Below are 55150 nucleotides of genomic sequence, written 5' to 3'. Positions count from 1 at the left end.
ACCAGGGTTACGACCATGAACCTGGTGATAAATGCGCGCGCGGAACTGAACCGCGATGCACGTGGCGAGTCGCTGCCGGTGGTCGTGCGTATTTATCAACTGAAGAATGCCAACACGTTTCGGACAAGCGCCTACGCGCAACTCCTGCATGACGCTGACAGCAGCCTTAAGCCCGACACCTTGCAGCGCAAGGACATCACCTTGGGACCGGGCGAAAGCATCTCGCTGAGCACGCCGATGATGGACGGCACGAACGAGGTGGGCCTGGTCGCCCTCTTCCGTCAGCCCACGCCACAGGGTTGGCGGCTTGTCATCCCTGTATCGCAATGGAAGCACACCGATCCCGTGCACATCAGCCTGCTCGGAAACCAGATGGAACAGGAAAGCGACACGCCATGACGGCCCATCCGTTCACGCAAACCGATAAACAAACTTCTTCCGGCCTCGCCCTATCGTCTCAAGCAACATGGGAAGCGTGGCTTCAGCCGATCCAGTCAACGTCGCCGGTGGGCGATGACCTCAGCTACGACGATCGCTTCCAGGCCATGCGTGAGGAAGTGGCCAAACTCAGCGACATCAACGATCACTTCATCCTCGACACGGCCGAGCACTTGCTCAAGCACGTCGCCAAGGACATGCGGGTAGCGTCTTACTATGCTTATGGCCGCCTGCGGCGCGATGGCATGGAGGGATGGGCGGATAGCCTGGAATTGCTGGCGCTCTTGGTTCATCAGTTCGGCGAATCCTTGCTGCCTGCGCGTATCGAAAGCCGCAGGGCCGCTATCGAATGGTTGACTGGCAACACCGTGATGATGCGGCTTGACCACAGCCAACCGCCCACAGACACGTGCTTGCAACGCATCCAATCGGCGCTCGCACTGATTACCGCATGCACGGCGACCTGGCCCGAATCGGCTCGCCCGGAACTTGGTGCGCTGAACCGCCGCTTTGAGAGCGAGGCAGCAACACCGCGACTCCTGCCCTCGTCCGCATCGGCGCCAAGCGCCTCGGTGCACACCGCTTCAACTTCCGCATTTGGTCCCATCGAGTCCTCGCGCGAATTGCTGGATGGTGCACGCCAGATGGCCGCTTACCTACGCCAGCAGCCACAGGGCCATTTCGCCGCGTGGCGGCTTATCCGTTGTGCGCGCTGGGATACGCTCGCCGAACTTCCGCCGCACGAAGCCAGTGGAAAAACACGGTTATCGGCACCGCGCGCCGAAATACGCTCGCATATCAAGCGGCTCTTGCTGCAAAAGCAATGGCTGGAATTGCTCGAACGCATCGAAATCGCTTTCGCCGAGGGCGCGAATCATTTCTGGCTGGATCTGCAGTACTACGCCTATATTGCACAAGAACAAGCCGGAGAGGCGCATGCCGCCATGCGCCACCATGCAACTGCCGATTGCGGCCTGCTTTTGAAGCGTCTTCCGGGCCTGGAAAACCTGCTGTTCGATGACGGCTCCCCGTTTGCCGACAGTGCCACGCTCGAATGGATCGCGCGCCACGCTAGTGGTGAGGAGCCGCGCGCCACAGCTCCCTCACCATTGCGCATGAATGCCGAAGCCGCCACCGACTGGGCCGAGACCGAAACCAAGGCTCTTGAGCTCGCTCATCGCGAAGGCCTGGATAATGCCTTCGCATGGCTGCATAACCTCGCCGGCCAAGATAGCGAGCGTCAGCGCTTTATGCGCCAGCTGGTCATGGCACGTATCGCCGGTCGCAGTGACCGCGCGGACATTGCCACGCATTTGCTTTCGGCGCTCGACGTCACGGCGGAACAGCATCGGCTTTCCGTTTGGGAGCCGACCCTGGCCTTCGACGTCAAGCAGCAGCTTCTGCGTGTGCTGAAAATGCGCATCGCCCGCAAGGACGCGGACAAGCCGACCCTGGCGCGGCGCATCGACACGCTTCTGGGTGAGCTCACGGCCATCGATCCTGCACGCGCCGTCACGCTCCAATAAATCATCACCTTATTTCCCGCGACCATGACCCACCCCATCAAAGACAACGAGATACTTCGCTATTACGAAGCTGAGATGCGCTATCTGCGCGAAAGCGGCAAAACATTCGCACGTGCGTTTCCAGACCGCGCCCGCGCGCTCGGCATGGATGGCACCGGTGAGTGCGATCCACACGTAGAACGCCTTTTCGAAGGCTTTGCTTTCCTGATGGGGCGGCTCCGGCACAAGCTCGATGACGAATTGCCGGAGTTCACCGAAGGTGTGGTCAGCATGCTGTGGCCGCACTACCTGCGCATGATTCCTTCGCTCTCGGTGCTGGAATTGCAGCCCAACCACAGCACGCTTCAACAGCCGATGCATGTAAAACCGGGCATGGAAGTGTTGTCCGATCCCATCCGTCTCGGCACCAGGCAATACAAGGATGCAGATACGGTGGAATGCATCTATCGGACCACGCAACCGGTCGATATTTATCCGCTGCAGCTTACCGACGCGGATGCGCGCACGCGCGAAGACGGCCGTTCAGTGCTGCGTTTCCGCTTCCAGGCTGCGCCGCTGGCTGAGCGCAGACAATGGGATTTTCCCCGCCTGCGCATGTATCTGCATGCCGACCGTCCGGTGGCTTTGGCCCTTTATGCAGCACTTACTGCGGAGCCGGTCAGCTTGCATGTTCGCCTGCCCGGTTATCCAGCCGATTGCCCTGGTGCACCCATAAACATGCCGGGCTTGCGCTTTTCTGCCGCTGGATTCGGCACCGACGAGCGCTTGTGGCCGAAAGCCGACAATGCTTTCGGCGGCTATCAACTGTTGCTCGAATACTTCACTTTTCCAGAAAAATTCATGTTCGTGGACCTGCTCGGCCTCGACATGACATCCATCCCTGCAGATGTTTCGCAATTCGACGTCGAAGTCGTCCTGCAAAAACCTTATCCGCAAGACATGCGCTTTTCGGCCGCCAACGTGCGCTTGTACTGCACGCCGGTCATCAACTTGTTCCCGCTCGAAGCAGACCCCGTTACCACCACGCAGTTCAATACCGAATACCGCGTCAGCGCCAGTGAACGGCATGGCGCCCATGTCGATGTCTACTCGGTCGACGCCGTGCAAGGCCTTGAGAGCAATAGTGGAAACCGTTTTGAATATGTTCCATTTACAGCCTTTCGTCATCGCGGCGGCATGCTCAGGCATGAAAAGATTGAGCGCTATTTCCATACACGCATGCAACGCGGGCCATCGGGGCGATTTGACACGTGGATCGTCCTTGGCGGACATGTGTGGGAGCAGCAGACCACGTTGCCTGGGGAAACACTTTCCCTCTCGGTCACTGGCACGCATGGCATGCTCCCGCGGCAAGGTCTACGCGAAGCCGGTATTACGCGGATGCGCGGAAATCAGGCGCATATCAAGGGCGTGCGAAATCTGGTTGCGCCGACGCCCGCCCTTTACCCGCCTACCGGCGACCGTTTTCACTGGCGCGTGCTTTCGCATCTTGCTCCCAATTATCTCTCGCTGCTGGATGCGCAGATATTGCGCGGCGCGCTTGCGCTTTATGACTGGACGGATGGTGAACTCAACCGGCGCCGTATCGAGGCCATCACCGATGTGCAACATCGGCCGGTACAGAAAGTGGTCAAAGGCGGTCTGCTGCGCGGTGTGGAAATCAAAGTCACGCTCGATACCCGTGCGTTCGCCGGCGATGGCGACATCACCTTGTTCGGCAACATGCTGCATCGTTTCCTCAGCCTCTATGCCACCCTGAATCTGTTTGTCCGCCTGGTTGTCGTCCTGCAGCCCGCCGGTCAATGCGTGACATGGCCGGACGTAAAAGGTGAAGGAGCTCCATTTTGATACAGGATATTGCGCAAGCTTCGCCCATCTTGCAGGCTTTGCTACGCGACGCGACGCACATGAGCTTCTATCGCTTCTGCGAGCTGCTGGACCTCAGCGCGCCGAACCATCCGGAACTGGGCACCACGGATTCTCCTGCTGACGACGCGGTGTACTTTCGCTCATGCGCTGGCCTGGGTTTTCCAGGGCGTGACATTCAGGCCATTGAGATCGCACTCGACGATCCAGCGCAACAGCCTGTCGTACGCACCACCTTTCTCGGCCTGTATGGCGTGGATGCGCGCATGCCTTCGTACTTCGTTGACGAAATAGCGCAGCATCGCGAAGGAGCCGAAGCCCTGGCCGCCTTCCTCGACATCTTTCATCATCGCGTCGTTACACAGTACTTTCGAATCTGGCGGAAATACCGCTATCCGGCGGGATTCAGGGAGGGTGGCCGGGACACGACATCCGACTGCTTGATGAGCCTGGCCGGCCTCGGGTTCGGATCGTCCCTCATCGATCCATCACTGATGGATGCACGCAGGGTGCTGTCCATGCTCGGCGTTACTTGCCAACGGACACGCACAGCGGAAGGCCTGGCGAGCGTCTTGCGGCAAGCCATAGAGCATGCAGGCATCGAGGTGCATGAGTTCCACCCCATATGGGTTGACCTTCATCACCCGGAACCCACGCCTATTGGCGAAAACTGTGTACTAGGGCGCGGCTTTATCGATCGCAGCAATAGTCTGCGCGTCACCATCTCGACGGATTCCAGCGAAGTGCTCGCGAGTCTCATGCCGGGAAAACATGCCTACCAGCTCGTCATGCAATTGCTGCGCTTTTATATAGGTTATGAAGCACAAGTAAGCTTGGAACTTCGAGCGCAAACCATGCTTATGCCTGCCCCCCTACTTACGCCTGGCACCATGAGTCTGGGCTATACCTCCATGCTCAAATCTGCCGACAACGCATCGGTCTGTGAGCGGCAAGCTTACATAACCATACAGCTCGCCACATGGAACAAGCCATCGTCGCACTGAGGTATCGCACCATGCATTCCATTAAACGCCATGCCATGCTGCGCGCCCTCATGCTTACCGCGGCGACATCAAGCACGGTCTCCCTGAGCGGTTGTGGCCTCGGCCAGACTATTGCCCATGGCACTGCAGATGTGGCCGCATCCACCTTCACCACGCCCGTGAAGATCATGGACCTCGATTTATCGGATGCAGAGGCTTCCAAAACCTGTCCTATCCGATCCCAGGCCTCTACGGCAATACGGATCTACCAACTGAAAACATCGGCATCGTTCGAAACAGCCCATGCCCCTGATTTCGTCGACCATGATCGGGATCGACTGGCGGACAATCTGCTTGACACACAAAACGCCGTGGTGCGCCCGGGTGCCAGCATCAGCTTACATGCCCCCATGCAGGGCAGGACCCGTTATGTAGGCATTATTGCGCTCGACGGATGCGCCGCCGGCAAGACCTCCAGACTGCTCATCCCCAAGGCGATGTGGGCAAAGCACGGTACGGTGCACATCGGTCTTGCCGATGGCTCACTCCAGCTTGAGGATGAGCCTTCAGTCTCTCCGTTATCCGATTAGCGTCAATCCTCGGTGCTCATCGGCACTCACTCCTGCTCCGGTTTCAATCCAGTCATTTCTACCTTCAACGCGGTGCCCGTTGCAGGGTCTAGCGCGCATGTAAAAGCCATATCGTTCCAACCCGAAGTATTGCGGGCCATCCCTTTGCCTTCGAGCAGACGATCGCTGACCAGGTGAAGGCTGCCTGGTGTGTTGTCGCCCAGGAACACCCTGTCGATACTCGGGTCCTTTTTCTTGAGGACCCGTAGCGCTTCAGGCTTGCAAAGGATTTCGGCAGCTTGCTTGGCAGGGCTCCATGCCTTGGCAAGCGCTCGCTCCTGAGGATATTTAAGTGCCGCAATGGCTTTCGCAATGCGCTGCTGTTGCGCAGCGGAAAGCGTCACTTCAGCCTGCTGCGCATGAACGGTGACCGCTACGCTCACAATAGCCGCTGCGATGGCACATGCTCTTTGCAGTTTTGTCATGATCAATCTCCTCCATGGCACGTCATTCCAAGGCTGGCGCCTTACCTCACATTACATCCAGCCTGTGATCGCACAAGCAAGTGATGGGCAGAAGTTGCACAACTCCTTACTCGATCGTTCTTAAAAGAATTGCACATAGAAGACCTGGGGGCGGCAGGTCGGCCCTAACAGGAAACCAGGTATCGAGAACGCGGCGTCGCACCTCCGCCCCGAGCGAAACAAAGTTGGCTGCACTGCAGCGACGACGAACATGCGTTGGATAACCTCGACAAGCGCCCTCATCGATACGCATCGGGCAGACAACAAACCTTCCCTCGCTGTTCGGCCTGTCGCGGGTTTACCGCTTTTTTCCGGCTCCTGCGCGCCAAGAATCTTTATCTCGCTGCGGATGTCCTTACCGCACGCACAAGCATCGCACTCATAGGCGCGATTCTTAGGCAAGTGTGTTACCGCAAACATTGCCGCGCATTTTTTGCAACGCAACATCAATCGCAACATTATTTTGCTTTTTCTTTTGTGAAACGCTCTTGCCACCTAACCTCTTCTCCGTTACGTTGAGTGGTAGCGCTAACATTTTAGGACCCTGGAAGACGCATGAGCCTTGTCGTTGGACTCGATGTCGGCACGCAAAGCGTGAAACTCGTCGCTTACGATCCGACCGCACGCCGTGTCGTGGCGACACACGGATGCACCCTGGAACTGATCGCAGGCGACGATGGAAGCCGCGAGCAGAAAGCCGAATGGTGGCTCGAAGCAATCCGCAGCTGTTTCGCGAAACTGGCACCGGAGTCACGCGCTCGGGTGATCGCCATCGGCGTCTCCGGACAACAGCATGGCTTCGTCCCGCTGGACGCAGCCGGCCGCGTGCTCGCCCCAGCCAAACTGTGGTGCGATACCAGCACGCAGCGTGAATGCGACGAGATCATGGCTGCGGCCGGAGGCGCAGATCGCTGTGTGGAACTCGCCGGCAATCCCATCCTTACCGGCTACACCGCGTCCAAACTTCCTTGGACACGCAAATACCGGCCACAGGTATATCAACAACTGGCTTCTATTATGTTGCCGCACGACTACGTCAATTTCTGGTTGACCGGCGAGCGCTGGATGGAATACGGCGACGCCTCCGGTACCGGCTGGCTCGACGTGCACACACGCCAATGGTCGCAACCCATCCTTACCGCAACCGATCCTGAGCGGAATCTCGCTGCCTATTTGCCGCCACTGGTCGAGCCGGATACCCGTTTTACCATCGCACCGGCCATCGCCGACGAACTTGGCTTGCCGCGGAACGTCTGCGTGTCGACCGGCGGCGGCGACAACATGATGGCGGCGATCGGCACGGGCAATGTCGTGCCAGGTACCTTGAGCATGAGCCTGGGCACATCCGGCACGCTATTCGCCTATGCCGATCATCCGGTCATCGACCAGGATGCCCAGTGGGCTGCTTTTTGTTCATCCACCGGTGGTTGGCTGCCGCTGATCTGCACGATGAATTGCACGGTCGCCACGGAGAACGTTGCACGCGCCTTCGGCTTCAGCACGCGCGACGGCGATCACCTCATGGCCGACACCCGGCCCGGCGCCGACGGCTTGATCATGCTGCCGTTCTTCAATGGCGAGCGCACGCCCGACCTGCCTTTTGCACGCGCCAGCCTGCACGGCATGCATTCTGCAAACTTCACGCGCGGGCATGCCTATCGCGCGGCGATGGAGGGTGCCACCTATGCACTGCGCAATGGCTACGACGCCTGGCAAACGGCAGGTTTGCAGTTCGACACGATCCGGCTGACTGGCGGCGGTAGCCACAGTGCAGCCTGGCGGCAAATGGTCGCCGATGTGTTTGCGCTGCCTGTCGAGGTGCCTGCCGAAACCGAAGGCGCTGCGTTCGGTGCCGCACTGCAGGCATGGTGGGCTTACGAACGCGCCCATGGCGGGAATCCGGATATTGCCGCGATAGCGCGCGAGCATGTGCAACTCGCGCCACAGCTTTCAGCGCACCCGGATCCTGCCGCCGTCGCAGCGTATCAAGGCGCGTACCGTCATTTTCTCGAACATCTCGAAGCAGCCACGTTGTTCTACGCCAATCATCCCGACGCGCATCTCAACTGACCGACTGCCGCCCTACTCCACCTCCATCTGTCGACAAGGACTGGAACATCATGACCTCACCCTTTATCGGAAAGCGCGAATATTTTCCCGGCATCGGCCGTATCCCGTTCGAGGGGCGCCAATCGGACAACCCGCTGGCATTCAAGCACTACGATGCAAACAAGAAGATCGGTGACAAGACCATGGCCGAACACTTGCGGTTCGCTGTGTGCTACTGGCACAGCTTCTGCAACACGGGACACGATCCGTTCGGACCGGGCACGCGCAACTATCCGTGGGACGCGGACGGATCGCCGATCGCCCGCGCCGAAGCCAAGCTTGACGCAGCGTTCGAATTCTTCACTAAGCTGGGTGTGCCTTATTACTGCTTCCACGACATCGACATGGCTCCCGATGCCGACGACGTCAGCGAATACGAAAAGAACGTCAAGCACATGGTGGCCTTGGCCAAAGAACGCCAGAAGACCACCGGCATCCAATTGCTGTGGGGCACGGCGAACCTGTTCAGCCATCCCCGCTACATGAATGGAGCGGCGACCAACCCCGATTTTGCAGTGGTGGCGCGTGCGGCGGCACAGATCAAAGCAGCGCTGGAAGCTACCGTCGAACTCGGCGGCGCAAACTACGTGTTCTGGGGTGGCCGCGAAGGCTATTCCACGCTGCACAACACCCAGATGAAGCGTGAACTGGATCACTTCGCCCGCTTCCTTACGGCGGCGCGCGACTACGGCCGCAGCATCGGCTTCAAGGGCAACTTCCTGATCGAGCCCAAGCCGATGGAACCGATGAAGCATCAGTATGATTTCGACTCAGCCACCGTCGCCGGTTTCCTGCAGCAACATGGCCTGGACAAAGATTTCAAACTCAATATCGAGGCCAATCACGCCACGCTGGGCGGACACACCTTCGAACATGATTTGCAGGTAGCGTCGGATCATGGCCTGCTGGGCAGCATTGACGCCAATCGCGGCAACCCGCAAAACGGCTGGGACACCGATCAATTCCCTTCCGATGTGTATGACACCGTAGGCGCGATGCTGGTGGTGTTGCGCCAAGGCGGCCTCGCACCCGGCGGTTTGAATTTCGATGCCAAGGTGCGCCGCGAATCCACCGATGCCGACGATCTCTTCATCGCCCACATCGGTGGCATGGATGCCTTTGCGCGTGGCCTGGAAGTCGCGCATGCCCTGCTGACGCAATCGCCGTGGGAAACATGGCGTGCCGAACGGTATGCCAGTTTCGATAGCGGTGCGGGACGCGATTTCGAGCAAGGCAAGCTCAGTCTGGCTGCGTTGCGCGATATCGCTGCGCAAGCGGGTGAGCCGGCCAAACTCAGCGGCAAACAGGAGCGCTACGAAAATCTGCTCAACCAGTATCTGGTGCGCTAAGCAAAACGTACGCGGTCGGTGTCGAACGTCACGTTGCACATGAATGGCCCTCCCCTTTGCAAGGGAGGGCTGGGGGTTGGGTTGCAGGAGCTTGCAGCCACGTCGGAGAACTTCGATCCGCCCCTGGTCCTTCCCTGCTGCACGCAGGGAGCGGGGTGCTTCTTGTCAATTTGAATTGCAACCAACGATTGACACTTATCAGAAATCAAAACTGTTTCACTATGACATTCGATGTGGCATGTGAGGGCATGTCACATCCAAGCGTCGATCCGCACTGCCGCCGAGGGGGACACCATAGGCATGAACAGCGTCTTGCTTGAGAGCACGCTTCCCACTCGGGGGGAAGAGAACACCCGGCTTATCGTTCAGATCAGTTGCGTCGCCACGCTTGGCGGCTTTCTCTTTGGCTTTGACAGCGGCGTCATCAACGGCACTGCGCAAGGGCTGAAGATGGCTTTCGGATCCAATGCCGCCGAAGTCGGATTCGAAGTCGCGTCCATGTTGCTTGGTTGTGCTTTCGGTGCCTTTTTTGCCGGACGCGTGGCGGACTATTGGGGACGCCGGTCGGTATTGATTATCTCCGCCGTGCTCTTCCTGCTTTCTGCACTGGGCGCGGGTGCATCCACCGTGTCCTGGTTTTTCGTGCTTGCACGCATCACCGGCGGTTTCGCCGTGGGCGCGGCCAGCGTCATCGCGCCTGCGTATATTGCCGAAGTGGCACCTGCCCGTTATCGCGGCAGGCTCGCTACGGTGCAGCAAATCGCCATCATCAGCGGTTTGTTCAGCGCATTCCTCAGCAATTACCTGCTTGCGAAAGCGGCCGGTGCATCCACCGCGACACTTTGGCTGAACGAAGCCGCGTGGCGCTGGATGTTCTGGATGCAAACATTGCCGTCATCGCTGTTCCTGCTCTCCCTCTTGTTGATTCCAGAAAGCCCGCGCTACCTGGTGGTGAGAAAGCGCGAGCAGGAAGCCGCCAAAGTGCTGAGCAAGCTCTACGGTGAAAACGAAGCCCGCAACAAACTCGCCGACATAAGCGCATCGTTGGCCCAAGACCGCCATCGCCCGCGCCTGTCCGACCTGATCAACAAGGCCACCGGCAAGATCCGCCCCATCGTCTGGGTGGGTATCGGCCTGGCTGCATTCCAGCAACTGGTCGGTATCAACGTGGTGTTTTATTACGGTGCGGTGCTTTGGCAAGCGGTAGGCTTTTCCGAAAACGATGCGCTGCTGATCAACGTGCTTTCCGGCGCACTGAGCATCGGCGCATGCCTGATCGCGGTGCTGCTGATCGACAGGATCGGCCGCAAGCCTTTGCTATGGATCGGCTCGCTGGGCATGGCAGTCACCCTGGCGCTGGTGACCATCGCTTTTGCGAATGGAGGACTTGCGGCAAACGGCGAACTCAGGTTGTCTCACGCAATGGGCATGCTCGCATTGGTCGCCGCCAATGCGTATGTGATCTTTTTCAACATGTCGTGGGGGCCGGTGATGTGGGTGATGCTCGGTGAAATGTTCCCCAATCAGATCCGGGGTTCAGGCCTGGCCGTGGCAGGGGCGGCGCAATGGACATCCAATTTCGCCATCACCATCACCTTCCCGATGCTGCTTACCAGCATCGGCCTGGCGGGGGCTTATGGCATCTATGCCGCGGCCGCGGTGTTGTCGGTGTTTTTCGTCTGGCGCTGCGTGTACGAAACACGCGGCAAAGAGCTGGAACAAATGGAGGGCTGACGCGATGCGCAGCCGCGTCCGCAACAAGGTGCAGCATCATGCAAGCAGCAGCTTGGCTTTCTCAGTCGCGAGATTTGATGCCCGCGTAAGGTGCCACCGAGTCGCGCTTGATCAACTGATGCGCGACGACATGATCGACCACGACCTTGGTATCACCCTCCTTGCGGCGAATGCTGCGCAAGAGAATGTCGACGGCCGAATCAGCCATGCTGGCAATCGGTTGGCGGATGGTCGTAAGTTCCGGCCACACGGTGGCGGCGGCCGAGGTATCGTCAAAGCCGACCACGGAGAGATCGCGCGGAACGTCGAGTCCACGCCGGTGCGCCACCGAAATCGCCGCCGCCGCCATGTCGTCGTTGCTGGCAAAGATCGCCGTCGGCGGCTTGCGCAAGGACAGCAGTTTCTCCACAGCGTCGAGTCCGGAGCGATAAGTGAAATAGCCTTGCTGGACCAGCGCAGCATCCAACGGAATACCCGCGTCCTTGAGCGCCGCCTGGTATCCCTCGAAGCGCCGCGTACTGGCCGTCTGGTTGGGATGTCCTTTGACGAAACCGATGCGCGCATGCCCCATCTTGATCAGGTATTCGGTGATTTCCTTGCCGGCCAGGTAATCATCGATGCGAACGCTGGAGATGTCGTGGTTGAAGCGTCCCGAGGCAATCGCCACCACCGGCACGTCGGCACCGACCAGTTCCTCGATGACTGCCTTGGACTCGCACAATGGCGGCGGCAGGATCACGCCCGCCACGCTTCTGGCCAGTGCACGGGCAGCCTTGCGCTCGGCGCCGGGCGCGAGTTCTTCCCAATCGTCGATCACCAATTGCGCTGCCGCGCGCGCTGCGCCATGCAGGGCGCCGAGCAACAGCTCGCGCAGATAGGCGGCGCTGGGGTTGGTGTAGATCAGTGCAATGCGCGCGTCTTGCGCTGCCGCCAGCGAACTCGCAGCGAGGTTCGGGATGTAGCCGAGCTCGCGCACGGCCTGCATCACCCGCTCACGGGTAGCATCGCGCACCTTGGCATGGCCGTTGACCACGCGCGAGACGGTCATCGAGGACACTTTCGCGAGTGCCGCCACATCATCGATGGTGACGGCGGCTCCCTTGCGGCGAACTGCTTTTTTGCCTGTTTTCTTCAAGTTCGTTTCCTTTCGAGCATGCCCGCAGCCGCAAAAGCTGCGCCGCGGCGATGGCGGAAATCGATATCAAACGGGAATTCGGACCCATTATGAAAGCATTCTTACACATGTTAGCGGTAACGGAGACGAACAACAGCGGTGTTCGGCGACGCCTGCACCGGATGTCATGGCTCCGCATCATCGCCGTGGTCGTGCTGGCATTTTCCGCTGCGACGCTGGTTTCCACACCGGCTCGTGCCGAAGACGGTTACGAATTATGGCTGCGCTATCACCTGCTGGCGAAGGATCAGGCAAGCCGCTACCAGGAACGTGCATCGCAATTGATCACCGCAGACGCCACGCCGACCGAGGTGGCCGCTCGCGATGAACTACAACGCGGCCTGGGTGGACTGCTCGGTCAGGCATTGCCGCTGTCAGGCACCGTCACGCGGGATGGCGCGCTCATTGTCGGCACGCCCGCCTCGTCACCCCTGATTGCCCGCTTGCACCTGGATACGAAAGCACTCGGACAGGAGGGTTATTTGATCCGCAGTGTGACCGTGGACGGCCATCCGGCAACTGCCATCGTCGGTAACAGCGATATCGGTACGCTTTATGGCGCATTCCGATTCCTGCGCCTGGTGCAAACCGAGCAACCGATCGATCATCTGAATATAAGCGACTGGCCGCGGGTGAAACTGCGCCTGCTTGATCACTGGGACAATCTCAACGGCAGCATCGAACGCGGTTACGCCGGCGCCTCGATCTGGGATTGGTGGAAGCTGCCGGATTATCTGGATCCCCGTTACACCGATTACGCTCGCGCCAATGCATCGATCGGCATCAACGGCGCCGTGCTCAACAATGTCAACGCCGATCCGTTGATTCTCACGCCCAGGTATCTACAGAAAGTCGCCGCGCTTGCCGGGGTGCTGCGCCCCTACGGCATCCGGGTGTATCTCAGCGTGCGTTTCAGCGCGCCGATCGAAATCGGTGGCCTGAAGACGGCCGATCCGCTCGATCCCCGGGTCCAACAGTGGTGGCGTAAAGAGGCCGACGACATCTACCGATACATTCCCGATTTTGGCGGCTTCCTGGTCAAGGCCAATTCGGAAGGCCAGCCCGGTCCGCAGGATTACGGTCGCACGCACGCCGATGGCGCGAACATGCTCGCCGATGCGCTCGCGCCGCATGGCGGCATCGTCATGTGGCGCGCGTTTGTGTATTCCAATAAGCCGGCAGATGACCGTGCAAAGCAGGCCTATGACGAGTTCAAGCCACTGGACGGCAAGTTCCGCTCCAATGTGCTGTTGCAGGTAAAGAACGGCCCGATCGACTTCCAGCCCAGGGAACCCTTCAGCCCGTTGTTCGGCGCCATGCCGAAGACGCCGCTGATGCTGGAGCTTCAAATCACCAAGGAATACCTTGGCTTTGCTACGCATCTGGTCTACCTCGGACCGCTGTACCAAGAAGTGCTGTCATCCGACACCATGGCCGATGGCAAAGGGTCCACGGTCGCCAAGATCGTCGACGGTTCACTGGAAGGACACACGCTCACCGGCATGGCGGGCGTCGCCAACATCGGTACCGATCGCGATTGGTGCGGCTCCATTTTCAATCAAGCCAACTGGTACGTGTTCGGTCGGCTCGCGTGGAACCCCACCCTCTCCTCTCGCGACATCGCCGAAGAGTGGGTCCGCATGACGTTCACCAACGACGAGGCCTTCGTCAAACCGGTCGTCGACATGATGATGACGTCGCGCGAAGCGGCAGTCGATTACATGACGCCGCTCGGTCTGCATCATCTGATGGCCTATGGCCATCACTATGGCCCGGCGCCGTGGGATGCCAGCGCGCCGCGCGCCGACTGGCGACCGGTCTACTTCCATCACGCCGACCGCAATGGCATCGGCTTCGACCGCAGTCGAACCGGCAGCGATGCCGTGGATCAATATGCACCGCCAGTGGCCGAACAGTTCAACGACCTCACGCGCATCCCCGACAACTATCTGCTTTGGTTCCACCACGTGCCCTGGACCTACCGCATGCGCTCGGGCCACACGCTGTGGGACGAACTGGTGATGCATTACACGCACGGGGTGGACCAGGTAGCACAGATGCGTGATACCTGGAGTCATTTGAAGGGTTATATCGATGACGAGCGCTATCAGCAGGTCGCTGCATTTCTGGCGATCCAGCAAAAAGAAGCGCAGTGGTGGCGCGACGCGTGTATTGCGTACTTCCAAAGCATCAATGGCTTGCCCTTGCCTGCCGGTTATGCATCACCGCCGCACTCGCTCCAGTATTACAAATCGCTGAAGTTTCCCTATGCGCCAGGCGTTTCTTCATGGTGACAGTGATGCACCGGACTAAGCCTCTGCTTCGCTATAGAGATCTTCCCCTGCTTGTGCTCTTGTGCGTCGGCGCAAGGGCTATCCACGCTGCGGACGCTCCTGAGCTACTGAACACCGTGTTCCAGGATCACGCCGTTCTGCAGCGCAATCATCCGATTCCGGTGTGGGGACAAGCGACACCCGGCGAAGCAGTGACGATCCGTTTTGCAGGCAAGGACACGGACACTCGTGCCGATGCCAAAGGACATTGGCAGGCGCAATTGCCGGCGTTTCCGGCCGGTGGCCCTTACACGCTTACCGTGACAGCGGCCGACGGTCACGCACAAACCATCAGCGATGTGCTGGTCGGCGATGTGTGGCTGTGCTCCGGGCAATCCAACATGGTGTTGCCGGTCAAACGCACTTTGGATTCGGCTGCCGAAATCCAGAATGCCTCGAACGATCGCATCCGCATGCTGACCGTGGACAACGTCAGCCGTGTCACGCCGCTGGACGATATTCCTGCTTCCGATCATTGGCTAAAGACCACACCTGCAAACGTGCCAGGGTTTTCCGCCACCTGCTATTACTTCGCGCGTGAACTGCAGAAGACCGTGCCGGTACCGATGGGCTTGATTGTTTCAGCATGGGACGGCTCGCGCATCGAACCCTGGATCAGCGAGCAGGCACTGCGGTCCGTCAACGGTTACAGCGAATCGCTGAACCTGCTCGATGTGTACAAGAACGATCCGGCGCTAGCCGATGCGCAATGGGATCGTGTGTGGAAAGCATGGTGGCTCTCGCATCCAGGCACGACCAAGGATGACGCGCCCTGGAATCCAGCAAGCATCGACCAGAAAGGCTGGCTGCCCGCTCCGATCGAGCGTGGTCCATGGCAACACTGGGGACTGCCGCAGCTCACCCATTTCACGGGCATGCTGTGGTACCGCACGACCTTGAAGCTGACTAAAGCACAAGCCGAACAAGCTGCCACATTGTCGATCGGCATAGCGAATGAGCGCGATCAGACGTGGGTGAACGGCCATTGGATCGGATCGGCCTACGGCGGCATTCAACGTACCTATCCCGTGCCGTCCGGTGTGCTGCATGAAGGCGACAATCTGATCACCGTCAATGTGCTGAATACGTATCGCGATGGCGGCATCTATGGGCCTGCAACGACTCGCGCGCTTCACCTCGCAGATGAGTCCGCCCTGCCGCTGGACCATTGGCAGTATCGCGTCGTGCCAACGCCATTTGGAGCGCCGCCGCGTTCGCCCTGGCAATCGACTTCTGGTCTCAGCACGCTCTACAACGGCATGATCGCGCCGCTCGGCGACTATGGGCTGCGTGGCGTGCTGTGGTACCAGGGCGAATCCAATACCGGTGATCCTGACAATTATCGCGCGCTGCTGGAGGCGTTGCGTCATGCCTTCCGCACACGCTTCGGCGCGCGCTTGCCGATGCTGATCGTGCAGCTATCCAGCTATGGACCGCCGCCCACACAGCCCTCGGAGAGCGGCTGGGCGGATGTGCGTGAAGCGCAACGACTGGTAGCCGCGGAGGATCCTTTATCCGGCCTCGCTGTCGCGGTCGATATCGGCGAACGCTACGACATTCATCCAGCCAACAAGCAGGAACTGGGACGCCGTCTTGCCCGCGTTGCGCGGCACGTTGTGTATGGTGATAAAGCCCTGCCGCCTTCGGGGCCGATTCCGACGACGGCGGTGCGTGACGGCGACACCATTACCATCAACTTTACGGATGTAACGGGTCATCTCGTCGCCTACAGCTCGGATCACCCCATTGGTTTCGAACTGTGTGGTGCGCAACCGAATACCTGTCATGACGCGCTCGCCGATATCCATGGCGATCGGGTTGTGCTGCATGCAGACCCGTCGATAAGCGATATCACACGCGTGCGCTACGGTTGGGCTGACAGCCCCTTTTGCACGCTATCCGATGATGCCGGGATGCCGGCAGGTCCCTTCCAACTGTCCCTGACGACACCTTCCTCTCATCCGTGAAACCAGCCATGACCATTACACCCAACTCCGAAACAACTTCCGTCGGTTCGACCCGCGATCGTGAGATTGTCGACGCACGCGTCATCGTGACCTGTCCCGGACGCAACTTCGTTACCTTGAAAATCGAAACGCGCTCCGGCATCACCGGTCTTGGCGATGCGACGCTCAACGGTCGGGAGCTCGCCGTAGCCTCCTATCTGCAGGATCACGTCGTGCCGAACCTGATCGGTCGTGATGCAGGCCGCATCGAGGATATCTGGCAGTTTCTTTATCGTGGCGCCTACTGGCGCCGCGGTCCCGTGACGATGAGTGCCATCGCGGCCGTCGATGTGGCGCTCTGGGACATCCAGGGCAAGCTGGCCAATATGCCGCTTTATCAGTTGCTCGGCGGACGTTCGCGCGAAGGTGCCCTGGTGTACGGCCATGCCAATGGGCGCGACATCGCCGAAGCCAGCGATGCTGTCGGCCGCTTTATCGAGCAGGGCTTTCTTGCCGTGCGCGCGCAGTGCGGTGTGCCAGGCGTGAAGAAGGCCTACGGTATTTCCAGCGGCAAGGCTTACGAACCGGCCGAGAGCGAGCTGCCACTGGAAACTGTGTGGTCGACGCCACGATATCTTGAAGTCGTGCCGCAGCTGTTCGAGCGCCTGCGTGCCGACCACGGCAACCATATTGAATTGCTGCACGATGTGCATCACCGCCTGACTCCCGTCGAAGCGGCACGGCTGGCGCGCAGCGTCGAACCCTATCGCCTGTTCTGGCTCGAAGACGCCACCCCCGCCGAAAACCAGAAATCGTTCGAACTGATCCGCCAGCATTCCGTCACGCCGCTGGCCGTTGGCGAAGTGTTCAATTCGATCTGGGATTGCAAACACCTGATCGAAAATCAGCTGATCGACTACATCCGCACCACCATCGTGCACGGCGGCGGCATCACGCATCTGCGCCGCCTGGCAGATTTCGCCGCGCTTCATCAGGTTCGTACCGGTTTCCACGGCGCCACCGATTTGTCGCCGGTATGCATGGGTGCCGCCCTGCACTTCGATACATGGGTGCCTAACTTCGGCATTCAGGAATACATGTTCCATACCGACGAAACCGACGAAGTATTCCCGCACGACTACGTCCTCAAGAACGGTCGACTGCATTGCGGCGAATCTGCAGGCCACGGTGTCACTATCGACGAGAAGCTGGCGGCGCGCTTTCCCTATTCGCCCAAACAGCTACCGATCGCGCGCCTGGAAGATGGGTCGATGTGGGATTGGTGATGCGAAAACACCCGTTCCCCTCCTGCATATAGGGGAGGGAGTCATGCGAGATATCAGAGCAATGGCGGCCAGGTAACCATGCAAACAGCACATCAAAAAAACGTTCGACTCCTCATCGCCGCTGCATTGATCGCAGCGCCTCCTGCCTGGTCGCAAACGGCGATCTATCAAGACCCGAATCGCAGCTTTGAACAGCGTGCTGCCGACCTGGTGTCGCGCATGACACTGCAGGAGAAAGTCTCGCAGATGCAAAACGCCGCCCCGGCGATACCGCGCCTGGGCATCCCGGCCTACGATTGGTGGAACGAGGGTTTGCACGGTGTGGCGCGTGCCGGGGAGGCGACCGTGTTCCCGCAAGCGATCGGACTCGCGGCGACGTTCGATCCGGCGCTGCTGCATGAAGAGGCGGTTGCGATCAGCGATGAAGCGCGGGCCAAGTACAACGAGTTCGAGCGGCACGGCATGCACGGCCGCTATGAAGGCCTGACATTCTGGTCGCCCAACATCAATATCTTCCGCGACCCGCGCTGGGGGCGTGGCCAGGAAACCTATGGCGAAGATCCGTACCTCACCTCGCAGATGGGGGTCGCTTTTGTGCGCGGCATGCAAGGCGACGATCCGAAATATCAGAAACTGGATGCCACCGCCAAGCACTTTGCCGTGCACAGCGGTCCGGAGTCGGAACGCCATCATTTCGACGTGCACCCCAGTGAACGCGATTTGTATGAAACCTACCTTCCCGCCTTCCAGGCATTGGTGCAGCAGGCGGATGTCGATGCGGTCATGGGTGCGTACAATCGCGTCGACGGCGAGCCCGCCGCGGCAAGCCATCGTTTGCTGCAGGTGATCTTACGCAAAGACTGGGGTTTCAAGGGTTATGTGCTGTCCGATTGCGATGCGATCGATGACATCTATATGCGCCATAAAGTGGTACCGACGGCCGAACAGGCTGCCGCCATGGGCGTGAAGAACGGTGACGACCTGAACTGCGGCACGACCTACGCCGCGCTGACCAAGGCCGTGCATGATGGCCTGGTCAGCGAAGCCGACATCGATACCTCGGTAAAACGGCTGATGCTGGCGCGCTTCCGGCTCGGCATGTTCGATCCGCCGGATCGCGTGCCGTGGTCCAAGCTTCCGTATTCGGTCAATCAATCGCCTGCACACGATGCGCTGGCACGCCGCGCTGCACAGGAATCCATCGTACTGCTGAAGAACAACGGGTTGCTGCCGCTTTCACGCGATGTGAAGCGCATCGCGGTGATTGGTCCTACAGCGGATAGCGTCACCGCGCTGGTCGGCAATTATCACGGCACGCCTGCCGCGCCCGTAACCATCCTCCAGGGTATTCGTGAGGCGGTACCCCATGCGACCGTCACTTACGTGCACGGCGCCGACCTGGTCGAAGGCATGGGCGGTCACGGCGATGCGACGCTGATCGAGCCCACCTATCTGCGGCCAGCCGCGAACACTACCGAGCACGGTCTGAAAGCGGAGTATTTCCGCAATGCCGATCTCGCCGGCACTCCTGTGCTTACGCGCACCGATGCAAACATCAATTTCCACTGGGATAACAGCACTCCGACCGACAACTTGGTTTTGCAGGGTGAGTTGCCGGTCGACAAGGCGCTGCAGAAAAACCAGTTCAGCGTGCGCTGGAGCGGTGAACTGTTGCCGCCCATATCCGGTCGCTATGCGTTGAATCCCGTCTCCAGCGGCGGTTTCCGCCTGTATATCGACAATCGCCTGGTCATGGATGACTGGAGCGGTCATGCGCAGGCCAAGAGTGCCACGGTCGATCTCCAGGGCGGCAAGGCTTACGCCATTCGCCTGGAATACACCAACAGCGAGCAGAATCACGATGCACAACTGTCCTGGCGGTTGCCCGGTGCCAAGCCGCCATTTGAAGAAGCCATGGATGCGGCACGTCGCGCCGATGTGGTGATCTTCGTAGGCGGCCTGACCAGCGATGTGGAAGGCGAAGAGATGAAAGTCCACTACCCTGGCTTTGCAGGGGGCGACCGTACCAACCTGCTTTTGCCGGCGACACAGGAAACATTGCTGCAGGCCCTGCATGCCACCGGCAAGCCGGTAGTGCTAGTGCTCACCACCGGTTCCGCGCTGGCAATCGATTGGGCCAAGCAACATTTACCGGCCATTCTGGTGGCGTGGTATCCCGGCCAGCGTGGTGGCAATGCGGTAGCCGATGTGCTGTTCGGAGATGTGGATCCGGCGGGCCGCCTTCCGGTTACGTTCTACAAGGCCAGCGAAAAACTGCCGCCGTTCGATGATTACAGTATGAAGGGACGTACCTACCGTTACTTCAAGGGCACGCCGCTTTATCCCTTTGGCTATGGCCTCTCCTATACCCACTTTGCCTACTCGGATCTTCAGCTTGACCGAAGCACCGTGCACCCCGCGGATCACATCAAGGTGACATTGAAAGTCAAAAATACCGGCCAACGTGCCGGCGATGAGGTCGTGCAGCTTTACGTGCACCCTTTACATGCACCACGTGTGCGCGTGATCAAGGAACTGCATGGCTTCCAGCGCATTGCGCTACAGCCGGGCGAGGAGAAAGAGGTGTCCTTTGACATCTCGCCGCAATCAGATCTGAAGTATTACGACGTCACGCATCACGCCTATGCGGTGGACCCTGGACGCTACCAGGTGCAGATTGGCGCATCGAGTGCCGATATCCGCCTGAGCAAAGACCTGGTCGTGCAGGACTGACGGGAGCACACGATGATCGGGACATCCTCCTCTTCTGCTGCGACGCGCTGCATCGTGACGTTCGGCGAATTGCTTATGCGACTGTCGCCGCCCGGCCATGAACTGCCTTTCCAGTCGCCGCAGTTCAACGCGCACTTCGGGGGAGCCGAGGCGAACGTGGCCGCTTCGCTGGCCATTCTCGGTCACCACAGCATCATGGTGAGCGCGCTACCGAACAACGTGCTCGGCCACGCTTGCGCCGCCGAATTGCGTCGTCATGGCGTCGATACGACTCGCTTGCACTACGCCGATGGACGCATGGGGCTGTACTTCCTGTCGCCAGGGGCCATGCATCGGCCTTCCGACGTTCTCTACGACCGCGCGGGCTCGGTATTTGCGTTGACCCCGACGCATGGCTACGACTGGCCGCTTCTGCTGACAGGTGCGCAATGGTTGCACCTGTCAGGCATCAACCTGGCCCTGTGCGAGAACACCGCGCAAGCAGCTTTGCATGCCGTGCATGCTGCGCGCGCGGCAGGACTGTTGGTTTCGTTTGATTGCAACTATCGCAGCAAACTGTGGGGATCGCGGTCACCCCAGGCACCGTCGCTATTGCGAGAGATGGCGGCGCAGGCAGACGTTATCTTCGGTAACGACCGCGATGTCGCCTTGATTCTCGGCATGAACTTCCCCGAAGCCGACGCGAGCGAGCGTTTTCGCGCCGCCAGCAGCGCTGCGTTTGCAGCATGGCCGCACCTTCGTTACATGGCGGCTACCGGACGCCGTCACGAGAGCGTGGACGATCAGAACATTATCGGCTTGCTGGCGACGCGCGATCATGTGCACGTCACTGTCGCGCATGCATTGAGCGGCATCGTCGACCGTATCGGTGGCGGCGATGCCTTCGCTGCTGGTCTCTTGCATGGCCTGTTCCGAGAAATGCCCGATGACGCCGCCTTGGGCTTTGCGACGGCGGCGGCTTGCCTCAAGCATTCCATTCCCGGTGACGTCAACCTGCTACGCGAAACGGACATGCTTGCGTTCCTTGCGCAGGAAGGGTTCGAGGTAAAACGCTGATGGCCGAATCCACCTCGCTTCCCATACCGCGCTTGTCGGCGAGCATGCTCGATCAGCTGCCCGACAACGTCATCAAGCCTGCGTATTCACGCGACGGCACGCGTATCGGTATCGTGCATATAGGTGCGGGCGCATTCCACCGCGCGCACCAGGCGGTGTACGTCGACGACTTGCTGGCGGAGCATCCGGATTGGGCGATCTGCGGTGTCTCGCTGCACAGCACCGATGTACGCGACGCGCTGCGACCGCAGGATGGCTTGTACACCCTGCTGCTGCTTGGCGAACCTACGCAGTTGCGAGTCATAGGATCGGTGCGCGAATGGCTATCCGCGCGTGACGAATCGGACACGGTGCTGGCGCGCCTCGCCGATCCCGCCGTGCGCCTGGTGACGCTGACGATCACCGAGAAGGGATATTGCCTTGCGGGTCGCGACCTCGACACCACGCACCCGGATATCGTGCATGACCTTGCCGTACCTGAAACACCGCATAGCGCTGTCGGCTACATTGTGGCGGGACTGCGCAGGCGTCAAAAGCAGGGCCTTCGCCCCTACACCGTGCTCAGCTGCGACAACCTGGCGGAAAACGGACATCGTCTACGCCATGCCGTCGTGCAATTTGCGCAACGTATCGATCCTCCACTGGCAGACTGGATTGAGCGGAACGTCGCGTTTCCATGCTCGATGGTCGACAGCATCACGCCGGCCTCCGACGAGGCTCTACGCGAACGTGTCAGCCTTGCACTCGGCTGTGCAGACGCGTGGCCCATCCAGCGCGAGACATATACGCAATGGGTGATCGAAGACCGTTTCTGCAATGACCGGCCGCCCTTCGAGCATGTGGGCGCCACGCTGAGCCGTGACATTGCGGGGTACGATCGCGCCAAACTTCGCTTTCTCAATGGCGCGCACTCTACCCTGGCTTATCTCGGTTCACTCATGAACCTGGAAACCGTTGCCGATGCCATGCGCGATCCGCCGCTTGCTGCATTCGTGGAACGATTGATGCGTGAATCGATTGCTCCGGCCATGATCCTTCCGGAAGGCTTCGATGTTCATGCGTATATCGATGCCATCCTCGATCGTTTCCGTAATCCGGCCATTCGTCATCGGCTATTGCAAATCGCCTGGGACGGCTCGCAGAAATTACCCGTGCGCCTGCTCAGCACGATCACGGATGCGTTAGCAAAGAAGCAGCCGGTCGAGTCGCTATGCCTTTCCGTCGCGGCATGGATGCAGTTTGTGCGCCGGCAGGCTCATCATGGCGTTGCGCTGGTCGACCCGCTCAACGAAAGTCTGTCCCGCACGGGCCTCGCCTGCACCGGCGATCCGTATGCCGACGTGAATGCCTTTCTCGGCATCGAATCGGTCTTCGGCGCGCTCGCAGGCGACCAGCGATTTACCGATCCGCTGAGAACCATGTACGCCAAGCTCGGAGATGCCTCGCCAGATTTGGTATCGCGAACGCTTACAGCCATGATCAAAAACTCATTCTGGCGGTGACGTAGTACATCGGTTCCTCGATCACCCTGCGCTTCAAGCGACACTGAGAGCCTGCTTAATAGATATCACCGCAGTGTGTAGCCTGTCACACGCCACACCTTGTCGCTATCCAAGTGAAAGGAAATCAACTCACGTATCGGCTGCTTTTCATTGATGAAGCGCGTCGCGAATGCCACGTTGGCAAATAGGCCGGAGGGAAGTTTCTTGCCATCCGATTCACTGAAGGTCAATCTGGCCAGCGTGCGCGTGATCAAAGCACCTGCCGTCTTGCGATCGGCGCCGACGCCCTTTACGAATGCATCGCGATTGACCAGCCGCTTGGTGATACTGGAAGCCCCGTCCCATACCTGCCCTTCCTGATCCTTGTCGACCAGCCTCGCTACCTCCAGGGCCGCCTGCTCCAGTTGCTGATTACGCTGCGCATAATCCTGTGGCGTGGGTTGACGGGCCGCTGCGGTGGATTGAGCAAGCACGCCCGTTGTGACGGCAGCCAGGGCGAAGAAAGCAAGAGAGGCAATGACTCGCATGATGTTCAGTTCCCGCGATGCTGTTTTTGAAATTGGACAAGCAAAAGCTGCCACGATATGGATGGCGCGATACGGCTTCCCTCTCGCACGCGAGAAAGAAGCCATGTCGGACAGGTTCAATCGCCGCGCACATTCACCCGCACTACCACACGCCGGTTTGGTGCAAGACAAGCAATCAATTTGTTGCGCGTGTGATCCGCACACTGCACCAAGGGTGCTGCCTTCCCTCGCCCTTGGGCACTGATCAATGCCCCTGGCACGCCTTTGGCCTCGAGATATTCCGCCACCGACTCCGCGCGCCGTTGCGAGAGCAACTGGTTATAGGCATCGCTGCCGAGCCGATCCGTATAGCCAACCACACTGATACGCGTTATGCGTTCCTTCTCATTCAACAGGCGCGCTGCCAAGTCGTCCAGCCGCACACGCCCGTCATCTGTGATGTCCTTGAGCGCGTAACGGTCGAACACGAACAAGGCATCCGTCGATAGCGTGGTTTCCTGCTTCAGCACCTTCGCGGCAGGTGTTGGCGCAAGCGGAGATGACGGACGCATATAGCGCGCGCACGCTTCCGGCTTCCAGTAGAAGCTGCGCGCCAGCTTGTGCTGATCGAACAGGATCTTGAACTGGCACACCGTTATGTGAGAGTTGCTGTCACTGAAATTGAACACGTAGTTCCACTCACGCACGTTCCACACGCCTTCATCGAAGTGTGGCCAGCCAATCAATTGCGAAATCTGCGGTTTGTTCATGCCTGCATGCAACTGGCGCAAGGCACTCAGCTGGGGAAACGTGCCGCTGCGATGCATGGGAGTCACCTCATCCGGTTTCGGCCACACAAGCTCCTGTGCATGCGAGCCGTCCTTGGCCACATGGCGGCTGACATTGCCGCAAGCGCTCAGGCCCATGGTCAGCAGGGTGGTCATTGCGATTACCAACAGCTGTTTTGACGTTTTCATGTTCGCCTCCCTGTCCTCACCAGACGACATTGATGCTGCCGCCGACACCCACATCACCTTGCGTATTGGATGAAGCGGCCAGCTTGAAGATGTAGCGCCCGCTTTCCGAAATGGTCGACAAGCCCACTGCCACGCCCGCCTCTCCGTGATAGGCACCTACGCCCACGCCGAAAGTGCTCAGGTTCGGCTGATAGGCCTGGCCCAGACTGGCCATGGCAATGCCTGCGGCAATACCTGCGTCCGCGCGATTGGAAATCGCGTTGAGATCATGATTGATCGATGCGAGCCGCTGATCGGTATAGTTTTGCGCCCAGTTCTCAGCAGTTTGCACACCCTGGTTTACCTGGCCGACGTTTGCCGCGTCGGTGGTTGCCGTACCGGCTTCCACATTGGTGATCTGCCGCTGCTGGGAGGACGAACCTACTGACACCACGTTGGAACGTCCGTCATCGGTGGAGCCCGCACCCAGCGCCACTGAATTATTGCCAGAGGCACTGCTGTTGCTGCCGACCGCGACGCTGTTGTTGCCCGAGGCTGAGGAGGATGGACCTTCGGCCACCGCATTCGTACCCGTGGCAGAAGAAGCATTGCCTGTAGAAGACACCGAATAGTATTTGGAGGAACTTCCGCTGGTGACGTTGGTGATCGTATTGTTGAGGTTGCTAATGGCACTGGTGTTGGCGTCCACCTGTTGATTCGTTGCATACAACTCCGAACCATTGATGGCATCCGTACTGGTGGCACTGACCTGCCCTGCCGCCACGTTGGTAACCGTGCGTTCATTGCCTGCGCTGCCTACGCTCACCGTACTGGTCGGCGTGGTGCCGGCTACCGCGTAGGTATTGCCGCCCACCATCACACTGCTGGTGCCATGTACCGCCGAGGTAGTCGAGTTCGCGCCAAGCGCCACGTCTCCGGCCTGCGCACTGGCGTTCGCGCCAGCACCTAGCGCCACGCTGGTGGGATCGGCGGTGGTGGCGCCCGCGCCAATCGACACGGCTTGAATGCCGCCGGCTGAAGCATTCGTGCCCATCGCAATCGAATCCTGCAGGTACGAGATGGCGTTCTCACCGATTGCCACACCGCCCGGCGCATTCTGCTGCACGATCGCGCCGTTACCCATGGCTACGCCGTTGTCGCCATTCGTCACCGTGTTCGGGCCCACTGCGATGGCGTTGTTGCCCACCGCCAATGAATCGGGATCGGTAGAGTTGGCGTGGAAGTACTTCGTCGTCGTCGTGGCAAACGAACTCAACGCGCCCGTCAGCTGACGCACGGTGACTGCATCGTTGGTCGCCGTGCCATCCGCCACGTTGGTGATCTGGCGATAGCTGGTCGGGCTGCCCACCGACACTGCACCGAGCAGCGTGCGGTCCGTGGTGTTGTAGGGAATGTACGTGCCGCCCACGGTGCCACTGGCCGGCGCCAGCGCACGGTCTGAAACCGAACCCGAACCCAGCGCCACGCTGTCGGTGATGGTCGCCTGCGCGTTGTAACCCAGCGCGGTTGCATTGGTGGTGTTGGCGGAGGCTGCTACGCCAGCGGCGAGCGAGTTCGTGCCGGTGGCACCGTCGTTGGTGTAATTGGCCTGCTGCGTGCCGCCGTCGTTGACGCTGTAGTAATGCGTGAGTCCGTTAGCCACCGTGGTATTCAGGCTGTTGACCGCCTGGTTGGTGGCGTACAACTCGCTGCCGTTGATCGCGTCCGTAGAGTTCTGGCTGATCCGGCCCGCCGCCACATTGGTGATGGTGCGCTCATTACCCACGCTGCCCACGCTCACTGTGCTGGAGGGTGTGGCACCGGCGAAGGTGTAACTGACACCATCGAGGGTGGTGCCGCCCGTCTGCACCACCGTCGCCGTCACGGAGCCCGCACCCAGCGCTACATCGCCCGCGTTCGTACCCGCGATGGCACCGCTACCGATCGCCACGGCGTTGCCGATGCTGGCCGTGCTGGCATTGCCCAACGCAGTACTGTTCGTGCCGCTGGCGTTGGTACCGTTGCCCACTGCCGTGGCGTCTGTGCCGGAAGCGGCAGCACTGACGCCGGCCGCCAAAGCATTGGAGCCGGTCGCGCCTGCATTGTTGTAGTTCGTGTCGGTGCCGGTGGAAATGCTGTTGACGCTGTAGTCGTGCGTCTGCGCCGCGGTAATCTGCGAGGTCAATGTATTGGCGACGCTATACAGTTCGGAGCCGTTGATCGCATCGGTGCTCGTCTGGCTGATCTGGCCTGCCGCAACGTGTGTAAGGGTACGTGGTGCGCCGGTGGCTCCCACGCTTACCGTGCTGGTGGCATTGGTGCCGGCAAAGCCCGAGTAGGTGATGTTGTTGACAGTCGCAGTCGCCGTGTTCACCACGGTTGCCGTGACCGAGCCCGAACCTAGCGCCACGTCACCAGCTTGCGTCCCCGCTGTTGCGCCGGCGCCCAGCGCTATCGCGTTGGCCTGACTGGCCGTGGCCGTATCGCCGAAGGCCAGCGCGCTGGCCGCGGTGGCGTTGGACGAGTTGCCCAACGCTACCGCGCCCTGCCCTGTGGCGTTGTTGTTATTGCCGATGGCGACGGCGCCGTCGGCGGTGGCGGTGTCGTTCGCGCCCGTTGCAACGGCGCCGTTGCCGGTGGCCGTGTTCGGATCGCCGATGGCGACCGCGCCGTTGCCGTTCACCGTTTGCTGTTGACCGATCGCCACCGCGCCCGTCCCGCCGAGCACCTTCGACTGGTAGCCGCCCGCGAACGAACCGGTGCCTGCCGTCGCTGATACCGAGCTGCTGTCACCTATCGCAACAGTCGAGGCAGCTTGCGCGTTGGCGGAGTGACCGATGGCAACGCCCTGGGCACCATTTGCGATGGCAAGCGCGCCGACTGCCACGGCGTTCGCTTGCGTGGCGCTAGCGCCTACACCTAATGCTGTCGCGTCGGTCTGAGAAGCATAGGCATTGTTGCCTACCGCCACGGCAGATGTCCCTGTACTTTGGGCGCCTGACCCTTCTGCCACGGATCCGGCGCCGGTGGCAGCGACCTGGTTGCCTAAAGCGAGCGAGAAATTGGCAGATGCGTTGGCGTCTGGGCCGGCCGCCAACGCATTGCTTCCTGCTGCCTTGGCTTGAACCCCGATGGCTGACGCGGAAGCGCCTGATGCACTGGCCTGCTCGCCGATAGCAATCGCCTGAGATTGGCTCGCATTGGCCTGCAGGCCCATGGCGATGGCATAAGTGCCCGACGATTGCACATCCGTGCCTATGGCAATAGCCGACTCTGCCGAAGCCCCCACCCCGGTTGTACGTGGACCTATATAGATGGAGTTGAGCGCCGTTGCATAAGCCTGCCAACCAATCGCCGTCGAGTGATCGGTGGCTGCCTGGGCGCCTAGTCCGGCCGCGATCGCACCATTGCCGGTGGCAATTGTCGCTCCGCCTAATGCCGTCGAACCGATGCCGGCTTGCGCACCCTCGCCCACAGCGGTCGCATCCGAACCGCTTGCAGCTGCATTAATCCCTACCGCGGTGGCGTTGGCTGCTGAAGCAATAGCGCTGACACCAAGAGCGGTTGCATACGTTGCGTTTGCAGTGGAGTTTACCCCTAGCGCCACGGTGCCAGTAGCCTGAGCTTTGGCATTTTGACCGAGTGCCGTGGCATTGATGCCTTGCGCAACGGCATAACACCCTATGGCGATTTCGTTGTAGTCGGCTGAGCCGCCAAGCGTCTGCGCATCCGTGCCGCCGCCGCAGTTACCGCTGATCGCAATCTGGCCAGTCCCTGAAGTAGTGCCTCCGCCTGCGTTGTATTGCGCGGACGCAATCCCAGGCGCCATGACACCTGCGAGTATCGGCAACGCTCCCATGACCGACTTCCAGCCAAGCCGTACCCAACCGTCGCCGATGGCCGCGCTGATACTCTGGATGATGCCTCGAAGGGATGGCTGGACATTCGTACCGTGCTCGCCTTTCCCGCTACTGCGACAGCAAGCGGCTAATTCCGACGCTACCACCAGCTTGTTGAGCGAAGCATTCCAGACTTTGCTGTAGATCCTGTTCATGGCTTTCTCCAAAATCCGCTTGCGCGGATGACAAATTCGAATCACCGGATGCCGTGATGCACATCGAGCGAGACTTCCCGGCGGGCAACGATCCTGAGGCGTTATCGAGAGGGTGGAGTCGATCGCCAGCCGCCCGCGTTGTTTCGCGGACACATGTCGTCCTTGCATGCGGGAAAAACGACTGTTCAGTACGCAGCAAATGCGCTGAAGCCTGCGCACGGAACATTGGGATGCAGGCATGCAGATGGATGCCATCGGCATGCCGGATCGGCGCTGGATCGATACGCCCTTGCCTGCGGATGCGCGCACGTTGTGCGCAAACCGTCGATGTTCGCTGTGTCGCAGAAGAATGTCATAGCCGCCTCAACTTCATACCCCCAACCGCGGCATCTACTTCATGCAGATGGCGATGGGTTCATTGAAGCGGAACGAATCGGAAAAGGATGCACAGAATCGGCAAAGGAATACCCTTTTTCGGAAATTATCGTACAAATATGGAAAGCAGCCGACACGCTGCGTCGATGATCATGGCCGAAGGAAGAAATGTGGAGCTGCATATGCGCAGCACGTGCAAAGGCAAGCCCTGCGATGGACAGATGTCCAAAGTCGCTAGCCCACGGTCGCCCGCGAGCAATGGTTTGGAAGTATGGCTACGCTGTCGCCCCTGCGTCTGCGGAGGGGCACATGGGCGTGTCCGGTTATGGGAAGTGGGGAAAGCACGAAATCCGGAGATCGCCCGTGATGCTGACATCCCACGCAAATATTCAGGGCGCTACAGCAAAGGCGCGAATACTAGTGCGAAATTATGCTGCCTTCCAATCTTTGAGGCAGAGCGTGGTCGACTTGACGTTATATGCAGTTAAGCCAGGTTTTAATCGTATTCTTTTTGACCTGTCTCGTGTTTAATGGAGATTTTTATGTTCCAGAGTCTAGGCTTTACAGGGGCTTATCAGGATGCCATTACGATGGCCTATCCGCTGGGCAACGGTCATCGCTTCGATCTTCCTGGATTGATGCGTTTTAATGCTCGGGATAACGTCAGTCCCTTTGGCCCTGGTGGCATCAACCCGTACGCTTACTGCACCTGTGATCCCATCAACCATAGTGATCCTACGGGCCGCGTAGAGATTGACCCAGAGGTCCTAGCGGCGGTTAATTCGCTCCTCGATGACGTAGTCAAAAATGAAGGAAACGCACTATCAAGATCAAGCACTCCTGCTCCGCCAGACATAGATGAGCCTATTACAACTAAAAGAGCCAGGTTAACAACTGCAGAGGACAAGACAGGGCAAGGAACATCGACAAACCCTGAGCATCAACAAGGCCCTCAATCAGCAATTGAGTCGGGCTTTAACCTCCTTCGTGTTGATCCTGACGCCGAGTTACAAGATCTTGCGCCTCTTGAGAACATATTTATTTTGCAAAAAACAAATCATGTTTACAGTTTTTCGCCAATGGTCCCCGGCGCTCGTGTACCACGCGCGCATGGCTTATTCAGCTATGTCGTCCCCATTCCTGACAAGGATAACCCATTGCGTGTGCTCTGCGGCGTTTCCCGCGGCAACGACCATATTCCTGAGAGATTCCATGTTGAGGGTCATACGTCGATTTCGCATAGACAACCGGTGCTCTACGCCGGTGATATGGCGTTGTATTATGAACAAATGGGGAAGTGGAATAATAACAGCGGTCACTACACGCCGCCTTCTCCGTTCTGGGACTTTAATCCGGTTGCGTACAATGCTCTAGAAGATCTATTGCCATGGAGAGACTTCAGAGCGGACGACTACGGAGGCTAGGTCACTGCCAGAAAATGGAAGCGAAGCAAATCGTCCACGTCGCTTCGGTGCTAAAAAGCGAAGACAGACGATTCATTCTCGCTAACTCTTTCGAGATCTTCCTTCTGGCGTTGTTCGCGTCGTGTTACATCGGCCGTAGCGCCGGTGTAGATCACGAAGCAAGGCTATACGATCGCAGCAGCGTATCGCTGGGATGCTCATCGAAGGCTCGCCGGTAACTGGCCGCAAATCGCGATAAGTTCCATAGGCCGCAATTCATCGCGACAGACTTTACCGACAGCTTTTCGGCACCGCGCATGGAAAGCCGGCGGCTCGCCTCATGCAGCCTCAGCAAGGTCAAATACCGGGTGGGCGATACGCCAAGCAGATCGTCGAAAACCATGCGCAGGCTGCGATCGCTGATCTGTGCGGCGGTAGCCACCTCGTCCATGTAAATGTCGCGCTGCAGGTTATCGCGCATGTATTGCGCAGCTTTGCGGAACGCCGGGTACTGCGCGCGGCGATGGGCAGGATGGGGTGCGAAGAATCCATCGGATTGACCAAACAAGGCCCGCATCCCGCGTTCATCAGCGAGAAAATCGGTAGCACCGCTATCAATCAGCCGCTCTAACTGCGGAATGTTTCCTTCCGCCAGGCCCTGATACAACATTTCGTGCCAGACGCGTAAAGGCGAACCCATATGCCATTCTTGCGTGAACAAGGCAAATTGTCGGCCAGGTACGCAGAACGAGTCGGCATGCACGTCGATGATGCGCTTCATCGCGCCACGAAGCGGCGCCAGCACCAAGCTGACGCGCGATCCCGCTCCTAGCATCAGGTCGCACGCGCTGCCGGGCAGTATCAGGAGCATCGTACCTGCCGACAGCGGCATGCCGGCACACCAGCTTTCCGGCGCGACGTCATGCAGATAACAGACCAAATAGTGCTCCTGCGGCAGCAAAAAACGCCCATGCAACGCGAAATCGGCAGCGAAGCTGCAAAAGTTCGCACCATCGCGCCGATAGCTGCCAAGAGCGCCATTCAAGCCGCCCTCTTGCAAAGTAATTGCCTCTAGCCTGCACACCTCAAGCATGCGACTGATAACAGTGAGCCCAGGCAACGAAAGTTTGCGCTTGACCGCAGATTTCAGCGGCTCCATCCCCCAATCCCATTCGATAGCTGATGGCCGTGCCCTTCACGGGCGGGCGCGATGCGTTGTAAAGCGGAGAAAACGGCAAATCCGAATGCTTTATGGGTGGGTTGGCCAAGATCTGTATCGTGTGTGGTCGGCGCGGATGCTCATGCCAGGATCGGATGTCGCGTGGCGAACGTTTACGTCAAGCATGAATGCACTCCCTGGAAACACTTGCCAAGTCATGACAAGGGCATGACTTACACACCTTTATTCGCCCCCTGACTGACTATGCAGGTCTTCTACCTAACTGCGTCAGCGGGGGAAATGGACCGAGCCTTAAGATTTATCTCAAGGTTAGGCGTCATTTAGATCGAATAAAATAAGAAATATCTCAAAATCTTGTGGAGATAACGTGAAAGCCAACCCAGTAGGCATTTTCTACACGGCGCAGACGCACACGATGTTCTGCTCCGAGCGATGACCGAAGCAGACTTCTCAAGACACGACTCGATAATGGCTGCGCGATCGCTGCTAAAGATCCAGACCATGTGCACGCGCGTACGCGAACACCTGTCCATTGGTGCTTAGCTCCAGCTTCTCCATGGCGCACCGCTTTTGCCGGCTTATGGTCTTGACGCTGCGGCCTGTAAGGGCAGCGATTTCGGTAATGCTCCGCCCCTCGACGAACAAGCGGATCACTTCTGCCTCACGCGAGGAAAGCCGTGGCTCGGGCTTGTCGCCCTCGAACCGGCCAGGCATCGCGTAATCCTTCGTCCGCTGTTTGACACCATGCTGGCTGACATAGGTGCGGCCACTGCGTACTGTGCGCAAAGCGGGCAATAGTTCCTGGACAAGATGCGCCTTTTCCACCACCGCATCCGCCCCTTGTTGGTACATGGTGCGGAAGATGGCGGAATGACGCGCCATCGTCATGACTACCACCGGCAGCGCGCGGTAGCGGTTGCGTAATTCACGCAGCAGGTTGATCCCGTCAAAGGCTACAGCATCTTCATCTTCTTCAGGCATCAGGAAGTCGGTGATGACCAGATCGCACGTGGTACGCGCCAATACTTCCAGCAGCTCGCCGCCACCAGCCGCCTGCCCTACGACGTCATAGCCTTCACCGCTGTGTTCCAGTATGACTCGCACACCGATGCGCACTACTTCGTGATCATCCGCTATGACAACCCGCACGCGTCACCCGCTTTCCCGGTTTTATGCGTCCCACACAAAACACGTTTTTCTTATTGATCGATCACAAGCCATGCTTCGTGCATGGATACCCAAACTCGTCCTGTGTCTGCCGGGGAATGTGATGCTTGCCTCTCTTCACCGCTAAATTCAAAAAACTTCGCCTGCTCAGAAAAGCGCCTCCGCACTACCTGTGCCATCAAGGTAGCGTTATAGCAGGCGCAGATAATTTACGACTCGTCGGATAGTACAACTCGGAAAAGATTATTGATGGCCTGTTCGGCGCTTACTTTTGAGCTAATCACTCAAAGCGTGAACTCGGTCGCCGTTCAAGAGGGCGATCTTTGCGTGCAAGCCGCCTTCCATTTCCTCCGGCCCTCGATATCGCCAAATGCACGCTGGAGGGATGAAGGATCGTCAAGTTGCGGGTGACGCAGGCAGGTACATCCGGTGAGCAGGTACTACGACATACCCAGGCGCACCATGATTCCGCGTCTCTACGGCGCCCGGTCCTACCAAACGCCGCAGATTTGGACAGTGTCTAAAGCTTGTAAGCCTGCTTTGGCAGTGTGTAGGCGAGATCGACTGCCAGTTCCATGGCCTCGTCTTCGTCCATGCGGTGCTCAGCCACAAGCTTGGCAAGGAAGGCACAATCGACACGACGTGCCACATCGTGCCGCGCGGGGATCGAAAGGAAGGCGCGGGTGTCGTCGTTGAAGCCGACGGTGTTGTAGAAGCCACCACTGCTTAGCGTCCACTCGCGGAAACGCCACATGCCCTCCGGCGCATCGTGGAACCACCAGGCAGGGCCGAGGAACAAAGCTGGGTAGTGGCCAGCTAACGGCGCAAGTTCGCGGCTGTAGGTGCTTTCGTCCAGCGTAAACAAAATCAGCTTGAAACTAGACTCGTTGCCGAAACGGTCCAGCAGCGGCTTCAAGGCCGTGACGTATTCAGTACGCAGAGGCATGTCCGCTCCCTTGTCTCGTCCATACCGTTCGAACAGTTCACGGTTGTGGTTACGGAAACACCCCGGGTGGATCTGCATGACCAGACCGTCGTCGAGACTCATGGCCGCCATTTCGGTGAGCATTTGCGCACGGAACAGCTCTGCCTCCACGGAGGTCGCCTTGCCTTGCACCACTTTGTCGAACAAGGCACTGGCTTCGCTCCTGGAGAGATTGGCCGTGGCTGCCGTGGGATGGCCATGGTCGGTAGAGGTCGCGCCCGCTTGGGCGAAGAAGGCCCGCCGCTGGCGATGCGCGCGCAGATAACCGTCCCAACCATAGACATCCTCGCCCGTGATCTCTCCGAACTGCTGCAGTGCCGAAGGGAATTGTTCGTGTTCCGGGTCCACCACAGGGTCCGGTCGATAGGCGGTGATGACGCGCCCTTGCCAGCCGCTCTGCCGGATGGCTGCATGATGTGTCAATGGATCGAGCGGCGATTCCGTCGTGGCGATCAATTCGATGCGGAAACGTTCGAAGAGCGCGCGCGGGCGATAGGTCGGTTGCTGCAGCGCATCGGTAATGTGATCGAAATACAGATCTGCCGTTTCGGCGCTCAGCCGCGTGCGCAAGCCGAATACTTCATGGAAAACATGATTTAGCCACATGGACGATGGCGTCCCGCGGAACAGATGAAAATTCGCCGCGAACAGGCGCCAGGCTTCGCGCGGATCAACGTCAGCGCGCGAGCCATCCCGGCGCGGGATACCCAGCGCATCCAGCGAAATGCCCTGGCTGTAAAGCATCCGGAAGACGTAATGGTCCGGCACCAGCAATAACTCCGTCGCATTAGCGAATGGCATGTTCTCCGCGAACCACGCCGGATCGGTATGCCCGTGCGGACTGATGATCGGCAAGTCCGATACCTGGGCGTAAAGACGCCTGGCGATGGCACGTTGGCTTGCTTCGGATGGAAAGAGGCGGTCTGGCTGCAGTGATAGAGCGGGCATGGCGATATGAGTAGCGTGACAAAATGAGATGGAACGGCCGACCCTAAGTCAGGTTGCTCACTCGGGATCGGGAGTGATGACAACAGCGATGCTTGTCATGGCGTATGTGGTGAAGCGGCGCCCTCCTCCAACGCCACCGGTGCGAGCCGGGGCACTAAAAGATGGATCACAACCAACGCCAGCAGATAGGCGAAGCCGGCTATCAGGAATACCGGTACGTAGCTTTCCGTAGCCTGCAGCAAAAGGCCGATGACCGTCGATATCAACATGCCTCCCACCGCGCCTGCGAACCCACTCAGGCCAACCACCGAAGCCACTGCGCGACGCGGGAACATATCGGAGGCCAGGGTATAGACATTGGCGGACCAGCCTTGATGCCCGGCAGTGGCCAGGCCGATGAGGGCGACCGCCAGCCAAAGATTATTCGCTTTTGCAGCGAAGATGATCGGCACCACCATCAACGCACAAATAAGCATCGCACTTTTGCGAGCGCGATTGACACTCCAGCCGAGCTTTATGAAGCGTGCCGCGATCCAGCCGCCCGCAATGCTGCCGATGTCGGCAAAAACAAAAATAGCAACCAGCGGCAACCCTAGCTCAAGCAGGGAAAGCCCATATTCCGAATGCAGGAACTTGGGTAGCCAGAAGAGAAAAAACCACCAGATCGGATCGGTCATGAACTTGGCGGCGACGAGAGCCCAGGCCTGCCGATAGCGAAAGAGCTGCGACCATGGCATCCGCCGCGGCGTTGCCTGCGACGCATGTCCAATGTATGCGCGCTCGGCCGCCTGCAGCTTGGGCTGCTTGTCGGGCGTTCGATATGTCATCAGCCATACGCTCACCCATATGGCACTCAAGATGCCGGTAAAAAGAAAGGCGGCCTGCCAGCCCCACCTTGCAGCCACCACCGGTACAAGCAAGGGCGCAAGCAGCGCACCAATGTTCGACCCCGCATTGAAAATGCCGGTAGCCAGTGCGCGCTCCTGTTGTGGAAACCACTCGGCTACCGCCTTGATTGCCGCAGGAAAGTTGCCTGACTCGCCGAGGCCCAGGGCAAAACGCGCCAGCGCAAAGGTGACAACACCCGTGGCCAGCGAATGACTCATGGCGGCAAGGCTCCATATGCCGATAGCCAGCGCATAGCCAAGCCGCGTACCTAGCTTGTCGATAATGGCGCCTGCGCATAGCAGGCCGATGGCATAGGCCGTCTGGAACGCCGTGACGATGTTGCTGTAGTCGATTTCGGTCCAGCCGAGTTTGTCTTGCAGGAAAGGCGCCAGCACGCCAAGTACCTGACGATCGATGTAATTGATCGTGGTCGCCGCGAGGAGCATGGCGCACACACGCCAACGGAACTTACCGATCTTCCTATGCAGTCCTGCGACCGCTGATGTCTGCCTGATATCGTCCATACCAAACCCAGTGGCGGGCTCTGTTTCGGCCCATGATGGAGGCTGGAGCAGCTGAAATGAGCAGGTTGCGGCACAACTTTTTTTCCGCTTTGCATCATCGCAGGCTACTTTTTCAGCGCCTTATTGTTAGCGCTACCATTAACACATAGCCAAATCCAAAAGCTACCTCGCATCGATCCGCACCGAAAATCCAGACGTTCCGTGTCCATTCCGTAGCGTATTTGACGGCTTTTTTTACCGTTTGTGAGGTCGACGCTCCTCATGCTGCCCTGCAGCGTGCGCCTGCAAAATGTTAGCGCTACCGTTTTTGCAGCCCACAGCGGGAAAGATCGTTCTAGCCAAAGCAAGATCAAGCCATCCGTTTCACGGGCGGACGCAGGACGTCTGAGGGGACGGCTAAATCACAAGAAACTGGGAGGGGAATACGGTGCAGATTCAATACGCAAGAACCATGTTGTCGCATGCGTTATTGCTTGCTCTGCTTGGCGCGGCGGGGGCCGCGCAGGCGCAGGATTCATCGCAAGGCCAACCATCGCCGCAAACCGGTGCTACCACGCAACAGTCCGGCGCACAGGCGCAGGGACAGGCAAACGTCAACGACACTCAAGCATCCAAGAAAAACGCCAAGGAGCTTGCGACCGTCAACGTCAGCGGCGGTTATCGCAACAGTATCCAATTCTCGACCGAAGCCAAGCGCGACGCGACCAATGTGGTCGACACCGTCTACGCCGAAGACATCGGCAAATTTCCCGATACCAACATCGCTGAGTCGTTGAACCGCATTCCCGGCGTGCAGATGTCGCGTGACGTCGACGGCGAAGGCGTCAACATCCAGATTCGCGGACTGGGTACGGACTTCACCAAGATACTGCTCAACGGCGATCAGCTCGCGGTTGCCTCCTCCGGTACGCTGGACGCGCAGAACCAGAACCGCGAGGTAGACCTGGATCTGCTGCCCACTGAATTCTTCACCCAGTTGACGGTAAACAAGACGCCCGAAGCGAGCATGACCGAAGGTGGGGTCGCTGGCGTGGTCGATATGCGTACCACGCGCCCCTTCGATAATCCGGGCACGCACCTCACCTATTCCGCACAGGGCAGCTACAACTCGATCGGCAGCGACGTCAAGCCGCGCGGCGCGATCATCGGTAGCTGGACCAATGCATCCAACACATTTGGTGCCCTTATCGGCTTGACGGCATCGCGCAGTGATTATGATGTGCGCGGGTTCGAGACCATCGGCTGGACTACGCCGCAACTGAGCGCCGCCCAATGCGGCACCGCAGCAGGCCATTGCAGTCCGGCCGGCGGCAGCTGGGTCATCCCGAGCACCGTGCCAGCCGGCGCGGGTGCCAGCCTCACCGCAGGTCAGACCATCAACAATGCTTACTTGCTGGCTCACAACCCGGGCCTGACCACGCAGCAGATTGCCAATGCGCTGATTCCCCGCCTGGGCCGCAATGCGTACATCCAGGGTGTCAACGATCACCAGTCAGCCTTGATGTCGTTCGAGTTTCGTCCGGACGAACGCGCGCATTTCTACTTGGATACGTTGTTCTCCAAGCAGGAACGCGACTTCAACCGCCTCGACATGGACTTGATCGGCCGAAGCGGTCAAATGATTCCGGTCAACGAGCAGGTAGACCAGAACAACGTCGTCACCAATGCCACCTTTGCCAACGCGCAGTACTTTCTGGAAGCGCGTCCCTACTCCGAACACGTTCATTTCTACAACATCAATCCGGGTGGCGAATTGCTGTTTGGCGATGATGAGAACATCAAGCTGGATTTCCAGGGCTATTCGGAGCGTAGCTGGTACTACAACCAGCAGCCGACGGTCGGCGTGGAGACGCCGCTGGGCCAGAACATATCGGTCAATTACACCAATACCGGCGGCAACTTCCCTACCATCACGCCGAACATCAATCTCAACAACCCCAATGCGGGTTGGATCTGGTATCGCCTCAACGTCGACAACGAAACACGCGTGACCGACAACAAGGGGACGCGTGAAGACCTGCAGATCGGTGACGACGACAATAACGTGAAGGTCGGCGTCGCCTACGACGATATCCTGCGCCAGATCAAGGCATACACGGATACCACGGCCTGGCAGGCCTACGGTGAAGCGGCAGTCGCCAATTCGCAGCTGCCTAATTATCTGATGCCCGGACCGGGTGGCTTCATCGGTGTGAACTATCCATCGATCATGGCCGCGACCAATTACGGCTATTTCGACTCCATCGCCCCGCTGTCCACCGCGGCTGCCACGGGTGCCGGCACCGGCAATATCGAAGAAAGCACCTGGGCCTGGTATGTGGAAGGCAATGGCAGGTTTGATCTGGGAGGACACGACTTGCGTGTCAACGGCGGTGTCCGCCATGCCTACACCGACCAAACCATTGCAGGTCCGTCGTCGATCGGTGGCCAGCTTCAGTACGTGACGCTGAAGCATGACTACGGTGTGTATCTGCCTTCGTTTAACATCGCCTACAACGCAGCCGACAACGTCATCGTGCGCCTGGATGCATCGCGCACCATGACACGCCCCGACCCCAGTGCGATGCTGCCCAACACCAACTTCAGCGACCCTGCCGCGGAAACTGCAACGCAGGGTAATCCGAAGCTGTCACCTTATATTTCTACCAACCTCGACTTCGGCGGCGAGTGGTATACCGGCCATGAGGGCTATGTCGGCCTGGATATGTTCGGCAAGCGCGTTACCGGATTTACCGTCAACGGCGTCAACCTCGTTCCCTTCACGGAACTTGGCATTCCTTTCGCCACATTGACTCCGACACAGCAGCAATCGATCGACCTGCGCGGTGGCGCGAGTGCTGCCCAAGTGCAAGTGCAGCAACAAGTCAATGCCAACGGCACGCTCTTCATCAAGGGCGCCGAAGCGAATTGGGTGCAGCCGCTCGACTTCATCATGAAGGGCCTGGGCATTCAGGCGAACTACACGGTGATTTCCCAGCGTAACATCGGTAGCGGCATCCCCGCCCAGGCCGTCGGCATCTCACCGCATACCTATAACCTGACCGGTTATTGGGAAGGCTACGGGGCAACGGTACGCGTGTCGTATGTGTGGAATTCCGCGCAAATCAGCTCCACGCCGAATCAGAACGGCCTTTCGTTCGGGCAGATCAAGACAGATGCCCGCGGCCAGCTGGATATGTCGGCCAGCTATCAGTTTGCGCACCTGCCATCAAAGCCGGAGGTCACCTTCAATTTCATCAATATGACGAAGGCGCCCTTGCGTAGCACGTTTACCTACAATAATGCCGCGTATACCTACTACACCCCCGGCTATACGGTGATGCTCGGCGTACGTGGCAGCTTCTGATTTTCAGACCCCTGCATGATGTGCCATGCGGCCCGTCCGGCTCTACCAAGCCGGACGGGCCGTGCTGTACATGGACGTATCCAACGATGATTGAGTGCAGATGAACAACCCTTCCCAAGTACTTTCGGTCACGGAAAAAATCGGCTACAGCCTGGGTGACCTGGCCGCTAACCTTATCTTCCAGACGCTGGTAACGTTTCTCGCCTTCTTTTACACGGATATCTTCCGGATTCCCGCAGCGACGGCGGCGACCGTCATCTTTGTCGTAGGACTGCTCGGTGCATTCGTGTTCACACCCATTATCGGATTGGTGGCCGACCGCACCCACACCCGATGGGGCAAATTCCGTCCATGGATACTTTGGACTGCCATCCCCTTCGGCGCGCTCTCCCTGCTTGCCTTCAGCACACCCTCCCTAGGTGAACATGGCAAAGTAACCTATGCCATGGCTACCTACACGCTGTTGGTCATGGTGTACGTAGCCAACAACCTTCCCTATTCCGCACTCAGCGGCGTGCTGACGGGCAGCATGGCACAACGCAACAGCCTCTCCTCATATCGTTTTGTCGCCGTGATGGTGGCGCAATTCATTATCCAGGTGTTACTGCTGCCGCTAGTGCTGATTCTGGGGCATGGCGACAAGGCGCGCGGTTTTCATAATACGATGATGCTGTTCGCCATCGTCGGCACGATTTTTTTCCTGATCACATTCCTCACGACGAAAGAACGCATCGTGCCGGCAAAGGAGCAGAAATCCAGCGTCCGCGACGACCTGACCGACCTGCTCAAGAATCGCCCGTGGCAGATCATGCTCGCCGTTACCATCTTGCTGTTTATCAACCTTGCGTTGAAAGGCGGCATGTACATCTACTACTTCAAGTACTACCTGAGCGAGCCGCAACTCGCGGCATTCCTCGGCCATGTCGGATTCAACGATTTCATAGCTGGATTGAACAAGCTTTTGATCGGTATGGGGCTGTCGGAATTCCGTTGGCCCAAGGATGCGCCCACCTCCGCTTTTAGCCTTTTCAACGGACTCGGCATCACCTTCATGATCGTCGGCATCGGCTTTTCCAAACGCCTCGCCGATCGCTTCGGCAAGCGCGATGTGTTCGGCGGTGCGCTATTTGCCTCGACGCTATTCTTATTGGTGTTCTACTTCTATTCTCCAGACGCTGTCGCGTTCGTCATAGGCTCATACATTCTTCACGGTTTCTTCTATGGCATCACCATTCCCCTGCTATGGGCGATGACTGCCGACGTGGCAGATTATTCGGAATGGAGAAACCGACGGCGTGCCACAGCCATCATCTTTTCAGCCATGTTGTGCGGGTTGAAGGTGGGATTGAGCATGGGTGGCGCACTGGTGGCCGGCATCCTGGCCCACTATGGCTATCATCCTGATGCAGCTATCCAAACACCCGGAGTCATCAGTGGCATCAGGTTAACGGTAAGCGTGCTTTGCTCCTTGCCCTTCCTGCTGGCGGTGGCGCTCCTTTTCCTCTACGAAATCGACAAGCCAATGGAACGGCGTATCGAACAGGAACTTGGCGCGCGTCGCCTTCAAGCCGCGACCGCTTCCTGATGAACCGAATCAAACAGGTATCCCATGTCTGACGAGACCACAAGCCTCGAGCTTCAAGCCTTGGCCGCTCGAGCCCTTTCTCAGCCCTTGGCCACGCATATTTACACGGCGGATCCGTCTGCCCACGTGTTCGGCAACGCCATCTATATCTACCCTTCGCACGATATCGACGGCGGTGTGCCCTTCAACGACAACGGCGATCACTTCTGCATGGAGGACTACCATGTCTTTCGCATGGATGCGCCCGACGGCAAGGCAGTGGACTGCGGCGTCGCGTTGCACGTCAAAGATGTGCCCTGGGCAGAACGGCAAATGTGGGCACCGGATGCCGCGCATAAGAACGGCCGGTATTACCTCTATTTTCCGGCCAAGCGCCCTGATGGCATCTTCCAGATCGGCGTCGCAGTCTCTGACCGACCGGAAGGCCCTTTCAAACCGGAAGCCGAAGCCATTCGTGGAAGCTATTCCATTGATCCTGCCGTATTCGAGGACGAAGACGGTGCGTTCTACATGTACTTCGGAGGCATCTGGGGCGGCCAGCTGCAAAAGTACCGTGACAATGTTTTTGCTGAGGCGCACGAAGAACCGCCGGCCCATGCCCCTGCGCTCGGGCCTCGCATGGCCAGGCTAAGCGATGATATGAAGCAGTTTGCCGAAGTGCCTCGCGAAATCATCATCCTTGACGAAGCGGGCCATCCACTACGGGCCGGCGATCATGATCGCCGTTATTTCGAAGCGCCGTGGATGCATAAGTATGAAGGCAAGTACTACCTTTCATACTCGACCGGCGATACGCATTTTCTCTGTTATGCGACGGGAGACAGTCCCTATGGCCCCTTTACCTACCGCGGGCAGATTCTGACCGAGGTAATCGGCTGGACCACACATCATTCCATTTGTGCGTTCGGCGGCAAGTGGTATCTGTTCTATCACGATGCGATTCTGTCAGGCGGCATTACGCATCTGCGTTCGATGAAAGTAACGGAACTGCACTACGACGAGCACGGCAACATCATTACCCTCCATCCCTATGGAAAGTAACGCCAGCCCAGACGCATCGCCCAGCCACGATGCGCAGTATCCCTTGTCCGTCGGCCCGCTTGTCCGTATCACGCATGGCGCACTCGCTGTCGATATCGCTCCCGCAGCGGGAGGCAGAATCGCGCAGATAACTTTTGATGGGGTCGAGTGGCTGATAGGCCATCATATCGACAACGAGGCGATGATCGCCTGGGGCAGCTATCCGATGTTGCCGTGGGCAGGACGCATCAGGCACGGGCGATTCCATTTTTTAGGGCGCGATTATCATCTGCCCCTCAATTTTGGCGACCATGCAATTCACGGCGTGGCATTTGGAATGCCGTGGCAGGTCGATGCACAGGCGTCTACGTATATCGATCTTTCGTTAGCGCTGCCTGAGAACGAGTGCTGGCCGTTTGGCGGAACCGCCCGCCAGCACATCGAAGTAGAGGAAAACCGTGTTCGTATGACGCTGACACTCATGGCAGGAAAACATCGCATGCCCGCCACGATGGGATGGCATCCCTGGTTCCACAAGCCTGATCGCCTGGATTTCGAGCCGCAACGTTTTTATCCCCGCGACGTCGATGGCATCGCCACACTTCCTTTGGCGGCCCCGCCTCCCAGTCCCTGGGACGATTGCTTCCTCAATGACAGGCCGGCGTTTCTCCATCGCCAGGGGCAATGTGTCCGCCTGACATCGGACTGCAACCATTGGGTGGTTTACGACGAACCCATCCATGCCACCTGCGTTGAACCACAAACAGGCCCGCCGGATGCATTCAACCTGGGACGTGCGCAACACATTTCGCCCGGCTCTTCGCTTTCCGCATGGTTTTTGCTGGAGTGGACTTAGCGCCGCCAGCAATGACCAGGCAGCGGTGGACCAGGGCTGCTTAAAATGGGGCGGGACTGACCCGCCCCACCTGACTTAAGGCGCCTTGCCAGCCTGTATACGCTGCACGATCGCCAGCGATTGTTTCACATGATCCTGCGGATGAAGGTGGTCAGCTTCCGAGGAGAGCGTGGCGACGATTTTTCCATGACGATCGATGACAAACGTCGTACGTGGAATGAAGCCATGATGGATAGCCACGCCGCGTACGTCGGTCATGCCGGGCTGGGCCGCCATGGTCTTCAGGTCGTAGGACGCCGCAATGCTGCCGGTGGCATCGGAGGCTACGGGGAACTTGCCCGCGCAATAGTTCGGATCGGATGAAAAGGTATTGAGTCGATCGATGCTGTCTGCGGATACGCCAATGATGGTGGCGCCAGCCGCATCGAACTTCGCTTTTTCCGTTGCAAAAGTGTGGGCCTCAATATCGCATCCGCCGGTGTAGGCGGATGGATAGAAATACACCACCACCGGCCCTTTCTTGAGCGCCTGCTTGAGGGAGAAGGTGAAATCCTTGCCGGCCAGGCTGGCTTCGGCCGTAAAAGCAGGCGCGGCTGCACCCGGCTTGAGTGCGGCCAAAGCCGGCATGGCAACGCACAGGGTCGCCGCCACCACAGCTGCCGCAACCGACCCTTTAAGACGCTTTTTCATTCCTGCAATCCTCTCTGACGATAGGCGTCGGCATACTGCGCCAACGAGTTAGGGTTTGACGATCATCTGCGCACGGGCCTCTCCCTTCGGATAAGCCTTGGTGTGCAAATTGACGTAAGTGAGATTGTCCAGCAGCGCCTTCTCCGTTTTGGCACTCACCGTTACCGTCTGGGACATGCCGCTGTGATAAGGACCCTTGATGGGCTGCAAGATGCCAGCGTTGACGCCGGGTTTGGCAGGGCCATGAAAGTGCGCGTTCACGACTGGTCCGCTGAGCCCATCGTAATCAATGGTGTAGTTGAGTTGGTGCGTGTCGGTGTCCAGGGTCGCCGTCACGTTACCGGTCGGATGGGTTGTTGCAGCACCTTCGGCCGCAAATTGGCCGGTCAGCGTGACGCTCTTGGCCCAAGTGATGCTGGTGCACGCCATCGATAGCGATACGGCCAGCGGCAATAGTTTCCACAGTGCTTTGCTCATCGTTGAATCCTCCGATTGAGGGGAACCAAGCCCCACTATCTTCCGCTCTTATCCCTGCCAGGGCAAAAGCGGCTACATGGCCGCCCCTAAGCCTCCAAGGAGCCTATCGCCAAACCATCACAGGATTAGCCATGGACCATGAGTTGCCTCAATGGATCCTGCGTGAGTGACGGCTACGGTGGCAAATGTTGCATCGATAGAGAGAAAAACAGGCAATAGATGCCATCCGTTCAGTATTTTGCCGTTCGATGCGGAAACTAGCCACGTTTTCCCAACATAGCTTTCTGCTTCTGTCGCCCTTCCCTGATCTCACTCCCCACATCACTGGAGGTTTCCGCGGAATCACGTACCGGTTGCCGAAACGCTCGGGAAGGCCGCTCCGCTTGCAACCATGCTCGTCAACATAGAGGATCGTGCTCAACCCTTGCAGGGCCACCACGCCAAGAGCGCAAACAGACCCTAGGGGAATACACGCTCGCCCGTAGCAATAAGCTGCCCTGCTTCATCGAACAATTCGGCGATATAGCGTTGGGGAAGCTGCTCAAATTCAGACTGGAAAGCAACGGCGCCACTCAGCCAGCTATCGTCACGGCAATGAGCAAGCTCCTCCCCCTCCCATTTTTTTTCATGCAGCAATACGCCATCGCCTGCATAAACACTGACGTGGGCCGTTTTGGCCTCAAGCAGCAATGGTTCACTGATGGGCGCTGCCGCTACAGGCTTGAAGTCATTCTTATGCAGACAGATGTGGACTTCGTTGGCGCGTAGCAGGGTCGCTTTCCAGGCTTCCTCAGACTCAGGACGACGCGCGTGACGGTCGGGAAGCTGGTGCTCCAACGTGGCACGCTGCACGCCACGATAGGCAAAGCTGATGCCTGCGTAGGCTTCATAATCGGCCAGGGTACGCTCGGTACCAAAACCGTATTTACCCATATCATCGGCCTGGGCAACCGTACCATCGATACCGAACAGTTCGCAGTTTCGCTTCATGGCACCATTGTCGAGGTCGGCCCAGTCCTGCGCGATGGCACCGCTTTGCTTAGCCTTACCATCATGGTCTTGCCACATCCTCGGGCGCTGGCGACCGGAGTAATCGTGCCACGCCAATGGCCGATGAGGATGATAGAGATCATATCCGTGCGTAAAGGCGCGCGCAGCGATAGAGATCTCCTCGCCATTGAAAAAATATGTCGGATCATGCTGTACCCTTTCGGCAAAGTGTCCATCCGCAAAGGCAAAGTGTGCGCTATAGAAGCGCGCAGGAACCGGACGGCTACGATTTTCCCAGTCTGGAAGATCCGTGTTGACGAACAGCACCACGCCTTGCTTCGAGAAACGATGAAAAGTCATGATGCCCGGCACAGTTGAATGATGTGTATCAGGATGGTCGGGATCGTAGAAAGGCAAGTATGTGGTGAGTAGTGGTTTAGGGCTTTCATCGCGCAAGGATTCGAGCATGGCGATGACGGCCTCATCCCATCCGAGAATAAAACGATGATGCGAATCCAGCTGCAGGGTATAGCGCTCCCCTCCATAGCGCTGCTGCAACAGATGACGTGCCCAGCAGACGCCGCGAGTCTTCATATATGGAACATCGATCAGCTCTATCCTGGTTGCACGGTACACGAGGTGATGAACGGTCCATTCGCTCCACGACTCGACGTGCAATGGGACAAAACCCTTGCTCCAGAAATCCTCAAGCGTTTCGTCGGGCCCATGCTGCCAGCACACCACAGCTCGCAGAGATCCCGGTTGTGCGGCCTTATCGGACAAATCAAGCAGGGTAGGAATCAGCTCGGGGTCGCGGTAGCTAGCCACCTGCACAAAGATCGAATTATCTGGCATGTCCATGCTTGCGGCCTCTGCTCGTTTTAGTGGCAAAAAAAGGCCCCGTTTCTCGGCGATTCGGGGCAAGACGCATCACTTTCCATCAACTGGCCTTTCGGACCTGATAATCATCCAGCCAGGCCCCAATCAAGTCATAAAATAGATTGGATTCAAATAATTCGCGGTTGACGGAAGGAAAAAAACGCTTGTCAAAACGCTTGTCGACAGAATAATGGCCAGAATAATGTTGGGCCGACAACTGATTGATACCTGGCACGTAGCAATCGTCACGAGCAACCATTGATACCCTCGCCTTTTCGCAAGCCGCTTGCAACGCGTACATGCCTGCCCACCAGAGAATATGGTCCGGATAGGGCTGTTTCAGAATATCTACGTGAACAGCGATCCATTCCGGCAAGATGCGCTTGAATGTGGATACGCGACCTACAATCGGTACAAAACCACCGTTGTAATAGAGGCCGCCATTCTCAAAATAACGCTCGATAACGTACTTGTTCGTGGAAAGGCTGAGCAAATGCCAGTCTTCATAAATCGTGGACACCAGTAGCTGTCCGTCATCGACCGTATCGATCGGGCACGGACGAAAATGAAGCATGTCACAATCCGTCAGCTCAATGACCTGGTCATCCTGGAACGAAGAAAGAATCTGCAGCAAGCCAAGCTGGATATTCAGCGGCACCGACATTCGCCTGGCGTGGTCGTGAAGATCCTGGATGCCCGGCCAATCGTAAACCGAGTAACACACCGTATGCGGCACATCGATGGGCCATGGCATGGCACGGATGCGTGAGGCATCCGGACGATTGCAGTTCACCAGAATCGCATGGGCCCTGGAAGCGGCTTCCACGCCATACATTTCTTTATGGCAAAACCAGAACAAGTCCAGTTGCCAACGAAACAACTCATCATGTGCGGCGACAGGAATCGTAATGATGGTCATGGAAATCGTGCCCAGTGAAATGACCGCTTGCAATCATGATTCTCTCAGAAGAGTGCCTGACAGCGTGATAGTGAACGGTGCTATTGCCCCATCCGGGCCCTTGACGGTGAATTGTATCGGAACCGGGCGATTCGGCGGCGGAAAGGAATGGCTCTTGTACGAAACATGGAATTTAAAAATTCCATCTTCATTCGTCTCCACGGTGCCTGGATAAACCCACGGAGACGGAGGGCCGTCAATCGTACATGTATAAGGGTAAACCCCTTTTCCGGTGCTCTTATACTGCAGCCCTCCATCGACGTCGGTATCAGTCGTGTAGTTATTGAAGTAAGCCGCCTCTGGGGTAGCCCAAAAAGTGTAAGGCGATGATGGTGTCGGTGTCGGTGTTGGCGTTGGCGTTGGCGTTGGCGTTGGCGTTGGCGTCGGCGTCGGCGTTGGCGTTGGCGTTGGCGTTGGCGTTGGCGTTGGCGTTGGCGTTGGCGTTGGCGTTGGCGTTGGCGTCGGCGTCGGCGTCGGCGTCGGCGTCGGCGTCGGCGTCGGCGTCGGCGTCGGCGTCGGCGTCGGCGTCGGCGTTGGCGTCGGCGTCGGCGTTGGCGTTGGCGTTGGCGTTGGCGTTGGCGTTGGCGTTGGCGTTGGCGTTGGCGTTGGCGTCGGCGTCGGCGTTGGCGTTGGCGTTGGTGTTGGTGTTGGTGTTGGTGTTGGTGCGCCAGGCTTCCCAAGATAGAACTGGGTCAATGGATCATTAGGATCTTTTGTTGATGCCTGGACCCAGTAGTCTCCACCATAATAAGTAACCTTGTAATAATTGCCAGATTGATTGTGAAAAAGCCTTACCGTGCTCTCATAATCTCCACTTCCCTTAATCACCTCCATATGTATGGAAGCGTTAGGATCACTGCCAGACAGAAGACTCGCGCACATTACATTCGTATATGGAATGTAATCGTTCGCCGGCCCGTTAAGGGCTCCAACAAAAAAACTATTATCTGCCTTTAAAGCAATGTTTCCATTACCGGCATCGTTGACCTGAAAGACGATCTTCTTGCCTCCGTTGTCGTCGACAACGACTACACTTTTTAATCCTTCTGAATCTATGTATCCCTGCAAGAAATAGCCTTCAAGCGGTACCGACCGCAGCGTAACTGATGTCGGTGTCGGTGTCGGTGTCGGTGTCGGTGTCGGTGTCGGTGTCGGTGTCGGTGTCGGTGTCGGTGTCGGTGTCGGTGTCGGTGTCGGTGTTGGTGTTGGTGTAGCGCCCGGCTTCCCAATATGGAACTGGGTAGAAACGTCATCAGGGTCGGTCGTTATAGCTTGGACACAGTACCCGCCTTGATATGAGACAACCTTGTAATAATTGCCTGATTTTTCATGAAAAAGCCTTACGATACTTCCATAACCGCCATCTCCACTGATGACATCAACGCGCACGGAAGCATTCGGATCACCACCCCAACTCACGTCCGCGCACATGACATTGTTATAAATGATGCCTTCAAGCCCATCAAAAGCACCTATAAATTGTTCATTGCTTGCCTTCAAGGCAATCTTTCCGCCACCGGCATCATTGACTTGGAAAACGTCATCTGTGCCACCGATGAGATTGTCAACGGCTATGACATTGCTTAAACCAAACCTGGATGCATAACCATGCAGATCCAGTTGCGTAGGCACTGACTGAAGCGTAATGAACGGCGGTATTGGCGTTGGCGTTGGCGTTGGCGTTGGTGTCGGTGTCGGCGACGTGAAGGTGAATTCCAGACTATTGAAAACGTTATAGGTGTCCGCCTGTCCGTAGAGCCATACATGTTCCGCCATGCTATCGACAAAAGACGCCTCACGGTCACCCATGGAATCGGTCTTGCTGTGATACGTGTTTCCGACGATGTTGCCTTTATCATCGACAAAATTGGCCGTCGTGCTCAGATAAGCATCACTGCTCGAATCGAAGGGATCCAAACCTGACTTGGTCATCAGCTTGAACGTAACCGGCGAATTATGTGGGTACTGACTGCTCTGGTCCATGACGACCAGCTCCACGGTATCTTGATAAGTGGAGTCTTTGGCACCGGAGGGATTCGGAAGCGCCTGGGCGTCATCTGCAATCCTATAAAGAACAACTTGAGGCGTGGCCTTCGAGACAGGATGGCCCGGCTTGTTGGATGACGTCACGATGCTCTACTCCCTTTCAATGGCTCGTTTGCTTTAACGCATTCGACAGAAAGACTCTAGGCATGGCCTATCATCCCTCCTATGATTGCTTATCCTAGCCACCTGGTAATCGCCGCCATATATTCAAATGTGGGATTAAAAATCCCCTGTCCTAGGCATAAGACGCATACTTCCATCAAGACCTTAATCTTGACGCTCACTCCGCACCATTCATCCCAGGCCAAACCGCGAAGCAACGCGACTCAGCCCAAACGGCTTCCAGAAAACCCGGCACGCCTCGATCAACCTTCCGCCCCTCTCCCTCATGCCGGGAGAAGGGGCGACATGGACTGCAACACCGCGCACATACCAAGCGCGAGCTATGAGTTCTCCAAGACAGCCTGCAGATAAAATTTTGCGTAAGGGTCTGCGGAATCGTTCGTGACTGCCTCGATGGCATATTGTGTAACGGACATCATGCCTAATGTCGTCACAAATCCAACCAGCTTATAGTAATAACCCGATGCCTTGTCCAAAAGCCTCACCGAACCGTCATTATCACCAGTCGGCTCGATGGTTATAACTGCATTTGGCGCATTGCGATTAGCCCGCATGGCGCGATTAAAACTATTTCCGCTTATCGTGAACGTATCAGGCCCAACGTAAAAGTTATTGCTGGCCTTGAGTGCGATATCTCCTCCCGAAATTTTTCCGGAAAGATAAGTCACATCAAAAACGCCGCCGCCTGATCCATAAGCAAGAATCTCATTGTCAAAACCTACAAGGCCCTGCACCACCAAGGCGAGAAAACGGCCGTTTTCCGCGGACTGGATCAGTATCTTCGCAGGGTTTGGCGCCGGTGAAGGGGCTGGAGCGGACTGAACATAGAACAGGGTAGAAGCATCAGCGGCATCCCTGGTTGTCGCTTCCACGCTAAACAGGTGCGATTGTTGAAGCGGACTCGGAAAGACAGTTTTGTAATAATTTCCGGATATTTCATCCAGCAACCTGACCGCGTTGCCACTGGCTTTTTCCATCCTTATCCGTGCATTCCCCTGGCTGACAAGATTGGCACACATAGCGTTGTCAGGCCCGGTTGGGCCAACGAAGAGCGCATTGCTTGCCTGCAAGGTGATCTCGTCTTGCGAAACAAAACGCATACCGAATGTGCACCGTTCGCCTAGCACACCGTAATTGGCACATATCAAGTTGTCAGAGGCCGACAAACCCAAATACATACCGTCTCCAACATTCGACTTTAACCACACCCATGTCGGCGCTGGCGTTGGCGTTGGCGTTGGCGCTGGCGTCGGCGTCGGCGTCGGCGTTGGCGTTGGCGTCGGCGTTGGCGTTGGCGTCGGCGTTGGCGTTGGCGTTGGCGTTGGCGTTGGCGTCGGCGTTGGCGTTGGCGTTGGCGTTGGCGTCGGCGTCGGCGTTGGCGTCGGCGTCGGCGTCGGCGTCGGCGTCGGCGTCGGCGTCGGCGTTGGCGTTGGCGTCGGCGTTGGCGTTGGCGTTGGCGTCGGCGTTGGCGTTGGCGTCGGCGTCGGCGTCGGCGTCGGCGTTGGCGTTGGCGTCGGCGTCGGCGTCGGCGTTGGCGTTGGCGTTGGCGTTGGCGTTGGCGTTGGCGTTGGCGTTGGCGTTGGCGTTGGCGTTGGCGTTGGCGTCGGCGTCGGTGTCGGCGTCGGCGTCGGCGTTGGCGTTGGCGTTGGCGTTGGCGTTGGCGTTGGCGTTGGCGTCGGCGTTGGCGACGTAAAGGTGAATTTCCGGCTGGCGAAGATGTCATAAGCACTCGCCTGGCCATACACCCACACGTCTTCCGCCACACTATCAACGAAATTTGCGTCAATTTCGCCCATGGTCTGCGTACTGGTCTGGTACGTGCTCGCGCCAGTATCGATGAAATAGGCCGTCTTGCTCAGGTATTCGCTGCCGGCCGTAAAAGGATCCAGGCCTGACTTGGTCATCAGCTTCAACGTAACCTGCGAGCCCGGCGGATACTGGCTATTCTGGTCCATGACGACCAGCTCTACGACATTCTGATAGGTGGGGTCTCCTGCATCAGAACGATCTGGAAGCGCGGGAGCATCATCTTTAAGAGGATAAAGCTGAATTCGAGGTGCGGCCTTGGAAGCAGGATAACCTGGCTTATTGGAAGACGTCACGATGCTCTACTCCCTTCCACGCTTTCTTGCGCGTTAGCGCAATCGAAAAACCCTGGGACGAATAGGCGATAGCCCAACTCCCCTCCAAAATGCCTGCTTAGCCTAATTGCAAACACTCGCCGTCATATGCTCAATTTTGGTATCAAAAATCCCGTCAACTGCACATATGACGCGTGCTTCAAGCCGTACTCGCCGGCAAGCAAGATGATGGCTTGATCAAGAGCACGAGCATGAAGCGATCAAAGCCGTATTAGTCCATGACTGCTCGCAGTTGCAGCAAGATATAGGGTGACCTGATCAGTCCAGGTATTCAGCCACAAGCATGGGATGCTTCCCGCTTGCATTGAAGGTGTCCGTCAGGAGAGGCGGGGCCGCAGCCATCCGTCTGGCGAAGTTTAAAAAAGTTTGTCTGTCGCCCGGTACGGTACGCAAGCATGGCCGTTGGCGGCTACGTCGCGGCAGCCTGGGCGATGACATGTGGCTTTTTGATAATTAGAAATCAGACGAATCACCTTGATCGCGGGGATCGCCCATTCAAACATGGCTACTCACAATCGTAATGAGTATCCCATGCTCCGCAACTTTGAACTTGGACGTAACTCCGCCGGGAAGGCATGCGCTGGCATTGCCCTTGTCATGATGACACAGGCTATCGTTGCATCGTCCAGAAAAAGACCAAAGCACGCCAAATGGAAGCTCTCGTTTTTGCTTGGTGCAATGATGGCCAGTTCTTTTTCGAGTCGTTCCGCCACGCCTTTAGCCCGCACCACGGATCACATGGAAGATATGTACCGCATGGCCTGGCGTGAAGAGATGACGCGGATTCATCCACCCGGTATAGGGTGCTTTCATGCAACGTATCCGAGCACAATCTTCGAACGTACATCCTGTCAAACGGCCTCGCCACACTCGTTCTCCCTGCCGCCGAAAACCCTGCAGGACACATCAAAAACGGTGGGTAACAGACAAGATTATGCACTGGGCGTTCCGCTCAGCTCCGACGGCAACTCCAATGCGATTTCCGCCGTGTCCGGCTCTTTCCCGTCAGCGAAAATTGCTGGCAATGGCCCTGATCAGTATTCGTTGCAAATCAACACCAACAGTGATTCCTCCACAGCGGCCTGTGATGGCGGAAGCTTGTGCAAAGTGTGGCAGCAATTCATATATGCGACGGATTATCCGCCCGGCAGCCATTCGGGAGCTGGCCTGTTCATGGAATACTGGCTAAACACCTATTCCCTTTTAGGACGCTGTCCAGACGGATGGAATCATGGCGCTGACTTCTCTTGCTTCAAGGACAGCCCAGTAACCGCCGTGCCGTACATTCCGGCCGCCGATCTGGCCGATGTGCATCTCATTGCCACAGCGCAGGGAAATGAAGATGATGCTGTGATGCTTTTCTACAGAGACGATGTATACGCTTCCTACAACGACGACAGCGTTCTTGACCTTTCTCAAATATGGAAGGAAGCAGAATTCAATATTTTTGGGAATGGCGCAAGGTCGCCACTGGCAAATTTCGATCAAGGCACGTCAATCACGGTGAAAATTGGATCTCGGTATCCTCTCTATACAAAAAGCCCACCGATCTGCCTTCCCAACATGGGAACTACTGCAGAAACCAACAATTTGAACCTTGGACCATGCGTGAGCATTTTTTCTGCAAATCCAAATTTCTACCCCTACATTCAATTCAATGAATCCAAATAATTGTCATCGAAAGTGAAGAATTATCTGTTTGGAGAAGATAAAGCGGAAACCGAGGCGCCACCCTGGAAGCAAGATAACCTGGTTTATTGGAAGACGTCACGGCGTTCCGCTCCCCTCTAAGTTTTTTCGCACGCTAGCGCAATCGAAGCATCCTTGGATGAATAAGCAATGGCCCATCCCCGACCAAGTGCACACTTAGCCCCATCTCAAACAATCGCTTCCATATGCCTGATTTGGCATAAAATATCCCATCACCCACACCATTCATGAATTAGGATTACCCACAAAGAATTGAGTAAAAGGATCATTTTTATCAGTTGTTATCGCCTGCACAATGTATGTACCGTTCGCACCAGAACTATCCACCTTAAAATAATTTCCCGTTTTATCGTGTCGAATCCTGACAACGCTTCCAAAATCACCAAATCCACTAACTATCTCGAAAGATATGGAGCTGTTTGGATCATGGAAGGCCGAATTTGCGCATATGACGTTAATCAATCCAGCAACATCAAAGGCACCCAGACATGCATTGTTTGCTGCCGCAAGTACGTTGACACCATCATTGACGGCACCATCAAACCTATAAATAACAAAGTTCCTGGCTCCAACAGGTTGATTATCAACAATGATGACGTTGTCCAGACCGCCAAGACTCGTAAAACCGCGCAAATAACCCAGCGTCGACACCGATTGCAGTGTGATTATCGTCGGAATCGGATATTCAGGCTTGCAAATATAAAAGTGAGTAAAAACATCATTTTGATCGTCTGTTAACGCCTGTACACAGTCTCCGCCATTGGCATATTGGACCACTCGGTAGTATTTTCCGGATTGAATATGGAAAAACCTTACTTTGCTACCATAGTCACCATTTCCATCAATTACCTCGACGCGCACGTGAGTATTGGGATCCGTACCGAACGAAATACTTGCGCATACTACATTTTCGTACTCTAAACCACCACCGACATTGCTGCTAAAGATACCAGCATAAGTTCCGTTACGAACCCTCAAGGCACTTGCGTTGGAAGCACTCTCTACCTGAAACACAGCAGAACCATATGTTTGCCAATACTGAAAACGATCGTCATTCACCATGTCGATGACGTTATTCAGACGAAACTCGGTTTTTCCGTTAAAACAATACTGTTTAGTTGCCACTGACTGTAAAATAAAGGTCGATTGTTTCAATGAAGGCGCTGGTGAGGGTGTTGGCGTTGGCGTTGGCGTTGGCGTCGGGGCCGGCGTTCCCGAGTAGTGAACTCGGAACGTCTCGCCGGGAACACCAGGCATAAGGGCGATGACTACCTCATTAGACAGAGGATCGACAATCGTTGAACACATGTAGCTTTTGTCTTTCTGTCCAAGCTTCAACGTTACACCGATAGGATCATAGTCAAGGACGTCCAGGTCTATTGGTAAAGGACCGCCATATGTCAATGCCCAATAGTCAACTGAAATCACCGTTGGCTGCGTTTCCCATACGTTTCTTTGCAGCGTCTTTAACCGCACCTTGTTCGGTGAAACGACTTCCATATAGAACCACGTCAGGTTCTCGTCCTTGATTTTGTCAGTGAAAGTAACGGAGTTCTTGAGAAGCAAACTAGTGCTATGTCCATACCAATAATAGTTATTGTAAATACCTCCCGTTTGGTACAGCTGAACCAAACCGCTGGTAAGTGGTGTTGGTGTTGGTGTTGGTGTTGGTGTTGGTGTTGGTGTTGGTGAGAACACCGGAGTGACCTGTTTCGGAATGGTGGTCACGTGCGGAATAGGGAAACGCGTGACGGCATCTATCACCCATGCTTTCACACTCACCTGCTCCGCTCTGGTATCAACCACCGAAGCTTTTGCACTACCTTCCACTATCGGAAGATAGTCAACATCGCTACCGCTGTGCAGGAAATAGGCCGATCCACCCACAGTAAATTCTACATACCAGGGGGTATCGAGAACCAAATTACTTCCCTCGTATAGCGTGCCAGTGACTGTATGCGCGCTCTTGCCATCTGCTGGCACAGTTTGATTGTTATCCTGACTCAGCAACAACACGTATGGTGCTGGTGCTGGTGTCGGTGTCGGCGTCGGCGTTGGCGTCGGCGTCGGCGTCGGCGTTGGCGTTGGCGTTGGCGTTGGCGTCGGCGTCGGCGTTGGCGTTGGCGTTGGCGTTGGCGTTGGCGTTGGCGTTGGCGTTGGCGTTGGCGTTGGCGTTGGCGTTGGCGTTGGCGTTGGCGTTGGCGTTGGCGTTGGC

General features: G+C 57.7%; 38 protein-coding genes. 21 read left to right on the top strand and 17 right to left on the bottom strand.

Features of this window, described 5'->3' with window-relative positions:
- The 5 genes from tssJ (AC4HNJ_RS20540) to tssJ (AC4HNJ_RS20520) form a co-directional block, all read left to right on the top strand.
- A partial coding sequence (tssJ, locus tag AC4HNJ_RS20540; protein ID WP_490481476.1) for a type VI secretion system lipoprotein TssJ occupies positions 1-399 on the top strand: 399 nt, incomplete at its 5' end.
- A complete protein-coding gene (gene tssA, locus AC4HNJ_RS20535; protein WP_490481475.1) occupies positions 396-1964 on the top strand; it encodes a type VI secretion system protein TssA in 1569 nt (522 codons plus the stop codon). The genes tssJ (AC4HNJ_RS20540) and tssA, both read left to right, overlap by 4 nt.
- 24 nt (positions 1965-1988) lie before the next feature.
- Positions 1989-3812 carry a type VI secretion system baseplate subunit TssF gene (tssF, locus tag AC4HNJ_RS20530; protein ID WP_490481474.1) on the top strand — a complete coding sequence of 608 codons (1824 nt, stop codon included), beginning with the start codon at positions 1989-1991 and terminating at the stop codon, positions 3810-3812.
- Between the two features lie 59 nt (positions 3813-3871).
- Positions 3872-4834: a type VI secretion system baseplate subunit TssG gene (tssG, locus tag AC4HNJ_RS20525; protein WP_490481473.1), complete on the top strand. Its 963-nt coding sequence runs from the start codon at positions 3872-3874 to the stop codon at positions 4832-4834.
- A gap of 11 nt (positions 4835-4845) precedes the next feature.
- Positions 4846-5403, top strand: coding sequence for a type VI secretion system lipoprotein TssJ (gene tssJ / locus AC4HNJ_RS20520; protein WP_490481472.1), 558 nt, complete (start codon positions 4846-4848; stop codon positions 5401-5403).
- A 26-nt stretch (positions 5404-5429) separates the two neighbouring features.
- On the opposite strand, the gene AC4HNJ_RS20515 is transcribed toward tssJ (AC4HNJ_RS20520), so the two are convergent.
- Positions 5430-5867, bottom strand: coding sequence for a hypothetical protein (locus AC4HNJ_RS20515; protein ID WP_490481471.1), 438 nt, complete (start codon positions 5865-5867; stop codon positions 5430-5432).
- A 594-nt stretch (positions 5868-6461) separates the two neighbouring features.
- Between AC4HNJ_RS20515 and xylB the strand changes: the two genes are divergently transcribed.
- From xylB to AC4HNJ_RS20500, 3 genes are all read left to right on the top strand, one after another.
- Positions 6462-7976 (top strand): xylulokinase, encoded by a 1515-nt coding sequence (gene xylB, locus AC4HNJ_RS20510; RefSeq protein WP_490481470.1) that lies wholly within the window; start codon positions 6462-6464, stop codon positions 7974-7976.
- Positions 7977-8023: 47 nt separating this feature from the next.
- On the top strand, positions 8024-9364 hold the full coding sequence (xylA, locus tag AC4HNJ_RS20505; protein WP_490481479.1) for a xylose isomerase: 1341 nt from the start codon (positions 8024-8026) through the stop codon (positions 9362-9364).
- A 300-nt stretch (positions 9365-9664) separates the two neighbouring features.
- Positions 9665-11098 (top strand): sugar porter family MFS transporter, encoded by a 1434-nt coding sequence (locus tag AC4HNJ_RS20500; protein WP_490481469.1) that lies wholly within the window; start codon positions 9665-9667, stop codon positions 11096-11098.
- Positions 11099-11159: 61 nt separating this feature from the next.
- Here the strand turns inward: AC4HNJ_RS20500 and AC4HNJ_RS20495 are convergent, their stop codons facing one another.
- Positions 11160-12146, bottom strand: coding sequence for a LacI family DNA-binding transcriptional regulator (locus AC4HNJ_RS20495; protein WP_490481478.1), 987 nt, complete (start codon positions 12144-12146; stop codon positions 11160-11162).
- Between the two features lie 194 nt (positions 12147-12340).
- Here AC4HNJ_RS20495 and AC4HNJ_RS20490 point away from each other — a divergent pair, with 194 nt between their 5' ends.
- The 6 genes from AC4HNJ_RS20490 (at position 12341) to AC4HNJ_RS20465 (ending at position 23128) form a co-directional block, all read left to right on the top strand.
- Complete coding sequence (locus AC4HNJ_RS20490; protein WP_490481468.1) at positions 12341-14566, top strand: alpha-glucuronidase family glycosyl hydrolase; 2226 nt, start codon at positions 12341-12343, stop codon at positions 14564-14566.
- The gene (locus tag AC4HNJ_RS20485; RefSeq protein WP_490481467.1) at positions 14560-16572 is read left to right on the top strand and encodes a sialate O-acetylesterase; all 2013 of its coding nucleotides are present in this window, start codon (positions 14560-14562) and stop codon (positions 16570-16572) included. The genes AC4HNJ_RS20490 and AC4HNJ_RS20485 overlap by 7 nt, the downstream gene beginning before the upstream one ends.
- An 8-nt stretch (positions 16573-16580) precedes the next feature.
- Positions 16581-17837: a D-mannonate dehydratase ManD gene (manD, locus tag AC4HNJ_RS20480; protein WP_490481466.1), complete on the top strand. Its 1257-nt coding sequence runs from the start codon at positions 16581-16583 to the stop codon at positions 17835-17837.
- Positions 17838-17915: 78 nt separating this feature from the next.
- The gene (locus AC4HNJ_RS20475; RefSeq protein ID WP_490481465.1) at positions 17916-20570 is read left to right on the top strand and encodes a glycoside hydrolase family 3 protein; all 2655 of its coding nucleotides are present in this window, start codon (positions 17916-17918) and stop codon (positions 20568-20570) included.
- Between the two features lie 12 nt (positions 20571-20582).
- Positions 20583-21626 (top strand): PfkB family carbohydrate kinase, encoded by a 1044-nt coding sequence (locus tag AC4HNJ_RS20470; RefSeq protein WP_490481464.1) that lies wholly within the window; start codon positions 20583-20585, stop codon positions 21624-21626.
- Positions 21626-23128 carry a mannitol dehydrogenase family protein gene (locus AC4HNJ_RS20465; RefSeq protein ID WP_490481463.1) on the top strand — a complete coding sequence of 501 codons (1503 nt, stop codon included), beginning with the start codon at positions 21626-21628 and terminating at the stop codon, positions 23126-23128. Before AC4HNJ_RS20470 ends, AC4HNJ_RS20465 begins: the two co-directional genes overlap by 1 nt.
- 65 nt (positions 23129-23193) lie before the next feature.
- On the opposite strand, the gene AC4HNJ_RS20460 is transcribed toward AC4HNJ_RS20465, so the two are convergent.
- The 3 genes from AC4HNJ_RS20460 to AC4HNJ_RS20450 form a co-directional block, all read right to left on the bottom strand.
- Entirely contained in the window at positions 23194-23655 is a 462-nt protein-coding gene (locus AC4HNJ_RS20460; protein WP_490481462.1) for a DUF4019 domain-containing protein, read from the bottom strand.
- Positions 23656-23771: 116 nt separating this feature from the next.
- Positions 23772-24611 (bottom strand): outer membrane protein assembly factor BamE, encoded by an 840-nt coding sequence (locus tag AC4HNJ_RS20455; protein ID WP_490481461.1) that lies wholly within the window; start codon positions 24609-24611, stop codon positions 23772-23774.
- A 16-nt stretch (positions 24612-24627) separates the two neighbouring features.
- Complete coding sequence (locus AC4HNJ_RS20450) at positions 24628-28644, bottom strand: YadA-like family protein (protein ID WP_490481460.1); 4017 nt, start codon at positions 28642-28644, stop codon at positions 24628-24630.
- Between the two features lie 917 nt (positions 28645-29561).
- Between AC4HNJ_RS20450 and AC4HNJ_RS20445 the strand changes: the two genes are divergently transcribed.
- Entirely contained in the window at positions 29562-30443 is an 882-nt protein-coding gene (locus AC4HNJ_RS20445) for an RHS repeat-associated core domain-containing protein (RefSeq protein ID WP_490481459.1), read from the top strand.
- A 151-nt stretch (positions 30444-30594) separates the two neighbouring features.
- Here the strand turns inward: AC4HNJ_RS20445 and AC4HNJ_RS20440 are convergent, their stop codons facing one another.
- The 4 genes from AC4HNJ_RS20440 to AC4HNJ_RS20425 form a co-directional block, all read right to left on the bottom strand.
- Positions 30595-31467, bottom strand: coding sequence for a helix-turn-helix domain-containing protein (locus tag AC4HNJ_RS20440; protein ID WP_490481458.1), 873 nt, complete (start codon positions 31465-31467; stop codon positions 30595-30597).
- Between the two features lie 621 nt (positions 31468-32088).
- Positions 32089-32751 carry a response regulator gene (locus AC4HNJ_RS20435; protein WP_490481457.1) on the bottom strand — a complete coding sequence of 221 codons (663 nt, stop codon included), beginning with the start codon at positions 32749-32751 and terminating at the stop codon, positions 32089-32091.
- A gap of 538 nt (positions 32752-33289) precedes the next feature.
- Positions 33290-34702 (bottom strand): glucuronate isomerase, encoded by a 1413-nt coding sequence (uxaC, locus tag AC4HNJ_RS20430; RefSeq protein WP_490481456.1) that lies wholly within the window; start codon positions 34700-34702, stop codon positions 33290-33292.
- A gap of 95 nt (positions 34703-34797) precedes the next feature.
- Positions 34798-36114: an MFS transporter gene (locus AC4HNJ_RS20425; RefSeq protein ID WP_490481455.1), complete on the bottom strand. Its 1317-nt coding sequence runs from the start codon at positions 36112-36114 to the stop codon at positions 34798-34800.
- 451 nt (positions 36115-36565) lie between these two features.
- Between AC4HNJ_RS20425 and AC4HNJ_RS20420 the strand changes: the two genes are divergently transcribed.
- The 4 genes from AC4HNJ_RS20420 to AC4HNJ_RS20405 all read left to right on the top strand — a co-directional run bounded on the left by AC4HNJ_RS20420 (position 36566) and on the right by AC4HNJ_RS20405 (position 42921).
- Complete coding sequence (locus AC4HNJ_RS20420) at positions 36566-39460, top strand: TonB-dependent receptor (RefSeq protein ID WP_490481477.1); 2895 nt, start codon at positions 36566-36568, stop codon at positions 39458-39460.
- Positions 39461-39560: 100 nt separating this feature from the next.
- Positions 39561-41045 carry an MFS transporter gene (locus AC4HNJ_RS20415; RefSeq protein ID WP_490481454.1) on the top strand — a complete coding sequence of 495 codons (1485 nt, stop codon included), beginning with the start codon at positions 39561-39563 and terminating at the stop codon, positions 41043-41045.
- A 24-nt stretch (positions 41046-41069) separates the two neighbouring features.
- A complete protein-coding gene (locus AC4HNJ_RS20410; protein ID WP_490481453.1) occupies positions 41070-42086 on the top strand; it encodes a glycoside hydrolase family 43 protein in 1017 nt (338 codons plus the stop codon).
- A gap of 43 nt (positions 42087-42129) precedes the next feature.
- Positions 42130-42921, top strand: a complete 792-nt coding sequence (locus tag AC4HNJ_RS20405) for an aldose 1-epimerase (protein WP_490481452.1) — start codon at positions 42130-42132, stop codon at positions 42919-42921.
- 75 nt (positions 42922-42996) lie between these two features.
- On the opposite strand, the gene AC4HNJ_RS20400 is transcribed toward AC4HNJ_RS20405, so the two are convergent.
- The 6 genes from AC4HNJ_RS20400 to AC4HNJ_RS20375 form a co-directional block, all read right to left on the bottom strand.
- Entirely contained in the window at positions 42997-43611 is a 615-nt protein-coding gene (locus tag AC4HNJ_RS20400) for a peroxiredoxin (protein WP_490481451.1), read from the bottom strand.
- A gap of 48 nt (positions 43612-43659) precedes the next feature.
- Positions 43660-44088, bottom strand: a complete 429-nt coding sequence (locus AC4HNJ_RS20395) for a CHRD domain-containing protein (protein ID WP_490481450.1) — start codon at positions 44086-44088, stop codon at positions 43660-43662.
- Between the two features lie 459 nt (positions 44089-44547).
- Entirely contained in the window at positions 44548-46002 is a 1455-nt protein-coding gene (locus AC4HNJ_RS20390) for a GlcNAc-transferase family protein (protein WP_490481449.1), read from the bottom strand.
- 16 nt (positions 46003-46018) lie between these two features.
- Entirely contained in the window at positions 46019-46876 is an 858-nt protein-coding gene (locus tag AC4HNJ_RS20385) for a hypothetical protein (protein ID WP_490481448.1), read from the bottom strand.
- Positions 46877-46909: 33 nt separating this feature from the next.
- Positions 46910-49045 carry a hypothetical protein gene (locus AC4HNJ_RS20380; protein ID WP_490481447.1) on the bottom strand — a complete coding sequence of 712 codons (2136 nt, stop codon included), beginning with the start codon at positions 49043-49045 and terminating at the stop codon, positions 46910-46912.
- Positions 49046-49404: 359 nt separating this feature from the next.
- Complete coding sequence (locus tag AC4HNJ_RS20375) at positions 49405-50262, bottom strand: hypothetical protein (protein ID WP_490481446.1); 858 nt, start codon at positions 50260-50262, stop codon at positions 49405-49407.
- A 32-nt stretch (positions 50263-50294) separates the two neighbouring features.
- Here AC4HNJ_RS20375 and AC4HNJ_RS20370 point away from each other — a divergent pair, with 32 nt between their 5' ends.
- Both AC4HNJ_RS20370 and AC4HNJ_RS20365 read left to right on the top strand, forming a co-directional pair.
- Positions 50295-50777: a hypothetical protein gene (locus AC4HNJ_RS20370; RefSeq protein WP_490481445.1), complete on the top strand. Its 483-nt coding sequence runs from the start codon at positions 50295-50297 to the stop codon at positions 50775-50777.
- A 979-nt stretch (positions 50778-51756) separates the two neighbouring features.
- Positions 51757-52896 carry a hypothetical protein gene (locus AC4HNJ_RS20365; protein WP_490481444.1) on the top strand — a complete coding sequence of 380 codons (1140 nt, stop codon included), beginning with the start codon at positions 51757-51759 and terminating at the stop codon, positions 52894-52896.
- A 264-nt stretch (positions 52897-53160) separates the two neighbouring features.
- On the opposite strand, the gene AC4HNJ_RS20360 is transcribed toward AC4HNJ_RS20365, so the two are convergent.
- Together AC4HNJ_RS20360 and AC4HNJ_RS20355 are read right to left on the bottom strand one after the other, a co-directional pair.
- Positions 53161-54951 carry a hypothetical protein gene (locus AC4HNJ_RS20360; RefSeq protein ID WP_490481443.1) on the bottom strand — a complete coding sequence of 597 codons (1791 nt, stop codon included), beginning with the start codon at positions 54949-54951 and terminating at the stop codon, positions 53161-53163.
- A partial coding sequence (locus AC4HNJ_RS20355; protein WP_490481442.1) for a hypothetical protein occupies positions 54929-55150 on the bottom strand: 222 nt, incomplete at its 5' end. The genes AC4HNJ_RS20360 and AC4HNJ_RS20355, both read right to left, overlap by 23 nt.

The organism is Dyella sp. SYSU CM1112 (assembly GCF_058216415.1).
This window is presented reverse-complemented; position numbering and strand designations above follow the sequence as displayed.

Coding starts and splice junctions, on each gene's coding strand:
- AC4HNJ_RS20395 (WP_490481450.1), bottom strand. CDS start 44,088: ATGAGCAAAGCACTGTGGAAACTATTGCCGCTGGCCGTATCGCTATCG.
- xylB (WP_490481470.1), top strand. CDS start 6,462: ATGAGCCTTGTCGTTGGACTCGATGTCGGCACGCAAAGCGTGAAACTC.
- AC4HNJ_RS20470 (WP_490481464.1), top strand. CDS start 20,583: ATGATCGGGACATCCTCCTCTTCTGCTGCGACGCGCTGCATCGTGACG.
- AC4HNJ_RS20465 (WP_490481463.1), top strand. CDS start 21,626: ATGGCCGAATCCACCTCGCTTCCCATACCGCGCTTGTCGGCGAGCATG.
- AC4HNJ_RS20515 (WP_490481471.1), bottom strand. CDS start 5,867: ATGACAAAACTGCAAAGAGCATGTGCCATCGCAGCGGCTATTGTGAGC.
- tssJ (WP_490481472.1), top strand. CDS start 4,846: ATGCATTCCATTAAACGCCATGCCATGCTGCGCGCCCTCATGCTTACC.
- AC4HNJ_RS20490 (WP_490481468.1), top strand. CDS start 12,341: ATGTTAGCGGTAACGGAGACGAACAACAGCGGTGTTCGGCGACGCCTG.
- AC4HNJ_RS20450 (WP_490481460.1), bottom strand. CDS start 28,644: ATGAACAGGATCTACAGCAAAGTCTGGAATGCTTCGCTCAACAAGCTG.
- AC4HNJ_RS20375 (WP_490481446.1), bottom strand. CDS start 50,262: ATGTATTTGGGTTTGTCGGCCTCTGACAACTTGATATGTGCCAATTAC.
- AC4HNJ_RS20410 (WP_490481453.1), top strand. CDS start 41,070: ATGTCTGACGAGACCACAAGCCTCGAGCTTCAAGCCTTGGCCGCTCGA.
- manD (WP_490481466.1), top strand. CDS start 16,581: ATGACCATTACACCCAACTCCGAAACAACTTCCGTCGGTTCGACCCGC.
- AC4HNJ_RS20420 (WP_490481477.1), top strand. CDS start 36,566: ATGTTGTCGCATGCGTTATTGCTTGCTCTGCTTGGCGCGGCGGGGGCC.
- AC4HNJ_RS20455 (WP_490481461.1), bottom strand. CDS start 24,611: ATGAAAACGTCAAAACAGCTGTTGGTAATCGCAATGACCACCCTGCTG.
- AC4HNJ_RS20415 (WP_490481454.1), top strand. CDS start 39,561: ATGAACAACCCTTCCCAAGTACTTTCGGTCACGGAAAAAATCGGCTAC.
- tssG (WP_490481473.1), top strand. CDS start 3,872: ATGAGCTTCTATCGCTTCTGCGAGCTGCTGGACCTCAGCGCGCCGAAC.
- AC4HNJ_RS20460 (WP_490481462.1), bottom strand. CDS start 23,655: ATGCGAGTCATTGCCTCTCTTGCTTTCTTCGCCCTGGCTGCCGTCACA.
- tssA (WP_490481475.1), top strand. CDS start 396: ATGACGGCCCATCCGTTCACGCAAACCGATAAACAAACTTCTTCCGGC.
- AC4HNJ_RS20485 (WP_490481467.1), top strand. CDS start 14,560: ATGGTGACAGTGATGCACCGGACTAAGCCTCTGCTTCGCTATAGAGAT.
- tssF (WP_490481474.1), top strand. CDS start 1,989: ATGACCCACCCCATCAAAGACAACGAGATACTTCGCTATTACGAAGCT.
- AC4HNJ_RS20400 (WP_490481451.1), bottom strand. CDS start 43,611: ATGAAAAAGCGTCTTAAAGGGTCGGTTGCGGCAGCTGTGGTGGCGGCG.
- AC4HNJ_RS20495 (WP_490481478.1), bottom strand. CDS start 12,146: ATGACCGTCTCGCGCGTGGTCAACGGCCATGCCAAGGTGCGCGATGCT.
- AC4HNJ_RS20445 (WP_490481459.1), top strand. CDS start 29,562: ATGTTCCAGAGTCTAGGCTTTACAGGGGCTTATCAGGATGCCATTACG.
- AC4HNJ_RS20385 (WP_490481448.1), bottom strand. CDS start 46,876: ATGACCATCATTACGATTCCTGTCGCCGCACATGATGAGTTGTTTCGT.
- AC4HNJ_RS20370 (WP_490481445.1), top strand. CDS start 50,295: ATGTCGGCGCTGGCGTTGGCGTTGGCGTTGGCGCTGGCGTCGGCGTCG.
- AC4HNJ_RS20425 (WP_490481455.1), bottom strand. CDS start 36,114: ATGGACGATATCAGGCAGACATCAGCGGTCGCAGGACTGCATAGGAAG.
- uxaC (WP_490481456.1), bottom strand. CDS start 34,702: ATGCCCGCTCTATCACTGCAGCCAGACCGCCTCTTTCCATCCGAAGCA.
- AC4HNJ_RS20365 (WP_490481444.1), top strand. CDS start 51,757: ATGCTCCGCAACTTTGAACTTGGACGTAACTCCGCCGGGAAGGCATGC.
- AC4HNJ_RS20500 (WP_490481469.1), top strand. CDS start 9,665: ATGAACAGCGTCTTGCTTGAGAGCACGCTTCCCACTCGGGGGGAAGAG.
- AC4HNJ_RS20475 (WP_490481465.1), top strand. CDS start 17,916: ATGCAAACAGCACATCAAAAAAACGTTCGACTCCTCATCGCCGCTGCA.